Raw genomic sequence first — 57,128 nt, forward strand, 5'->3', positions numbered from 1 at the left:
TCCCGCCGACTGTCCCAACTGTCCGAGCGCTATGCCGCATCGTGGCGCCGCGCCGGAAACAGAGCGTCGAGGATGTCCTCGCGGCCTGCCTCTTCAAGGTCTTCAAGCGGCACCCAGCCCCAGCCCCACTGGCCGGTTTCGGTGTCGAAGCCGTAGCAACTGACGCTTTCGCCGTCGCAATCGTCAAAATCCTGGATGGTTTCTGGGTCGATCATTGGATTGCTCCGTGAAGTGTCCCAACTGTCCCTTGCGTGCGTGAGGTATAGAGAAAGAAAGGGTGACTTTGTTCTGTACCTTACGCGCCCAAGGGACAGTTGGGACGTTTGAGTCAGTTGGACAGTGATGCGGCTATCAGGGCGCGAACTTCGGCCCGGCGCTGTTTCTCATCGGCAGCTTTCCGCGCGAACAAGGTATGAACCTCGGGGCGAACGGACCAGCGGCGAGAATCCCTTCTCAAGGAAATCTGGGGCTCCAACCAGCCGTAGGCGTCTAGCTGCTGCATGACGGCCTCGATGTCCTGCAAGTCAATGCCGCGCAGCATGCGGTCGCCACGCATGACATCACGCGCTGTCACCTCGCGTAGGCCCTTTGAGAGAATAACTCCCGCCGCCGCTAGGACCGCGTCGTGGCGCTCGCCTGCGCTAAGCACATCCGAATAGAAGGCGACGGCATGCTTGAACAGGAACCGATGCAGGAACTCTCCGGCCCGGCGGGCGGTGTCCTCCGACACCTCGACGGGCAGCAGCAGGTCGGCATGTTCGACACAATGGAAGACCACACACAGCCGTGCGAACAGGCCGTCATATTTGCCTATGTGCGCGGCGAGCTTCTTGTTCACCGCCTCCCAGCCGGTTGCCAGTCTATGATGACGTTCAGTTAGTTCCTGCCGGATGGCCAGCGCGCCCTCACTGAAGCGCAGCGGCTTCTCGATTGGCGGTTTCTCGCCGACGGGCAGCTTCAGTACATGGAGCCGCTTGATCAGTATGGCGTAGTCAGCGACGACAGGTGGCACCGGCACGTCGAGCCCTACACCGGCCGGCTGCATCACGATCGGGAACAGCCGCTGCAGCAGTCCGTCGTCGTGGAGATCGGCCGCGATGCGTCGCATCGGGTCCGGTTGGATCCCGCCCAGCAGCGAGATGGAGAGGTTGTCAATCCAGACGCTGCCGCGATTGATCCGATTGACGGTGTAGCTTCCACCGTTGAAGGACTGAAGCCAGAAACTCCGATCGACGGCAGCACCCCGCCCGGCAGCGTATTTTTCCATCGAGCCGAACCATCCGGAAAGCTCGTCGCGGATGCACAGAAGGCCGTCTGGCGAGTCCTTCAGTATTTCTTGCGCCGCCTCGATGGTGGTGTCCTCCAGTCGCACGCGGGTGTTCTTCGGAGGCGGCTCGGCGCCACGGGCCTCCGTCGGCATAGCGTCATAGAGGCGCTTGCGCTTGACGAACTCGGCGAACAGTTCGCCGTCGATCTCCTTTAGGGGATGCGTGGCGATGTTGATCACAGGCGATTTCTTCGCCGACGGATTGCCCACCAGCGCCACCCAGAGCCGGGCGGATTCATGCCAGGAGTCGTCGTGCTTCTTCACGCGCAGTTTGATGCGATCGGGGATCGACGCCGCACAAACTGCCAAGGCTGCGGCTGCGACACCGCCTGCATCGACGCCGATGATGCCGGCTTCGGTGCGAGCGAACTCCTCCAGAACCGGCGGAAGCAGACCAGGTGGCAGAGCCGGCGATGCATGCTGCGCCCACGGGTCGATGGGGTCAGGGACGGTGTTGTCATTGGCCGCGGTCATACGTTCGGCCGGCGGGGTGCAGATGCGGCCTATGATGCGCATCGCCAGATCATCGTCGCCCACCTTGCCGCGGACGACACGGATGCGAGGAGTCCCGTCGACAGCGAAGTGCACCAGAAGCGTCGAGCTGGGGATGCCTGGCATGTCGACGATCCAAACAAGCAGACGATCGGCGTCACTTGCCGCAAGTGGTGTTTCGAGAACCTCGAAATCATCTGCGGCGGCAGCGGTCCAATCAGGCACGCCCGATGCTTCGCGCGGAGCGAGGCCGACGCATCCGCCGATATCGTCCAGAAGCGCGAGCGCGACCAGCGCACGCGGGTCCTGATTGCCCGCAAGGAGACTGAACTGATCGAGAGTGGCGAGGTCGATTTCAGGCTGCGCGGTCATGGACAGAGCCTTCCAAGGCGGCCAGGGCCGCGAATGCGATTTCGATGGCGGTCGTGCTGTCGATCGACGCGACTCGATGGTCGCCCCGTTTGGGCGGCCAGGCTCGTAGCCCGCCGTCGGCAGCGCGGCGGATCTCGACGCCGTACAGCCGGACAGTGCCGATCTCGACGTCCACGACGCCGAGCAGGGACGACCCCGGCGGAGCACGCCGGGCTGAAAGGATCTTCAAGGTGGTGTCCTCCGCATGGAGGTGAACATGCCCGCGGGGCGGGCGGCTGCTGGGGTTGGCTAGGCGGCGCCTGGGCGCAGGAAGCCGAGTTCTGTCGCCGGATCGAAGTCGCCGTCGGACGGGGCGGGCATTATGGAGGGGGCGGGATCGGGGATGGATGAACCTCGATCCCCGCGCGGCTGCACCTCCATCTCAGAGCGGATGGCGGCAGCAATGGCCCTGGGATTGTCGGCCTCAAGGAACTCCGCCAACTGCAGTGCCCGATCCGACCCGAGCCGATCTATTACCTTCTCAGCTACGGCGTGAGCCGGGAAGTCACTCGACGGTTCGCCGAGCGAGTCTATCGCTTTCACTGTTCTGAAGATCTGCACTCCGCTCGAGTAGACCGGCCGAGTGACTTCCCGGTCTCCAAGCAGTTCGCGGACACGGCGCCACTCTGCTGGCGTGAGCCGCGCATGCAGGATGAGAGCGAGTTCGTCCGCCCCCTCTCTGCCGCGGCGTTCTGTTTCCTCCTCCCTCAATCGACGAGCAACGGACTCCTCCTCCCGCTTGCGCGCAGCCGCTTCGCGCGCGGCTTTCGATCTTGGCGTGCGCTTGGCCTCCTCCTCCGCCTTCTTCGCCGCCTCCCGTTGTTCGCGAAGCCGGACCAATTCACGGTCCACCTCCACCACGGTAACGCGCTCACCCACCTCGGCTCGCTGCACGAAGGCCGCACGTGACGCGGCTGGTACCGACGGCGCAGCCAGGCGCGTGGCAGCATAGGGCGGCAAAAGCGCGAATTTCGCGCTTTCACCATCCGCTATCTCGGCGATCCGCATGAGCTCCTGAGCGGCGCGCATGCGGATGCCGATTGCGGACTCGACCCAAGAGGTGAAGTCGCCGTGCTTCAGCTGTGCCTTGGCTGCGAGCAGATCGCGCCCCGTATCGATCATATCGGCAGTCGCCTTGGTTAGGCGCTTGCGGATCCGCTCAGCTTGACCACGCAGGGCGGCGGCGACGTCAGCGGGGACGGCGTTGTAGTCGAAGACGGCGGGCACCATCACGCCGCCCCCCGCCGGTCACGAGCGGCGATGCGCTGGTCGATCCATGCGTCGACCTCGGCACGAATGAATGCGATCCGGCGATCACCGAGCGGCACGGCGGTCGGGAAGGTGCCCGCAGCGCGCCGTTTGAATACTTCGGCGCGGGAAAGCCCGATTTCGCGTACAACATCGTTTACGGACATCAGGCGAGTCCGGTTATCGTTAGCCGGCATATGAACTCCCATTGTGGGAGGTGGTGGGAAGGGGTTGCTAGTGCGGGCATTCGGCGCCGCGCCATGTCCAATAATGTATCCGCCACGTTGCAGCCGCGCCATGTCCCCAAGCGGGAGAAAGTCTGCGGGATGCACAAAATCGTCATGAGGCGCAGAACGCCTCCCATGCCGCCATGAGCTCCCGCCGTTTGGCCAAGGCGTCACCCCGCCTGTAGGCTCTTTCGACTGAGTTCCCGACAGCGTGCGCCAAAGCCGCCTCAGCGACCTCACGCGGAAATTCAGTGGCGTCGCCGCACCAATCTCGAAATGTAGATCTCAGTCCGTTTATGGTCGCCTTGTCGCCCGATGCCCTTCGAAGCGCCAGCACCATTCCAGTATCGGAGATTGGATTTCCGTTGCGCTCGCCGACGAACACCAGGTCGTTCGTCGCCACCTCGCGTTGCTTCTCAAGAATCTCAAGAGCGCGCCCGGTCAACGGCACCGTGTGTTCTTTCTTCATCTTCATTCGTTCAGGCGGAACAATCCACAACGCGTTATCGAAGTCGATCTCGCGCCACGTGGCGTAGCGGACCTCCCCTGCCCTCGCCGCCGTGAGCGCCTGGAACTCGACCGCCCTCGCCCCAGTCCCACCGGCGGCCCGCAAAGCCGCCATGATCGCCGGCATCTGCGCGTAAGGAGCGGCGGTGTTGTGGCCGCGAGTGAGCCTGCGCCGTGCGGGAAGCAGGTGCTGCAATCGCCCGTGCCACTCGGCAGGGTTGTCGCCGGTGTAGAGGCCGCGAGCGCGAGCATGGTCGATCACGGCGGCTACTCGCATACGCAGCCGATCAGCTAGCTCCGGCGTTTTCGTCCACATAGGCGACAGCAGCGTAACAACGTCGTCGATGCTGACTTCGGCAATCGGCGTATCGTGTAGAGGCTCAGCCTGAACCTCTAGTGATTGATGCCATTGCCAGCGAGACTTCTCGTTCTTCAGCGCAGCATCCTTCACCGCCAGCGTGTCCAGGGCGATGTCCTTAAAGGTGGTCACCTTCTTCTTGCCGGGCCGGGGCGCCTCGCCGCGGGCGAGTTGATCCCTAATGACGTCGGCCTTCTCGCGTGCGAGCTTGAGCGACACCGGGGCAGTCCCCTGCCCATACCCTCCCAAGCCGATCTCGGTACGGTTAGCGCCCCGACGATAGATGAAGACGAACTGCTTCGATCCGCCGTCGCGAAGCCGCACGAACAGGCCATCGCCATCGGAATACACACCGGGCTTGTCGAGCGCCTTTACCCTCGCGTCCGTCAGCTTGTTTCTAGCCACAGTATAATCCCGATGCCATAACCCTAGTATTGTCACTACCGTATTTTGGCGTGTCTTGCGACACTAAAAGACGTTATTTTTCAATACATTGGCTCCGTCCCTGGGCACCATTTTCCCGCTCAGCGTCGCTCGCTGAAGCTCAAAATCCCTAGAAAATCCGCTAGTTGCGCTGAGTTTGAGGCTCGCGGCGGCTCGTTGGCATTCGCCGAATTCGTTGGCGTCCTTGTTGGCACAGACGAATGCCAACAGATCACGATGCCAACGGCGCAGGCACCAAATGCCCTTGACGGACATCGCCGTCCGCACCGCAAAGGCAGCCGGCCTCGGCGCTGCTCGGCAACTCGACAGGTGGCCAAGCCGATAGTCATCACCCGGCCTGTCATCCGCATTTTTAGAGGGCGGGTTCGCGATGTCAGCGCTGCCGGAGGGAGTGCGAACGCATCTCGCCGATCAGCATGCGCAGCCAGCGGTGGGTCGGCGAGTGCTGCATGCGCTCGTGCCAGAGCTGATAGAACTGGATGCGCGGATAGGCGATGGGCGACGGGATGATCGCCAGCGGCAGGATGCCGGCAAAATGCTCGGCGAAGTGCCGGGTCACGGTGAAGATGAGATCCGTGCCGACCAGCAGATACGGGGCCATGGAAAAATAGGAGATCACCACCCGGCGCTCGCGCACCACGCGAATGGCGCTCAGATGGGTTTCCACTACCCCTCGATGCGCGATGGCATAGTCGGCCGGCGCGACATGGCTGGCGGCCAGATATTCATCGGCCGATGGGGGGCGGCGGGTGAACTCGTGATCCCGGTCGACGAGGCAGACGAATTCGTCCTCGAACAGCACGGAGCGGCGCAGATAGCTCGGCGGCGTCGGCCAGTTGCTGATCACCAGGTCGGCGCTCCCGGAGGCCAGCGCGCCCTCGAAATCATAGTCCGGCCCCAGCGCCCGCATCACCAGTCGCGCCATCGGTGCGCGGCGCCGGAACTCCCGCATGATCCCGTTGAACATCAGCGGCAAGATATGGTCCGGCAGCGCGATGGTGAAGGTCTGCCGCGACGAGGACGGGTCGAAGTGGTCTGGATCGACCAGCAGGCCATCCAGTTCCTCCAGCGCCTTGGCGGAAGCGGCCTGCAGCATAGCGGCACGTTCCGTCAGCACCATGCCGCCCTGGCTGCGCACCAGGAGCGGGTCGCCGAACATGTCGCGCAACTGCTTCAGGACGAGGCTGGCGGCCGGCTGGGACAGGCCGAGGCGCCGCGCCGCGCGCGTCACGCTCCTCTCCTCCAGCAGCGTGCCGAGTACCCGCAGGTGGAAGGCGCTGAGCGGATTGTCCGGGGTACGCATCGGCAGAGCCTCCATCGGAGTGACGCATGCATCAACGATGGCATACGCATTCGAATTTGCGAATATGTCTCCCCCTTTATGTACCTTTTCACGCCCCACGTCAGAGGGCAGGAATGGCGCCCCTACCCTCGCCTCAAGCCATCTCCTTGCTGCTCAAAACGGCACCACGAAGGTTGAAATTCGATCAGGCATATTGACCGCCCGCATGGACGGGAGCGTATAATTGCTTATCTTTCCGCTGCGGTAGCGTCGCGTTTCGGCGGCCTGGGCCGCCTCCCGCGAGGCGCTGGCGAGTGCGGCGTCCCACGGTTTCCCCCGCGAAAGAGGGGCTTGCCGGCGCTGCCTCGGCACGACCCCTCATTATTCGAAAAATCGAATAACTACTATTCGCCGCGTCGAATGGGCGAAGGCCCCGACCTTGCTTGCATGACGGCATCGCCTCGCCGCCCTCATGCAGGAGCCCGTCATGAACCGCCTCGTTCGTCCGCTCGCCGTTCTGGCGCTCATCGCCAGTTCGCAGATCGCCCATGCCGAAACCATTCGCTGGCTCACCCAGACCCAGCAGCAGAACGCCCAGTATCCGGTCGAGATCGGCGTCATCGACAAGCTGAAATCGAGCGGTTTCGACATTCAGCGCAATGAATTCCAGGTGCTCGGCCTCAATCTCGCCGATGCCCTGCGCACCGCCAGCTCCGGCGCCTTCCAGGTCGTCACCACGCAGATCGGCAGCGCGGCGAAGGACGATCCCTTCCTCGAGGGGATCGATCTCATCGGTGTCGCCACCGACATGGGCGAGTTGCGCAAGGGCGTCGATGCCTATCGCGGGGCGTTCAACGCCCGGCTCGGCGAACGTTTCGGCGTCAAGGCGGTGGCGATCTGGCCGTTCGGGCCGCAGGTATTCTTCTGCAACCAGCCGATCAAGTCGCTGAACGACCTGAAGGGCCTCAAGGTGAGGTCCTTCACCGCGTCGATGTCCAGCCTCCTCACCGAACTCGGCGCGACGCCGGTGACGCTGAGCTTCCCGGAAGTCTATCCGGCGCTGGAGCGCGGCGTCGCCTCCTGCGGCGTCACCTCGCCGACCTCCGCCAATACCGGCAAATGGCCAGAAGTGACCACCCACCTGCTGCCGCTGTCGGTGTCCGGCTCGGTGCAGGCGCATCTGGTCAATCTGGAATGGTGGGAATCGCTGCCGGCCGACCGCCGCGCGGCGCTGGAAGCGCAGTTCAAGGCGCTGGAGGACGGGCTGTGGAGCCTGGCCGTCACCACCAATGAGAAGGCGCTGGCCTGCAGCACCGGCGGCGCCTGCGAGCACGGCCTCTACACCGCCTACAAGATGACGCTGGTACCGGTGACCGAGGCCGACAAGGCGAGGGTCCAGCAGATCGCCACCGACAAGATCCTCGGCGAGTGGGCGGGACGCTGTAAGGCGACCTATGCCGACTGCGCCAAGGTGTGGAACGACTCCATCGGCGCCGCGCTGGGCATGAAGATCGCCGGCCAGTAAGCCGGCCGCCCCGCCCGCGCCTCGCATGTCGCGGGGCACGGGCACCTTCCATTCTCCCCCTATGAGTGGGTCGACCATGACGGACAAGGAACGTACCGCGCCGGCAGCGCGGCCGGAGGGCAATCCGCTGGCCCGGCGGCTGGAGCCGCCGGTTCGCTGGATGCAGATTGCCATGGGCTGGTGCCTGGTAGGCATCTGCCTCGCCACGACATATGAAATCCTGGCCCGACGCCTGTTCGGCTCCTCGATCCAGGGGGTGAACGAGGTGGGCGCCTATCTGCTGGCGATCGCCAGCACCTGGGGCTTCTCGGCGGCGCTGCTGCAGCGCGCGCATTCGCGGGTCGATTTCCTGTTCCAGTATTTTCCGCCGCTCCTGCAGTCGGTGCTGAACATGCTGGCCAGCGTGTCATTGGCCGGCCTCGCCATCTTCTCTGCCTGGCAGGGATGGCGGGTGCTGTCCGATACGCTGCGCTGGCAGGCGCACGCCGCGACCCCGCTGCAGACGCCGCTATGGATCCCGCAATCGCTCTGGCTGGCCGGGCTGGTCATCTTCGCCGGGGTGGCGGCGGCCTTCGCGGCCCATGCCCTTATCCTGATGTTCACCGACCGGCGCCGGCTCGACCGCTTCTACGGGCCCCCCTCGCTCAAGGAGCAGATCGAGATCGAGACGCAAGGCACGCTGCCGAGCGACGGCCGGGCGGTGCTGTGATGATCAGCATTACCATCGTCGTTCTCGGCTTCCTGGTGATGATCGCCCTGCTGTTTCTGGGGCTTCACGTCGCCACCGCGCTGTTCCTCACCGCCGTCACCGCCATCGTCGTCTATTTCGACGGCGTGCATCTGCGGATGTATGGCAGCCAGCTCTGGAGCTCGATGGAGGACTACATCCTCCTGTCGATCCCGCTCTACATCCTGCTCGGCGAAATCCTCGTGCGCAGCGGCATGACCGACAAGATGTACGGGGCGCTGGCGCCGTGGCTCAACAAGCTGCCCGGCGGCCTGCTGCACACCAATATCGGCGCCTCGGCGATCTTCTCGGCCGTCTCGGGCTCGTCGGTCTCCACCGCGGCGACCATCACCACCGTCGCCCTGCCCTCGTTCAAGAAGCGCCGCTATGACGAACGGCTGGTGCTGGGCTCCATCGCGGCGGGCGCCTCGCTCGGCAATCTCATCCCGCCGGGCATCGCCTTCATCATCTATGCCTCGCTGACCAACACCTCGGTCGGCCAGCTCTATGCAGCCGCCATGCTGCCGAGCCTCATCCTCACCGTCCTGTTCATGGCGGTCATCGCGGTGATTTGCCTGCTGCGCCCCGATCTCGCCGGCGCGAGGGAAGAGGGCGTGCCGCTTGGCGAGCGCCTGCGCCGCCTGGTCGATCTCACCGGCCCGCTCGTGGTGTTCTCCATCATCATGGGCTCGGTCTACACCGGCTGGGCGACCGTGACGGAATCGGCGGCGCTCGCCGTCGTCGCCACCATGATCATCGCGGGGGCACAGGGCCGGCTGAACATCGGCATGCTGCATGAATCCTTCATGGCGACGGCCAGTCTCACCGCCATCACCATGCTGATCCTCGCGGTGGCGTTCTATCTGAACTACGCGCTCGGCCTGCTCGGCATCACCCAGACGCTCAGCACTTGGGTCGCCGGCCTCGGCACCGAGCCGATGACCTTGAAATGGGTCCTCGCGGTGTTCTACCTGCTCCTCGGCGTGTTCTTCGAAACGCTGCCGATGATGGTCGGCACGGTGCCGATCCTGTTCCCGATCATCGTCGCCGTGGGCATCGACCCGGTCTGGTTCGGCGTCTTTATCGTGCTGATGTGCGAGATGTCGCTGTTGAGCCCGCCCGTCGGCATGACGCTCTACGTCATCCAGACCGTCCGCAAGGAGGGCAATATCGGCACCGTCTTCGCGGGCACCATTCCGTTCGTCGCGGCGATGATGCTGATGACCGCGCTGCTGATCCACTTTCCGCAAATGGCCAGCTGGGCGAGCGCCGCGCTGCCCGGCAACTGACGCCGGACAACGGCAATGGCGGACGCGCGAGGCGATGTCGCGCGCCCGACAGACTGTCGCGTACAAGGGAAATCTCCATGCAAGACACGACCGCGCTCGGCGCCGGCGATCAGGCGACCTTCATCGCGAGATATGCCGACCTGTTCGAGCATTCTCCCTGGGTGGCGTCCCGCGCCTGGCGCCCGGAGGGTTTCGACAGCCCAGCCGCCATGCTCGACACGATGATGGCGGTGGTCGCGGCGGCCTCCGAGAGCGAGCAGACGAGCTTGCTTTGCGCGCATCCCGAACTCGCCGGGCGCGAGGCGCAGGCTGGCGAACTCACGCAGGATTCGGCGCTTGAACAGGCCGGCGCGGGTCTAAACCGCCTCGAGCCGCGCGAGTTCGAGGAAATGCGCCGGTTGAACGCCCTCTATCTCGCCCGGCACGGCTTCCCGTTCATTGTCTGCGTCCGGCACTACACCAAACGCGGAATTCTCGCCGAGCTGGACAGGCGCAGCCGCCGCGTAACCTCCCTGGAGCGCGAGGAAGCCTTTGCCCAGATCGGCTTCATCGCGCGTGCTCGGCTGGAACCTCGTCTGGAGTAGCGAGCTGGCGACACGCGTCCTGGTCGGGAAGACTTCTGCCGTCATGCCCGATGTCGGCGACATGACCGTCCGGGGCGCGACGAGAAACCGAGACAGCGGTGTTACGTCGCTCTCAGAACGCCAGCAGATTGTCGCGCAGATGCGCGTGCTCATAGGCCTTGCGCGCCAGGCCCCGCCGCTGCAGGGCCGGCACCAGCCCGTCGGTGATGGTGGCGATGGAGCGGCGGCTCACATCCGGCAGCACGATGAGGAAGCCATCGCCGCCGACCTCCTCCATGATCTCGCGCATCTGATCCGCCGCGCTGTCCGGCGTGCCGACCACATCCACGCAATAGCCGACGCTGCTATTGGCGATCACCGCCTCGCGCAGCGTGTTCTTGCCCGCGCGGATGAGGAAGTTCTGCAGCGTGGATTGCGTCCCGTTGGTGCTGAGTTCGCCGACCGGCGCGTCGAGGTCGAAGGCGGAGAAGTCGATATTCACCGCCCAGCCGAGGCGCGCGAGACGCGTCTCGATGTTCTGCACCGCCTGGATGCCGCGCTGGTCGGCATACCAGCGCGCCTGCTCCTCGGTCTCGGCGATGATCGGCGAGAGCAGGAACAGCAGCTTGCAGCTGTCGGGATCGCGTCCCAACGCCGCCATCTGGGCGCGGACTTCCTGCCGGTAGCGCTTCATGTTCTCGATGCCGGTCGGCGCGGCGACGATGGTGTCGGCATGGGTGGCGGCGAAGGTCCGCCCGGTCGAGGATCCGCCAGCCTGGGCGATGACCGGCCGCCCCTGCGGGCACGGGCCGGAATTCAGCGGCCGGCGCGAGCTGTAATATTTCCCGGCATAGTCGATGGTACGCACCTTGGCGGGGTCGACCAGGATGCCGTTCTCACGGTCGTCGCGAATGGCGCCGGGCTCCCACGAATCCCAGAGCTGCTTGACGACGGCGACGTACTCCTCGGCCATCTGGTAGCGCTCTTCATGATCAGCCATGCCGTCGAGGCCGAAATTACGCGCCGCGAGGTCGGCGAAGCCGGTCACCAGGTTCCAGCCGGCGCGCCCGCCGGAAATCTGGTCGAGCGACCCGATGATGCGCGCGGTGAGATAGGGCGCATAGGCGAAGGTGGATAGCGTCGGCACGATGCCGAGCCGCTTCGTCGACGCCGCCAGCAGGGTGGCGACGACCGAGGGCTCCTGGCGTGGCACGCAGATGCCGTTGTTCAGGAAGATGTCGCGCGAGTTGTTCCAGCTCTCGCCGATGAAGATGGAGTCCTCGATCAGGAGATAGTCGAAGCAGGCCCGTTCGATGGCCCGCGCGAGATCGACGAATATCTCGGCACTCATCCAGTCGCTGCCGATATTTCCCGTCCACGGCTCGCCCCAGGCCTGCGCGCTCGATCCCTGAAGAAACCAGGACAGATGAAACGGGGACGGCATGACCTTCTCCTCACTTGTCGGCCGGACGCGCGCACAGCGGCGAGGTCCAAGGAATTCGACTGTCGATGGGGGTGCCCGGAATGGCGGGCGGCATGACGGGACGATGGTGGCCGGACCTCTCGTCCGGCCGGCGCCCTGACTTCAAGGCTTAGCGACGGCCTGAGCCCGCCGGGCGGCGGCATGGCGACTGACCGGTCGACGCAGACCGAGATTTTCTCGCAATGTCGTGCCTTCGTAGTCCGTGCGGAAAAGGCCCCGGCGCTGCAATTCGGGCACGACCTCGGCGGTGAATTCCGCCAGGCTGTCCGGCAGCACCGGAAACGCCATCATGAAGCCGTCGGAGGCGCCGCTCTCGACCCACGCCTCCATCTGGTCGGCCACCTGGACGGCGTCGCCGAAGAAGATGGCCTTGCTACGGTTGTAGCGCCTGCAGACCTCGCGCAGTGTCAGCCCCTGCCGGATGAGGCCGACGATCTCCTCGAAATAGACCTGATGATGGTTCGAGGAAGCGGGGATCCGGTCGAGCGGCACCGGCTCGTCCAGCGGCAGGTCCGACAGATCGGTTTCGAGGTCGGTCTTCAGATAGAGGAGGCCGATGTCGATATGCACGTTCTCCTGCCAGAAGGCCCATTTCTCCCGAGCATGCTGCTCGTTCTCGCCGACCACGATCGAGACGCCGGAGAGGATCTTCAGCTCGTCCGGGTGGCGCCCGAACTTCGCCATGCGCCCCTTCAGGTCCCGATAGAACTGTATGGCCTCGTCGCGGGAGGCCCCTGTGCCGAAAACCACCTCCGCCGTCTCGGCGGCGAGTTCCTTGCCGGCCTCGGAGGCACCGGCCTGGAAGATCACCGGGCTGCCCTGCGGCGGGCGCGCCATGTTGAGGCCGCCATGCACCTTGAAGAACTCGCCCTCATGGTCGAGCACGTGGAACTTCGCGGGGTCGAACATCCGCACATTCGCCTTGTCGTAGATGAAGGCGTCGTCCTCCCAAGTGTCCCAGAGCCCGCGCACGATCTCGAAGAATTCCCGCGCCTTGGCATAGCGCCGGTCATGCGGCGGCAACCGGTCGAGGCCAAAATTGCGGGCGGCGTAGTCGTTCGCCGAGGTCACGACGTTCCAGGCGGCGCGGCCGTGACTGATATGGTCGAGCGAGGCGAACAGGCGCGCGACGTTGTAGGGCTCGTAGAAGCTGGTGGAGGCGGTAGCGCCGAGCCCGATATGCGAGGTCGCCCCGGCGATCGCGGACAGGAGCGTGATCGGCTCCATCATGTTCATGTAGAGCGGGCCGCGCGTCCAGGCGTCGAGGTTCTCGGTACGGGCGGCGGGCGTGTCGGCCAGGAAGAAGAAGTCCAGCTTGCCGTCTTCCGCCATGCGGACGATCCGCCGGAAGTAATCCACGTCGGTCGGCGCGCGGTCCTGCGCGCTCGGCAGCAGCCAGGCCGAGGAATGATAGCCGTTCGCCTCGAACAGGCCTCCGAGAACCATCTTCTTGCGCGACGACATCGCCTTCTCGCTGTTCGGACATGGAAGATCGGGCATCCGGGCCGAAGCACCCGTGGCGACCGTCCCGTGCTCACGGTAGCCATGTCGCGGCGCGGGCACAGTACCTAACTAGGGTTATTGTTCCCCCGCGCCCCACCCCTGTGAAATGCCACACCAATCGCAGCCGGCGTCTCAACCCGCCTCTGCGCACCAACAAGGCCAGCCAGGGGTTCCCGCCATGAAGTCATCGATCGGAAAGGCCGTGCTCGCGGCCGTCATGCTTGTCTCGGCCGTCTCCGCCGGGCAGGCCAACTGCCTTGACGATATCAAGAAGGCGGGCGTCATCACCGCCGGCAACGGCCTGCTCGGCACCAAGCCGTTCGTGTGGAAGAACGAGGACGGCAGCTATGCCGGCTTCGAGTGGGAGATGTTCCAGGAGCTCGGCAAACGTCTCGGCGTCCCCAAGCAGGACTACGTGATCACCGAATGGACCTCGCTGATCCCCGGCCTGAAGGTCGGCCGGTGGGACATCATCCTGTCCGGCATGGCCGCCACCCAGGAGCGTATCCAGGGCGCCGGCATCACCTTCTCCAAGCCGTACTTCCTGCTTTACGACTATGTGATCGTGCCCAAGGGCTCCCCCATCAAGTCGATGGACGACCTGAAGGGCAAGACGCTGGCCTCGACGCTCGGCACCATGGATTCGCTGAACGCCCACAACCTCGTCGCCCAGGGCAAGGCCGCCAAGGTCCAGGACTTCAACGATTTCGGCGCCCCCTTCCTCGCCCTGCGCAACGGCCAGGTCGACGCGGTGGTGATGGACCAGGCGACGATGCAGGCCCAGATCGAGACGATGGGCGACCTGCGCCAGCTCGGCGAGCCAATCTTCTACCAGTCCAAGCCCGAATGGGCCGAAGCCGAGGCCAAGGCGGACTACATCCTCGGCGGCACCTCCATTGGCGTGCGCAAGGAATGCCCGGAGCTGCTGACCGCGGTCAACGACGCCCTCACCGCGATGGATGCCGATGGCACGCGCAAGGCGATCCTGTCGAAATACGGCGCGTGGGCGGAGTACCAGGCCAAGACGACCAAATGATGCGTCAAGTGATGCGATACGTAGCGCGACACGTCATGCGAGCGGAGAAGACCATCTATGTATGAGTTCTTCTTCGTGCTGATCCCGCGCTACTTTCCCTTCCTGCTCGAGGGTGCGGTCGTCACCCTCGAGCTGTCCTTCCTCAGCATGGCCTTCGGGCTGGTGCTGGGGATGGCGGTGGCGCTGGGCCGGCTGAGTGGGCGCAAATGGCTCGAATGGCCGCTGGCCGCCTATGTCGAGATCTGGCGGGACGTGCCGCTCATCGTGCAGTTGCTGGTGATCTATTTCACCCTGCCGAGCATCGGCCTCACCCTGCCCGCCTTCTGGGCCGGCGTGCTCGGCCTCGGCCTCAACCTCGCCGCCTATCTCTCGGAGGTGTTTCGCGCCGCCATTCTCTCGATCGATCCGGGCCAGCGCGCCGCCGGCCTATCGATCGGCATGTCGCGGCTGATGATCTTCTACCGCATTACCCTGCCGCTGGCGCTGCGCATCGCGATCCCGACGGTCGGCGGCTATTTCATCGCGCTCCTGAAGGACTCATCCCTCGTCTCGTTCATTTCCGTCAATGAATTGCTGCGGAATGGCACGATCGTCATTTCAAATACGTTCAGGAACATGGAAGTCTACATGATGGTGGCGATCATCTATTTCGTGATGAGCTTCGTCGCCTCGCTCCTCGTCCGCCATATCGAGCAGCGGCTGACCCCTCGTCATCTCAGGCGAAAGCAACGTGGCAGCAAAGCGCTCGCGGCCCGGCCGGCGGTGATGCCATGAGCGCACGAATCCTCACCACGGAAGCACCGGCTCCCGGTATCACCGCCGAGCCCGTGCCCGCAAAGCCGCTGCTGCAGGTGCGTGCCCTGCACAAGTCGTTCGGCGGCGTCAACGTGCTCAGGGGCGTCGACCTCACGGTCAATCCCGGCGAGGTCTCCTTCGTCATCGGCCCCTCCGGCGGGGGAAAGTCGACGCTGATCCGCTGCATCAACTTCCTCGAAACGCCCAATGCCGGCGAGATCACCTTCGACGGGCGCCTGCTGTGCCGCGAGGAAGGCAACGTCTTCAAGATGGAACCGGAGCGGGTCCTGCGCGCCGCGCGCAGCGAGATGCCGATGGTGTTCCAGCACTTCAACCTGTTCTCCCACCGCACCGTGCTGGAGAACGTGATCGAAGGCCCGGTCATGGTGAAGCGCTGGCCGCGCGACGAGGCTATCGCGCATGCCGAGAAGCTGCTCGCCGAGGTCGGCCTCGCCGACAAGGCCGATCGCTATCCCGACGAGTTGTCCGGCGGCCAGAAGCAGCGCGTCGCCATTGCCCGGGCGCTGGCCATGCGGCCGAAGCTGATCCTGTTCGACGAGCCGACCTCGGCGCTCGACCCCGAGCTCGTCTCCGGCATCCTGGACACGATCCGTGCCCTCGCCGAGCAGGGCATGACGCTCATCATCGTCAGCCACGAAATGGGCTTCGCCCGGCGTCTCGCCGACGTGGTGCATTTCATCGCCGACGGCACCATCGTGGAATCGGGGCCGCCCGCCCGGATCTTCGACAATCCGGACAATCCCCGCCTCGCCACCTTCATCCGTTCCATCCTGCATTGAGGCGGCGTGCGCCGTGGCGGGCGCCGCCCTCTGTTTGCCGCGCCTCGCCGGCCCGGCCCAGCATTCGGAATTTCTCGACATGTCGCAGCCCTTTCACCTCGGCCTGTTCCTTCAAGGCTCCAGCATCCAGGCGTGGGGTACGCCGTGGACCGGCCGCATCGCCGAAACCTGGATGAAGCCGGACCTGTTCATCGACATCGCTCGGGCGCTGGAGCGGGCGTGCTTCGACTACATCCTGCTGGAGGACGGCCCCTATATCGGCGAGAGCTTCGGCGGTTCGCGCGAGATCTATCTACGCAACGGCATCTCCGTCCCCCGCCAGGACCCGGCGGTGGTGGCCGCTCTCATGACCGCCGCGACCCGCCATATCGGCATCGTGCCGACGCTCGCCACCTACGTTCACCACCCCTTCGTCGTCGCCCGGCAGATCGCCACGCTCGATCAGGTTTCCGGCGGCCGGGCGGGCTGGAACATGGTCACCGGCAGTTCCAAATTCGCCTTCCAGAATTTCGGCTACGAGGAACTGACCAAACACGACCTGCGCTACGAGATGGCCGACGAATATATCGAGATCGTCGAGCAGCTCTGGGGTTCGTGGGATGCCGACGCCATTGTCGCCGACGAGGCCAATGGTGTGCTGATCGACCATGAGCGCGTCCGCCAGATCGACTTCAAGGGCAAGTATTTCAGCTCCCGCGGCCCGCTGAATTGCGGGCCTGCCCCGCAGGGACGCCCGGTGATCGCGCAGGCGGGCGGCTCGCCGCGCGGACGGCAATTCGCCGCCCAGCATGCCGACACCGTGGTGACGAGCGTGGTCGGCGTCGACGACATGCGGGCCTATAGGGACGATGTGCGCCAGCGCATGGTCGCCGCCGGCCGGGACCCCGACACCTGCAAGGTCATGTTCCTGGTCACGCCGATCATCGCCCCCAGCATGGCCGATGCGCGGGCGATCCAGGCCGAGCGGCGGGCACAGGCCGCCAAGCAGAGCGACCTGAAGCTCGCCTTCCTCGGCAAGATCACCAATATCGATTTCACCAAGCTCGATCTCGACCAACCGGTGGGCAGCCTGACGACCGAGGGGCACCAGCAGTTGCTCGACGACTTCATCCGGCAGGCGGGCAAGAAGACGCTGCGCGAGGCGATCACCGCCTTTACCCATGATGGCGACGGTGTCGAGTTGCTAGGCTCACCCGACGATATCGCCGAGCAGATGGGCGAGGTGATGCAGGCGGTCGGCGGCGACGGCTTCCTGTTCTCGCTGCCCAATCTCCACCGCCGCACCGTCGCCGAGATCGAGGACGGCCTCGTGCCGGCGCTGCAGAAGCGCGGCCTGATGCGCAAGGCTTACGCACACGCGCATTTTCGCGACAATTTGCTGGAGTTCTAGACGTCCATCTGTCCGAATGTGATCGACCGGGGCGGTCGAGGGCGGGGCAAAGCCGTCGCTCGGCCGCCCCCGGCCCGCTAGAGGCGGCGGTGGTCTGCTTCTTGCCTTGCTCCGTCCGTGCCGCATGTGAGGATCGCATGACGACGGATCGGATACAGAGCAGCGGGACGGCATCGCAATTTGCCGTCCGGGACGAAGCGTTGATGCGCTTTCCCGAAGTGTTCGGGGAACTCGTCGACCAATTGGGCACGCCGAACTTCCATCCGGCGCTCCGGTCGGCGCTCTATGCGATCGCCCACTTCAACAGCTGTGTCATCCTCTCCTTCCAGGAGGAGAAGGAGCCGACTGTGCTCGAGCGCTGCTCGATCATCAATCCCGATCGCTTCCGACATTGCTATGTGAAACAGGCCTACCGGCTCGATCCCTTCTATCGCGCGGCGATGGAGAACCGGCCCATCGGGGTCAGCCGTTGCGGCGAGCTGTCCGGCCCCGACTTCACCGACAGCGCCTATTTCAAGTCGTACTACAAGGACATTCCGCTGGTGGACGAGATCGGCCTGCTCTGCCCGATCGAGAGCGGCCATACCGTGCATATCTCGCTCGGACGCTGCGTCGGCTCGGAATGGTTCGACCGCGAGACCATCGCCGATCTTCACAGCATGGAGCCGCTGATCGCCTCGCTGGTGCGCCGGCACACCATGATCGAGGCACGGTTCGGCGCTCCCCTCGACCGACCCGCGGACCCGCCCGCCTCGACGTCTCCGACCGATCTGTCATGGCTGCGCGACTTCCACGCGACGCAACGGGAGATCGAGGTCGCCTCGCATGTGCTCAACGGCTACACCAACCCGTCGATCTCGCTGCGGCTGGGCATATCCGAGCACACGGTGAAAGTGCATCGCAAGCACCTGTATGGAAAGCTCTCCATCTCGTCCCAGGCCGAACTGTTCCTGATGCACATGCGTCACCGGCGTCACAATTAGCAAACCGCGCGTCTGCCCGGATTGCGCTCCCAGATCGTGGACACCGGCGCGACCGCCATCCAGCATCGCAAATCGCGGCGGCGCCCCTGGCGCGCAGCGCCGGCTCCGGATGATGGGCACTCCTGGCGTGCGGTTGAACATCGGATGCCTTTCAGTGTTCCATCGACAAGCTCCGAAGCCACGCGACGATGGAGGCAAGGTCGTCGGTGGTCAGTTGCGCATAGGCCCTAGCCTGCATGGGTGCCGCCAGCTTTCTGCCGTCAGGCGTTATCCCTTCGACGAGCGCACGACGAATGTCATCGTCGCTCCAGCCTGACAGCGCGCGCGGTGTGATGTCTGGCGCGACGACCACGCCCCACGGCCCCTCGAAACTGGCTCCGCCCTGCCCGAGTCCCTTCTCGAGGTCCGGCTCACCATCCGCCCGAGGTGTGGAATGGCAGCCAAGGCACCTCGCCAATAGCCCGAGATACTTGCCATGCCCGATCGTGTCCGCACTCGCGACATCATTGGCGAACGAATGGCCGGCAGGAGCCGGTGGGGTGGCGTAGATCGGAGCCGCGGTGCGGTTCTTCACCGGCGCCAGCGAGCGCAGATAGGCGACGATGGCGTCACGATCGGTATCGGTCAGCACGGCATAGAAATTATACGGCATGGCCGTCGACATCCGGCTGCCATCGGGCCTCAGCCCCTGGGTGATGGCGCGACCAATTTGCTCGTCGCTCCATGAACCGATGCCAGTCTCGGGATCGGGGGTGATGTTCGAGCCCTGCACTTTGTATCCCGGCCCCTCGATCATGCGCCCGCCGGCAAAGGGCTTGTTGTCCGGCCCCGGCGTGGTGTGGCAGCGGCCGCAGATCGCCACGGCGTTGACGAGATAGGCACCGCGGGCGATCGCCGCGTCTTCCGCGTGAACGGTCTCTGACGCCAGCAACGCGGCGATGGCCATTACGAAGCCCAGGCCCCTCATCGTTCCCCTCCCCGATCTTACTTGTTATTGATCCAGCATATCATCACGTGGCTGCGTCCCCGAGGGGTGGGGCAGGACCAGGAGATTGCGCGGCCCCGCACCGACCGCAATCCGCGCGGTGACACGAGCCTCGGCGATGTCGATGATCATCACCCGGTCCTCGGCCCAGGCGACCGCGGCGGCCCTGCCATGCGCGAGCGTGACGACCCCTTCCGGGTAGGAGCCTATCTTCGGTCGCGCCAAAAGAACGTGCGAGGTCGCGTCGACAACGGCAAGCGTGCCGCTTTGCTGGTTGCTGACCAACAATTGGGAGCGATCGGGCGTGATTGCGACACCATAGGGCATCAACCCGACCTTGAAGCGGGTGATCTCCTCCATCCGCCTCGTATCGATAACAGACAGATCCCCGCTCTGGACATTGGCGACGTAGAGCCGATCCCCCTCAGCCGAGAGAGCAAGCGCGAAAGGTGCCTTGCCGGTCGGCACGGCGGCCTTGCGTGTCATTGTGGCGAGATCGACAACGCTCACCTGATCGCTCTGGCGATCCGCGACATAAGCCCGCCGCCCGGCCGCGTCGACCACCAGCCCGGCCGGCGAGCGACCGGTCCCGACGCGCCCGGTCTCCCGGCCACTTGCAGCGTCGACGCGGATCAATGCATCCGCGCTCCAGTCGCTGACGAACAGGGTGCGCCCGGCCTCGGTGACGGCGATGCCGAATGGCTCGCGGCCGACGCGAAAGCTCGTCTCCACCCGGCGACTTGCCACATCGATACGCGAGACGAGGCCGAGATCGGGATGGGTGACATAGAGCCTGCGCCCGTCCGGCGCGGCAGCGAGGCCGGCGGGAACGCGCGGCACCGAGATTTCAGCCACCGTCACCGCCTTGTCTACGTCAATCAGCGTTACGACGGCGGCCTGTTGCGAGACCACGGCGATCAGCGGGGCCGCCGTCGCACCAGGCGTCATGAGCAGGCCCGCCGCAAGGCCAAGGACGGCAGAACCGTGCCTCGCTATGGCGGAGAGAACGCTCATGAACCACCGGCCTTGCTCTTGAGCCCGTCGAGCCCCTGCCGGATAAAGTCGCCCATCGCAGCGATGGCCGCCGCGTCGTCGAGCCCCTCGGGTGGCTCATTGGTCGTGTCGGCCCGGTAGAAGCGGGCATCCCACACCACCTCGCTGCCGTCGCCGGCGGGCCTCACCTCGATTGTGGCTGTATAGAAGCTCACCGGAAGCGCCTCGATGTTCTCCTTTCCAAGGCGATAAGAAATCCGCCGCTCCGCGGGGTCGACCTCGTCCAGACCTTCGGCGATGTCGCCCTTGTCCAGCGTGAGCACACGCTCGGCGCCGGCGACATCGCCGCCGGTGACGCTCACCTTTCTCACCAGCGGATGCCACTCGCCGATCGAGCCAAAGCGCGCGAGCAACGCCCACACCTTGTCCGGCGATGCCTCGATGATCACACGCTCCTCGGCGCGCTGCGGCGTCGGACCATGGGCAGCCAGCGGCGTGAGGCCGACGAAGACGAGGGCAACGGCAAGCATCAATCTGCGCAACATATTGGTTTCCTTGGCTTCAGGCGGGAAGTCGGTCCGGCCGATGACCGATAAGGGCGGCGAGGCCGAACAGCGTCGTCAGGGCGAGCAGCGCGAGGGAGGCCGGGATGCCGGCTATGTCGACGAGGACGTCGACCGGATGGGCGCGCGTATTGGCCTCCACCGCTGCGGACAACGAGGCGGGATCGCGCAAGGGAGCGAAGCCGAGTCCCGTCTGTGCGGCGAGGCGGCGCAAGCCGTCTTCCCGCATTGCGCTCAGATGCTCGGTGCCGGTCGCCGGCTCGCCGCCCCACGGGGCGTTGCGCGGGTTCCAGCCGGCCCGCGAAGGCGCATCCTCGGGCGGCGGCCCCTCGCGGTTCTCCTGCGGCACGTCCTGTTCGGCGTAGAAGCCGATCTCCCGCCCATCCTCATTGTATTTCGGGATCGGCGACGGCTCGGTCGCGCCGACGCCGACCAGCAGCCCAGCGACCTTGCCCGGTTCACCCTCGAAGGGCGGAAGCGCCCCGCCGGCCAATGGCGGCGCCTCCTGACCGTCGGTGAGGAAGACGAGGTCGGCGGTCAGGCTCCCGGCGATGGCGAGCGCTGCGTGCACGCCGCGCACGACATAGCTGTCGCCCTCCCACGCCATGCGCCAATCGATCGCGTCGATGGCACCGTCGATCGCGGCGAAGTTCTCGCAGACCTCCGCCGGCTCGAACAAAAGGAAGCTGCGGCGCTCGGTGAAGATGCCGAGCCCGAGGCGGGACTGGCATGGCAGGTCGGCCAGCAGTCGGCGTACGGCATGCCTGGCCGTGGTGAGCCGCGAGACCGGTTCGCCGCCCTCGAGATAGTCGCGCACATTCATGCTGCCGGTGACGTCGATCACCACCAGCAGATCGCGGGCATGCCGGGTTAGCGTCAGGCGTGGGATGAGGAGCGCCGCGAGCAGGGCCAGCAGAGCGACGGCGAGTAGCCAGAACCGCCAGTCATGCGAGAGGCGCACTCCCATCACGGCAGCCCTCGCGGCACGCCCGGCAAATCGGTCCACAGCCGCTTGGCAGCCTCGGGAGGAATTTCCTCGCCGGAGGTCTCGATCTGCGGGAAATCGCGCACCAGCCGCATGGCGACGTCGAGATTGTACTTCGCATCCCAGAAGCCGGGATCGAGCGCCAACGCGCGGCGATAGCCCTCCTTGGCGAGGCGGACCAGCGGCACCGCCGGATCGATGTCGTTGCTCTCCAGATGGCTGATGGCGACCCGCAGCCGCCCATTGGCGAGATCGTAGAAGGCTGCGGCGGCGATGCGCGACGTGCCGGTCGTGGCGATGCGGTTCACCAGCGGCTGCGCCTCGTCGAAACGGTCGCGGGTGGTGAGGAACGTAAGCCGTGCGAACAGCAATTCGGGACGGGAATCCGGTGCGACGGGAACGTCGCGTCCAGCAGCGAGCGCCGTGATATCGGCATTCGCGGCGCGGTCGAGGATGAGGCGGGCCGAGAAAATGACGCCAGCGCAGAGGCTTACGGCCAGCAGGACGGCACTGGCGAAAAAGATCAGTCGGCCGCGTCGGATACCAAGCCTCATGCCGCCCTCCGCAAGGCGGGTTCCTGTCGGGCCGCAGCTACTGTGGGAACCGGTCGCGCGAGTTTGCGCTCGGCGAGCTTGGCGAGCAGGAGCAGGGCTGTCGCCACCGTCGCCACCACGAAGGCCGGCCGGGCGAGATCGCGGCGCGGCACCCGCTCGAAATAGGTGAGAGGCCGGGTTTCCTGCCGGTCGATCTCGGCAATGGCCTGCTCCACCGCCTGCGGGCTGGTCGCCTCGAAGGCGCGATAGGGAACGCCAAGGCTTTGAAAGAACAGGTGAAGATGCCGTTCCGGATTGGCCTGCGGCGTGTTCTCGCCGGGGGGCGGTTCTTCGAAGATTCCCTTGGCGCCGCGCGAGCGCAGGAACAGCCAGTAGAGATGCACGGGCGTGCGCGCGACCGCGTCGCGCAGCGCCTCCTGCACCTTACGGTCGATCAGCGCCGCGCCGTCGGACACCAATAGGATCGCCCGTGAAGCCTCGTCCTCGTCGTCGGCGAAGGAGGACAGCGCCAGAGCGAGCCCCCGCCCGACATCGGTGAAGGCGAGGCCGGGACGGTCGATGGCGGCGATGGCGGCGCGTACCACCTCGTGATGATCGGTCAGCGGCAGCACCGGCATCGGCGAGGTGGAGAAGGCCGCCACCCCGATGCGGTCGCGGGCCCGCCTTGCGACGAAATCGTCCAGAAGTCGTTTAGCCACAACGGATTTCGCCTCCTGGTCGCCGCTCGGGGCGCGGTCGGCGAAGCTGTTGTCCATGCTGGAGGAACGGTCGAGCAGCAGCACGAGATGCGCGCCCGTGCCCTGTCGTGCGACCATCTGCTCGCGCCGATGCAGGCCGGAAAGGCCGAGCACGATGGCGAGGATGGCGACGCTGCCGGCGAGACGGAGGACGAGATTCACCGTCCGGGAGATGCCGTCGCGTGGTGCCAGGGCGATGGCCGGGATGCCCTGGCGGGCGAAGACCGTCGCGAGAAAAGGCAGGATGGCGAGGATCGCCAGGCCGAGCAGCAGGGGGCGATCGACGCCAAAATCTCCCACAAGCCTTTGGATTATCTCGATTATCCGGCTCATGGCCCGCCCCGCTCGGCGGCCTTCAGGCGCCCGGCCAGGGTGATGAGATCGGCGGGCGGCAGTTCCGTGGCGGCCACCGCATCATTGCCGAAGAACAGGCGGCGGGAGGCGTCGAACAGGCGGCCGACCTCGGTCTCCACCGCCGCGAAGGCCGGATGGGCGCGGAAGAAATCCGGCAGATCCTCGGCGAACACGCCCTTTCCGGCGGTCGCATCGAAGGCGCGGTGCAGGGCGAGCAGGGCCGCGCGCTGGCCCGGCGCCGAGGCCGGTGAGGTGGACGATGCGGCCGATTTGGCCGATGAGGCCAGCGCCGCGCGGACTTCGCGCGCGGCACGGGCGAAGGGGCGGTCGCGGCGCCGGCCGAACGGACCCCAGCCCATCTGCCAGGCGAGCAGCCCGAGGCCGGCGGCAACGCCGCCGAGCGCGGCGAGGAGGCCCCGCTGCGTCCCCGAGGTCGCGACCGGGCGCGGGGCGACGTCGGGGCGCAGCGCCATGGTGGTGCCCTCCCCGGTCGCGACGATTTCCCGCAAGGGCGACATCAGGAAGGACCAGGGAGGGACGGTGATCGCCAGCTGCCTCGTGCCGTCGGTGACGGTGAGAGGTACGGCGGGGATGTCGAGCCGCTTCGGCTCCAGCGGCGCGTAGAAGGTCTGGTAGGTGAGGTCGAGCGTGTAGCGCTGCGCGCCGCCCTCGATGCCGCGATCCGTCAAACTGCTATCGGTGAGCTCCAGCCAGTAGTCGAGCGAGCGCGGGCGCGGCAGCGAGGCGGGGTCGAGCCGAAACGGCGCATCGAGCACGATGTCGGCCGAGAGCGCCAGCGTGTCGCCGATCACATGGCCGAAGGGCCGGGGGGCGTAGAGCTCCACCGAACGCAGCTGTGCGCCGGCCGACGGGGCGGCGAGCAGTGAGATTGCCGTCGGCAGCAGGCCGGCGAGGCAAAGGACGAGGCGTCGAGCGGCCCTCCTCATCTCAGCCCTCCATCAGCCGGCGGGCCAGCGCCTCGGTGTCGAGCGGGTCGGTGAGCGCGAAAGGACGCAGGCCGCGCTCGGCGAACAGCTTTTCGCGGGCCTGCCGGCGGGCGTTGGCTTCGCGGCGCCACCGCTCGCGCAGCGCCGGCCGCATCACGACGAGGCGAACGGCGCCGGTCTCGAGATCGGCGACCTCGACCAGCCCCCAGCGCGGCAGCGCGGCATCCAGCAGGCCGTCCTCGACGACGACCGGCACCACGTCGTGCCGCCACAGCGCATCGAGGAGACGGGCGATCTCCGGCGCCGGCATGTGGAAATCGGAGATGAGGAACACCAGTGCGCGGCGCATCGGCAGGCGTTCCGCCGCCTCGATCAACCCCTCGACCGCCCGCCCGCCCGTGGGGCGGACGCCCGCGAGCCGGCGGCGCACTTCCTCTTCCTGCCCCCGGCGCCGCGTGAAGGGCAGGCACGCCTCCTCGCGCAGATGCGCATCGGCACCGAACAGCGCGAAAGGGTCGCCGGCCCGCTGCGCCGAGACGGCGAGCAACGCGCAGAGATCGGCGACGCGGCCGGCGACCGCCCCGCCGAAGCGCATCGAGCCGGACAGGTCGACCAGCGCCGCCACCGGCACGGCGCGACGCGGGGCGAACTGCCGGACATGCAGCTCACCGAACGGATCGCGCAGCGAGGCGCGCAAATCGAGCCGGCGCGGATCGGGGTGGCGCAGCAGCGAGACATGGCGGCGGAACTCGCCCTCCGTCCCCTCGCCATGACCGGGATGCGCGCCGGGGACGACGCCGTGCGGGCGCCAGCGCAGCCGGTAGGCGAGCGGCTGGAGCGATGCCTCGGGATCCACCCTGCTCATGGCGCCGGCACCCGCGCGAAGATGCCGGCGATGAGTTCGCCGACCAGCTTCTCGCGCCGCAGCTCATAGACCGGATCGACAAAGATCCGGTGCGCCATCACCTCCGGGAACACCGCGCGCAGATCCTCCGGCACGATCATGTCGCGGCCTTCCAGCCAGGCGCGCACCCGCGCCGCCCGCACGAGATAGCTGAGGCCGCGCGGGCTGGCACCGCCCTGGACGAGGCGTGCCATGTCGGCACCCTCGACGCTCACACCGTGGTTCTGCGGCGCGCGCACCGCCTCCCACAAGGCGAGGACATAGGCCTCCAGCGCCGGGCTCGCATGGACGCCGAGCTGGATCATGCGCGCCACCGTCTCCAGCGCCTGCGGGTCCAGCACGCCCGGCTCGATCTCCGTCAGCAGCGCATCGACATTGTGGAAGCGCGGATCGAACACCAGCCGGCGGCGCGCCTCCTCGCCGGCCGGCATCGCCACCTGCACCTCCATCAGGAAGCGGTCGCGGGCGGCGGCGGGCAACTCGAAGGTCTCCTCGCGCTCGACCCGGTTACGGTCGGCGAAGACCTGCACATACGGGAAGCGGTACTCGCGGTTGAAGGCAGACACCGAGCGCTCCGCCATCAGCCGCAGCAGCAGCGAATGCACCTGCGGCCGGGCGCGGTTGATCTCGTTGAAGAAGAACACGGACAGCGCCTCGCCCTGCCTGAGCAGCGGGCCGGGATCGATGCGCGGCTTGCCGTCCTCGCCGAGATGGGCGTGGTAGACGAGGTCCGCCGGCATGAGGTCGATGGTGCCCTCGATCCGTTCGAAGGCGCCGCCGATGGCGCGGGCCATGGCGCGCAGCAAGGTGGTCTTGCCGACACCGACATCGCCTTCCAACAGCACGTGCCCGCGCGCGAAGGTGGCGATGGTCAGCAGGCGGATGACCCGCTGCTGCCCGAGCACGACCTTGCCGATCTCCGTCTCGAAACGGAGCGCGCGGTCGCGCCAGTCCGACAGGAGGGAGTCGGTTTCGCGTGCGAGGCGCATGTCGCAAACCCTTGTTCGCGGTGGGGCGCGGTCCGACGGCCGATCATCCGCCGGCCCCGCGCGGCAGCGGGGCGGCGAAGAGGACACGACCGGCGTCCGCGAGGTTCGCGCGACGCCGGTCGTGCAAGGTGCCCACAACCGACAAGTGCCGGAGGAACGCGGACGGGAAGGAGATTAGGCTTCCGCCCACATGTGGGTTGGTGAAGGGCCGTCGCCCGGAAGGGGGCTAGAGCAATTCCGGCGAACCGAAGCTCCCCGGAATTGCTCCAAGATGTTGTCGATACGCATTTTCTTCACGCGAACCGGTACCCGCTTCGCGCGAAAATGCCCTAGTTCGCGCTCGGGATCTTGCTGACGTCGTAGACGAACTTGCCGCTCTTCTTGAAATAGTCGACGCGCTGGGCGTTGCGGGCCTCCATTCCCTTGATGGATTCGGCCTGCTTGTTGACTTCCTTCGGGTCGTGCTTGGGATCGTATTTCGATCCCGCCACCTTGTCGGGATAACCGGGCTTCGGCTCCCAGCAATTGCCCGGCGCCTTGCAATTGGTGCCGTCATAGGCGGCCGCCCCGACCACCATGGCGAGGCCGAGTGCGCCGGCGCCGGCCAGGATGACACTGTATTTCACGCTGCGGTCGATGAAGCTCATGGTCGGTCTCCTCTTGGTTTCCACCCTTTAGTCGCCGGCGGGTTCAGCCCGCCGGTCCGCCGCACTTCGGAGGCATCGCGTCGGACGGCTCGATGTGCTTGGCGTTGGCGTCGAAGGGTTTGAAGCTGGCGCGCTGCTCGGCGGTGAGCCAGGTCGCTCCCTGCGGATCGTCCTTGTAGACATGGCGGACCCAGGCCATGACGAGCAGCATCTCGTTCATGTTGAGCGCGCCGTACATCGGGCCCATCTGGCCCTGCGCACCGCCGAAGATGGTCTCGAACAGGCCCTGGTCGGTCTCGTTCTTCGGATAGGTCCAGTAGCTGTCGTTCAGCCCCGGCCCGATCTTGCCCTCGGCATAATGGCCGTGGCAGCCCGAGCACATCGACAGGAACAGTTCGTGCCCCTTGGGCAGGCAGACCGGATCCTCGTTGTAGATGTTGGTGCCGGTCTCGAGGAACTTCAGCACCGCCTGGGTATCGCGGCCCTCCTCCGGCGCCTCGGAGAGCTCCAGCGGCTGGCCGGTGACGGTGTTGGTGAGCATGATCGCCGCGCGCGAGCCGAGCGCGAGCGAACCAAGGGCGAGAAGCACGGCGGCCGTCCGAAGGAGCGTTGTCTTTTTCATCGAACCTGTTCGCAGAAGCGTGGCGCGTCAGATGGCATCCGACGGCACGACGGGCCGCCGGAGCATGAGAGCGAGGTCAGGTATTGGGGTCGAGCAGCGGGATGCCCTCGTCGGTGAGGATCTGCTCGATCTGCGGCTTGGCCTTGTCGAGCGCGGCGTTGATCTCACTGATGAGCGCGGCATCGGTCTTCCGCACCCCGATCGACTGGTCGTAATGCATGGGGATCGGCTTGTCGTTCGGCCGGTCGATGTCGGTGGAGATCACCGTCATGCGCAGCGGGGTGGCCGAGCCCTTCACATAGCGCGCCACCTCGGGAGCGAAGGCGATGGCGACATCGGCCTCGCCGCCGGCGACCTCGGTGACCAGCCGGTCGCCGGGCACCTGGGTCCACTGGTTGCGGCGCGAGACGAAATTGACCAGCGAATACATGTAGGCGGCGTTGTCCTCGAAGCGGCCGATGCGCTTCAGCATGGTCTCGGCCGGCGAGTAGAACCGAACCGCGAAGCGGGTCTGGTCCTTGATCTGCTGGTCCTGCCAGTCGCTGGCGGTGATGTTGCGGTCGGCCTTGGTCACCAGCACGTAGCTGGTGCGGTAATAGGGTTTGGAGGTGAGCACCCGCTCGTCGCCGGCATCGACGCCCATGACGACGTCGCAGCTGTTCTTGTCGAGCTGGTCGCGCACCAGATAGATGCCCGGCTTGTCGTTGCGCACGAAGACCGGCTTGCGGCCCATGGCCTGCGCCAGCGCCACGGCGATCTTGTCCTCGAAGCCGGTCGATTCCTTGTTGGAGAACGGCGCCTCGACATTGGAGGCGCAGATGCGCAGCTCGTCCTTGGCGGCCGCGACCGGTGCATCGGACTGCACGGTGGCGGCGCCGGCGGCGGTCGCGATGAGGGCGGCGAGGCCGGCCGACGCGGCGAGACGGCTGAAAAGCGAGGCGGTCGATGTGGCGTATGTCGACATGGCGTTCTCCCATGCGGCTGGACGGATGGACATCATCGCGAGACAGGCGGCCGCCCGGGCGCGGGGAGCGCGGCGGGCGGCCGTTCTCGCGTCAGTTGCTGGCGCGGATGATCTCGGTCGAGTACTCGCCGATCTTCGGGTCGTCATAGGGACCCTTGCCGTCGAGCGAGAACACCATCACGCCGCCGCCCATCTGGGTGTAGTGCTGCAGCTGCTTGAAGGCGCCCACCGAGCCGAGGCCGGCGGTCGGGTCGTTGAGGTCGAACACCAGGCCGACGCCCGGCCAGCCACCGACGCCGTAGTAGATGGCGACGTATTGCGTGCCGTTATGGGTGTAGGTCATCGGGTGGCCGATGACGCCGGAGGGCAGCTTGAACTTCCAGAGCAGCTCGCCGGTGTCGCTGTCGCGGGCCTTGATGAAGCCGTCCAGCGTTCCGTAGAACACCACGCCGCCGGCGGTGGCGAGCGTGCCGCCCCAGGCGGCGAAGCGCTCCATCACTTCCCACTTGTACTTGTTGTTGATCGAGTCATAGGCCTTCACCTGGCCGAGACCTTCATAGGTCTGCCGGTCGCCCTTGGGGCCGGGATACATGTTCAGCGTCGCGCCGACGAAGAACTGGCCGGCACGGTAGGGCAGCATGAAGGGCTCCCAATCCATGCAGATGTGGTTGATGCCCATGAAGAACGACTTGCGCTGCGGGTCGTAGCTGTCGTGGCCCTGGTTGTGGTAGCCCATGGCCGAGGGACAGATGTCGCGGCCCTTGTGGTCCATACGGGTCGCATATTCCGGGTCACGCTGCGGCAGGCCGGTCTTGAGGTCGACCTGCTTCACCCAGTTGACGGTGTCGTCGATCTTGTCGGCGGAGATCAGGTCGCCGTTCTCGCGGTCGAGCGTGTAGACGATGCCGTTGCGGTCGGGATGGGTGAGCAGCTTGCGCGGCTTGCCGGTCTTGTCGGTCTGCTCGGAGAGCATCATGACGTTGACGCCGGCATAGTCCCATTCGTCATGCGGGGTCTTCTGGTAGCCGAACTTGGCCATGCCGGTATCGGCGTCGCGGCCCCAGATGGTCATGGTCCACTTGTTGTCGCCCGGACGCATGGTCTCGTTCCACGGCGCCGGGTTGCCCGAGCCGTAATAGAACAGGTTGGTGCCGGGGTCGTAGGCGTACCAGCCCCAATTGGTGCCGCCGCCGATCTTCCAGGCCTCGCCCTCCCACGTCGCCTGTCCCAGGCCCTTCTGGCCGTAATGCGGGTTGGCGCTGTTGAAGTCGTCGCCGAGGCGCACATCGGCGTCGGGGCCGGTGGCATAGGCGCGCCATTTCTGCTCGCCGGAGGCGATGTCGTAGGCGGTGACGTAGCCGCGCACGCCGAGTTCGGCGCCGGAGGAGCCGATCAGCACCGTGTCCTTCACCACATAGGGCGCGATGGTCAGCGTCGAGCCGACCTTGATGTCGGAGTTCTCCAGCTTCCAGTATTCCTCGCCGGTCTTGGCGTTGAGGGCGACGACATGGCCGTCGAGCTGGGTCTTGATGATCAGCGGCCCGACCTTGTCGTTGCCGGGCCAATAGGCGAGGCCGCGATTCACCACGTCGCAGCACGCCACCGCGCGGGCGGTCGGGTTCTGCTTCGGCTTGTGCTGCCACAGGATCTTGCCGGGCTCGTCGAGCGAGACCGCGAAGGTGGTGTTGGGGAACGGGGCGTGGATGTACATCACGCCATCGACCACCAGCGGCGTGCCTTCATGGCCCGAGAGCACGCCGGTGGAGAACGACCAGGCGGCCTTGAGGTTCTTCACGTTCTCCTTGGTGACCTGGTTCGCCTCGCTGTAATTGTTGGCGCTGTAGTTCTTGCCGGTCATCGGCCAGTTGTCGGTGCTCTTCGACAGCTCGTCGAGCTTGTCGTTGGCCACCGCCGGCGCCAGGGCGGCGAGGCTGACCGTGGCCACCAGCGCGGTGGCAACGGTGAGCGCTGACACGGAAGAGTGCAGTCGGCTCATTGATCGTCCCTCACGTTTCCATTCCCAGATCGTTCTGCATCCGCCCCGGTTCGCTCCGGGACGCCGCGAACTCTTGCTTTCTTTGCCGCGCGCTTTCCGGCGACGGCATTTCAATTCCAGATTGCGGGAGACTGGTCGATATTCTTAAGAACTTCTGATTATTTGTGTCGACATGTGATAATTCTTCTCGCTACATGCCGACTGTGTCTTTAGGGCATTTGGAAAAATCGACCGGGAACTAGTTCCCGATCTCCCGGAGAATGCACCGGGCCGAACCGGAAACCTTGCCGTCGTTCGAGGAAAATGATTTCATTTCATAATGTTGACGAAGGGAAACGGAGTCGGCCACGCGCCGGGAGGAGCCATCTCCCGGCACGCAGCGATCGCCCAAAAGACAGAACATGCCGAGATGTCGCACGTCTCCGCGTGATCATAAGAAAGTAATAATAGAAATGGGAAACGCTCTCTTCTCGTTTACTCGTGCCATCGGAAGTGCCGGTCTCGCCCTCGCCCTGGCGGGCTGCCCGGGCGAACCGCCCTCCGAGCCGCGCGAGCGGGTGGCCGCGCCCTCCGGCACGACGCTGGCGGACAAGCAATGGCTGCAGCCGCTCGATGCCAGCGAGCCGGACGTCTGGCTGGCCAGCCGGGCGGCCGGGCGCGACGTCGCGCCTAGCGATCCGGCGGTGGCCGAGTGGCGCGCGATTCTCGCCGATGCCGATGCGCGATTCGGCGAGGACCAGCGGATGATCGCCAATCGGGCGGTGCAGCTCGAGACCATGCTGCGGGAGATCGATATCAAGGAGGGCGTGCGCGACCTCCTCGCCGGCTTCGTTCCCTTTGCCGGCAAGGGATCGCGCAGCGGTTTCAGCGACCTCTGCCAGCACTATTACAATCTGCGCTCCCAGGGGCTGACGCGCGTGGCGGCGCTCGACCTTCTCAGGCAGCAGGCGCCGCCGGGCACGCCGCCCGCCGCCGCCGGCCCGACGGGAGCGCATCCATGACCGGCTTCGTCGGCGAGCCCGGAGCCGCCACCTCCCTCAATTCCCGCGCGGCCGAGTTCAGCTTCTGGCGGCGGCGCTCGCTGCGCTGGCAGGTGATGGCGGCGGTGATCGTCATCAATCTCTGCGCCGCGCTGGTCGCCTTCGTGGTGGTCATCCTCAACGCGCAGCGCGCGACGCGGCTGGAAATGCTCTCCTCGGTCGCCATCGCCGAGCGCCTGGTGCAGGAAACCGCCGAGCGGCTGGCGGAGACCGTCGGCGGCGCGGTGTCGCTGACTCAGCTGCCGCTGCACATCACCAGCCTGCGGCATGTGCGGATCCACATCGAGGATCCCGACGGCCGGGTCATAGCCGAGGCCCCCTCCCCGGCGGTCGCCCGCGACGACGCGGACGACGACGCCGAGGAGGTGCCGGACTGGTTCACCGCACTCGTCACCGTCGAGCCCGCCGGGACGACGATACCCGTCATCGAGAACGGCCAGACCATCGGCCGCGTGCGCATCAGCGGCGAAGCCTCCGACGAGATCGCCGAGGTCTGGCAGGACATGTCCGATCTCGCTCTGCTGGCGGCGGTGGTGAACATCGCCATTCTCGCCGCGCTGTTCCTCGTGCTCGGCCGGCTGCTGCAACCGCTGCATGCCTTGTCCGCCGGCCTGCACGAACTGGAGGAAGGCCGCTTCGAGCATCGCCTGCCCCTGCCGCGGGTGCGCGAGCTGGCGCGGATCGTCGAGCGGTTCAACGCGCTCGGCACGGCGCTCAACATGGCGCGGCAGGACAATTTCCGGCTCAACGAAAGGCTGGTGCGCGTGCAGGACGACGAGCGCCGGCAGATAGCTGCCGACCTGCATGACGAACTCGGCCCCTGCCTGTTCGGCCTCAGGGCCAATCTCGAATCGATCGGCCGGCTGCTGGAGCGGCTCGACGCCGATCCCGCCGGCCGCATCGGCGAGCGCGTCGCCACCATGGGCGGCATCCTCGACCGGGTGCAGGAGGGCAATCGCGGCCTGCTGCGGCGGATAAGGCCGATGGCGCTCGGCCATGTGCCGCTGTCGGCGGTGATCGCCGAACTGCTCGCCAATTTCGAGCGGCACGCGCCGGACCGGCGGTTCGACCTCTCGCTCGACGGGGTAGCGGAGCACTATGCCGACAGCCTCGAGATCACCGTCTATCGCTGCGTGCAGGAGGCGGTGACCAACGCGCTGCGCCACGGGCAGGCGGGCCGGATCGCCGTGTCGCTGCGCGAGGAGGCGAAGGGCGAGCGGCTCCACCTCGCCGTGGAGGATGACGGCCTCGGCCTGCAACCCGGCAGCACGCCCGGCTTCGGGCTGATCGGCATCGAGGAGCGCATCGGCGCGCTCGGCGGCAGCTGGCAGCTGGTGCCGGTCGCGCCGCGCGGCATGCGCGTCGAGATCGGCCTGCCGGTCCGCGCCGCCGAACCCCTTCCGACGACACGAGAAAGAGCGACCGCCTCATGACCAGCGTCCTCGTCATCGACGACCATCCCATCGTGTTGCAGGGCTGCCGCTGCCTTTTGGAGGACTGGGGGGTCGAGCGGGTGCTGGAGGCGAACACCGTGCTGTCCGGCTACCGGCTGTTCCGCCGCGAGAAGCCGGACATGGTGATCGTCGACCTCGCGCTGAACGGCAACGGCCTCAGCGGGCTGCTGCTGGTGCGCCGGCTGCGGGCGCAGGATGGCCGCCTGCCGATCCTCGTGCTGTCGATGCATGGCGACCCGGTGATCGCCAGCCGGGCGCTGGAAGCCGGCGCCGACGGCTATGTGCAGAAGGACACCTCGTCGGGCGCGCTGTTCGAGGCGTTCGAGCGGGTGCGGCGCGGCCAGCCCTATATCGGCCACGAGCTCGCCATGCAGGTCGCGCTGCTGGGGGCGCGCAAGGATACCCCGCTCGGCGACGTCACCCCGCGCGAATTGCAGATGCTGGCGCTGCTGGCCGACGGGCGCGACTACACGCAGATCGCCGACGAGCTGGGGGTCAGCTACAAGACGGTGGCCAATACCTGCTCGCAGCTCAAGACCAAGCTCGGCGCGACCTCGCTGCCGGAGCTGGTGCGCCGGGCGATCCAGTATGTCTCGACCTCGCCGGGCTTGTCGGCCCGAACGAGCCGCTGAGCCGGGGGCGGCTCGGCGCCGCCGTCATGCCGGCCACGCCGGGAGGGACACGGGGACCGCCCATGCGGCGGCGCGGCAGCAGGTCGCGCGGGGCCGCCTCAATGCCCGTACACGACCTTCCCATCCACATAGGTGGCGAGCACCTTCGTGTCCCGCAGTGTCGCGGGATCGATGGCCAGTGGATTGCGGTCGAGGATCACGAAATCCGCGCGCTTCCCGGCCTCGATGCTGCCGACGATGTCGTCGAGGCGCATCGCTGCCGCGGCATTGATGGTGTAGGCGGCAAGCATTTCCGCGACCGAGAGCCGCTCGTCGCTATTGAGCGCCTCGGCCTCCCTGTCGCGATCTCGCCGGGTGGCCCCCACCTCCATGCCGAGGAAGGGGCTGTAGGGCGACACGTCCCAGTCGCTGCCCGCCGCCACGAGGGCGCCGGCCGCCTGGAGGCTGCCGTTCGGATAGAGATAGCGGAAGCGCTCCGGCCCGAGATAGGGCTCCAGCGGCCCGACATTCGACGGGTCGCGCTTTCCCCATTCGAACTGCATGTTCGCGATGACGCCGAGTGCCGCGAAGCGCGGAAAATCCGCGGGATCCACCAGTTGCAGATGCGCGATCTGATGCCGGTTGTCGCGCGGGCCATTCGCCTTCCGCGCCGCCTCGAAGGCATCGAGACTGGCCCGCACCGCGCGGTCGCCGATGGCGTGCACGTGGACCGTCAGGCCCGCTTTGTCCAGTTTCGTCACCAGGGAGTTGAACAGCTTCGGTTCGAAATAGAGATCGCCGACATTGGTGGTCGGCTTGCCGTTCGCATCGAGATAGGGAGCCAGCACCGCGGCCGTCTCGGCGGGAAACTCGAGCACCCCGTCGGCGAAGACCTTCACCGAGTCGGTACGCAGCCAGGCGGGATCGAGGCTGTGGTCGCGTGCCGTGGCGACGATCCGTGCGACGGCCGCGTCGCTGTCGTCGTCCAGATCCTCGATCATGTAGGCGCCCCTGACGCGCAGCTTCAGCCGCCCCTCGCGATAGAGCTTCTCCCAGACCGCGAACTCCACCGGCGTCACCGCGGCATCGGTGACCGCCGTCAGGCCCACCGCACTCATGCCCGCAAGCGTCGCCTCCAGCTGATCGGCCATTTCCTCCGTCGTCGGCATCGGGAACAATTTGGACGGGACAAGCAGCGCGGCGTCGGTGAGCACGCCAGTCGGGATCCCTTTCCCGTCGCGCATGATCCGGCCCCCCGGCGGATCCTGCGTCATCCCGGCGATGCCCGACAAGGCCAGCCCCCGGGTGTTCAGCCACATGGTGTGGCCGTCATTGCCGGCGATGGCGAGCGGCCGGGTGGCCTCCACGGTGTCGATATCCCCAGCGGAAGCCTCGAAGCCGTAATTGTAGAGCTGCACCACCTCCAGCCAGGCGTCCGGTCCGGCGGGATGCTCGGCAAGGCATTTGCGAATGACCGGCGCGATGTCCGCGAGAGACGGCTTCACGCCGGCCAGCGAGCATTTGGCGGCATTGACCGCCCCGAGCACCGGATGCGAATGCGCATCGATCAGCCCGGGCATGACGAACTTGCCGTCGAGGTCGATGATGCGCGTCTGCGGCCCGGTCAGAGGCCGCATGGCCTCGTCGTCGCCGATCGCGGCGATCAGATTGCCTCGGACGGCGAAGGCCGAATGGAACGAACGCGCCGGGTCCACGGCGTAGACCACGCCGTTGCGCAGGATGAGATCCGCGGGCTCCTCCGCCCGTGCCACGCAAGGCCCCGCGAGCAACACGGCCCCGATCACGAGAGCGCGCCACCCCTTCGACTTCAGCACCCCACCACGATCCCCCTCAACCCGCCCAGGCTACCGGAGGCGACATCGCCGCCCCTTGGAACCGCCAAGCTAATGGGATCGATCCTGGCTGCGAATATCCTCTAATCAGCGGATTTGAGCGCGCGAGCCGACATAGTGGAGCGGTTCGCGACGGTGTCGGGCGAGACCCTATCGAGGTGCCGAAAGCCGGCCGCCTCGGACTCAGCCCCGAAGGGCCGGCAAGCCAGAGAACGGGAAACCGACGCTCCCCGCCGCGTGAGAACGCCAGCGGATGTTCCGGTTGCGAATGGCATCACCGCGACGGCCTCGGCGGTGGCGGCCGCCCGACGGGCAGCCCTCCCCTCCTCTTCCCGATTGGTGCGCGTCGGCCGCGCTCACCCGGCCGCGACGATGGCGCCCCGATAGCGCCCGGACGCGAGAACGATGAGCCGTCATTGGCCGCCCGACACCTCGCCTGTGGCGTGCCGATCAGGCGGATGCGCCCGTCGAGGCCTCCCTCAATCGGCGTCGCATGAAGGCCACCGCACCAACCCAGCCCAGATGCCCCGGTAGCCGGCTCTCAACCGCCGGCAAGCTGGCACGGCAGGCCCGATCGCGCGGTCGCTCGCGGGTATGCGTCGCGTTCAAATATTTCAATTGCGCAATCTGATATGTCAGATTATGAATTTGACGTACCACATCAGTCACGAAGAACTGGTGTGGCCATCAAAGCGCTGCATAAAAAGAACGGCGCTCATGATTTATCGAGAGGAACGCTCCATGCACTACGTTTTCGTAGGGCGCAATGAAGTCGTTGCGCTTGCCGTCGGCCTGATAACAGGGACGATTTACTCCTACCTCAACCTTCCGATTCCTGCCCCGAACGTTCTGGGAGGAATATTCGCGATCATCTTTACGTTCATCGGCTACCTCATCGTGCAGAAAATCCGTGGCCAGATCGGCTTCGGCCGCCCGCCTCGCAACAGCTGACCATAGGGGGCATGCATGATTGAAATCGGCATTGGCGCGGTCGAAATACAGGCCGCCATCGTCGGGCTGGTGACCGGCCTCATCTACACCGCCGTCCGCGCGCCCATTCCGGCGCCCAACGTTCTCGGCGGCATCTTCGCGATCATCGGAACATTCATCGGCTTCGCCGCCGTCGCGGCAGCGCGCGGCCAGCTCGGCTTTGCATTCTGAGGGACGACATGAACAAGCACGCCAATTTCACCACCGCACCGTCGATTGCCTATCACGAGGTCCGGGCCACGCTCGAAACCGTGCAATGGGGAGCGTTCGACGGCAGCGTCGCGCCGGTCTGCACCGTCGCTTCCGGCGACATCGTCCGGATCGAGTGCCTGTGCCACCACGCGGGCGACGCGCCGGACTATCTGATGGATGACGCCGTCCGCGCGATCTATGACGGCATTCCCGAGGATCAGCGCACCCCCGGCGTCCACATCCTCACCGGCCCGATCTATGTGGAAGGCGCCGAGCCCGGCGACACGCTCGAATGCCGCGTCCTCAGCATGGAGCCGCGCCTCAAATACGGCGTGAACTTCCAGGGCCGGTGGGGCATGCTGGACAAGGAGTTCGACAGCAAGGAGCACGTCATCGTCTATGAGGCGGACGTGAAGACCGGCACCGCCAAGGCCCTGTTCCAGTTTCCCTATGACAGCCCGCCGGAGCGGGGCGTCCCCGGTCGCTACACGCAGGTGCCGCATGCCGAGCGCCGGCCGGCGCTGGAAGGCATCGTCGTGCCGCTGCGGCTGCACTTCGGCACCGCCGGCGTCTGCCCGCCCTCCGACGAGCCGATCAGCACCGTGCCGCCCGGCGTGCATGGCGGCAATGTCGACAACCGCGAATTCGTCGCCGGCACCAGCATGTTCTATCCCGTCCACAAGGAGGGCGCGCTGTTCTGGGCTGGCGACACCCATTTCGCGGAAGGCGACGGCGAGGTGAACGGCACGGCGATCGAGGCGCACGTCAACGCCACCATCCAGCTGGTGCTGCACAAGGGCTCGCGCGGCAAGAACCCGATCCTCGAGACCCCGGAGCTGTGGATCTGCCACGGCTTCAGCGAGGATCTCGACGAAGCCACCAAGGAGGCGGTGCTCGAGATGATCGCCCTGCTCGGCCGGGAATGGGGCCTGTCGCGCGAGGAAGCCTACTCGCTGTGCAGCATCGCCGGCGACCTGCGCGTCACCCAGGTCGTCGATGGCGTGAAGGGCGCGCATATGGCGATGCGACGCGACCTGAAGCGCGGCTGATCCACCCAGCCATCCTGTTCGTTTCTTCCTATCGGAACCTGGCAGGCGCTTCGGCGCCTGCTTCTTTTTCTCCGTGTTTGTCCTACATTGCCCCGGAATCGACCGGCGGTAGCCAAGGAAGGGTGATGGGCAAGCAGACCGAACAGCCGGAACTATCCCAGGCCCGCCAGGCCTACCGGCTCATCGAGGAGATGATCGTCACGCTGAAGCTGCCGCCCGGCCACAAGATTTCCGAAACCTCGCTCAGCAAGACGCTCGGCATCGGACGGACGCCCATTCGCGAGGCGCTGCAGCGCCTGTCCTTCGAGGGGACCGTTCGAATCGTCCCCCGCTCCGGCGTCGTCGTCTCCGAGATCGACCTCGTCGAGCAGCTCGGCATGCTGGAGGTGCGGCGCGGCATCGAAAGCGTCCTCGCCGGACGAGCGGCGCGCTTCGCCACGAACTCGCTGAAGCAGGAATTCGCCGCTGTCGCCGACGCCTTCGACAAGGTGGCCGAAAGCCGCGAGGGCGCGGCATTCGTCGCCGCGGACCGCGAATTCAACACGCTCATCATCCAGACCGCCAACAGCAAATACGCCACCCAGGCCATCGGCCCGATCGAGGCGCAGACGCGGCGGTTCTGGTTTCTCTACTTCAAGGAATTCGGCGACCTGCGGCGCGTCTGCGAGCTGCATGCCGCCATCGCCCGCAAGATCGCCCATGGCGACGAAGCCGGCGCGAAGCGCGCATCCGACGCCCTGATGGACTATGTCGAGGAATACACCAAGAAGACCCTCCGGGTGTATGGCGTCGCCTAGGCCCGCGCTTCACAGGCTGTCGGCCTCGGTCTCCGGATGCGGCGGCCGCGCCGCAGGACCGCGAAGGGAAATCGGCAGCCCGGGCGACGCGCCGGGAGCCCCGCGAAAGGCAAGCACGCCGCGGCCGCCTCAATCCTGTATCAGGTGGAAGAGCAATCGCGGCCCGGAGCTACATCGTGGAAACGTCTCTCTATGAACCCGTCAAGCGCTTCCTGGAGGCGCTCGGCTACAGAGTGAAGGGAGAGATCGGTTCCTGCGACCTTGTCGGGCTACGCGACGACGACCCGACCGTCGTGGTCATCGGCGAACTCAAATTGACGTTCAATCTCGAGCTGCTCCTGCAGGGCGTGGACCGGATGAACGTCGGCGACGAGATCTGGCTGGCGGCGAAGCTCTCCGCCAGAGGCAAGGGACGCGAAAGCGATCCACGCTATCGCAATCTATGCCGGCGCCTGGGCCTCGGCCTGCTCGGCGTCGCCGATTCCGGCCACGTCGACATCCTCGTCTCGCCGACCGCGCCGATGCCGCGGAAAGACCCCCGCCGTCGCTCGCGGCTGGTGGAGGAGCATAAGCGGCGGCAGGGCGACCCCGTTGCCGGCGGCGGCACGCGCAAGCCCATCATGACCGCGTATCGCCAGCAGGCACTCGGTTGCGCCGCCGCGATGGCAGCGGCGCCGCAGCGGCCGCGCGACCTGAAGCGGGCCTTCCCCGACGCCCAGAAGATCCTGCGCCGCAATGTCTATGGCTGGTTCGAACGCGCGGAGCGCGGCGTGTACGCGCTCACCGCTGCGGGCCACAGCGCATTGGCGGCCTGGATGCCGGCGCCCGCGCCGATCGCCGACCGGGAGGACGCGGAGGCGACGGAGTAGTCATCGGGTGACGGCGTCCGCTCAAGCCGCCGCCGTCGTCCCGGTCTCGATCGCGCGCTTGGCGAGATGATCGGCAAGGCGCTCGGCAAGGCGGGCCCGGAGCGCGGCCGGCAACTGCCGCGCCGACTTCACGCGCGGCAGGTCCAGCTCGGCAATCGGGGCCTCCGGCGCCTCCTGCCAGTTGTCGAACCGTCGGCGCGTGACATTGTCGACGAAGGTCTCCGCAGGCACGCCTTCCGCCAGGATGAGGGAGTGGTCCGCCAGCTCCACATGATAATAGGTGAAGCTCTTCGGCATCTCCGCGTGACGGACGATCGACACGCCGTTCACCAATGCCCCGGCCTGGACGAGGACGCCGTCGACGAGCAGCGCATGGTCCGGCGACACGAAGAGATCGCGGGCCGGCAGGCTATCCCCCAGCGCCCCCGCCTCGATGCGGACGGGCATGACCTTCATGGAGTCGGCGAACAGGGTGGAGACGGTCTGGCGGGCCAGCCAGCGGACCGGCCTTGCGGTACCGTTCGACGTCAGCACCGCATCCCCGATCCTGAGCGTCTCGATGGCAACCTCGCCCGCAGGCGTCGCGATCAGGGTTCCAGCGAGGAAACAGGTGACGAAACTATCCTCGATGATGGAGATCGGCGTTCCATAATCATAGGCCGTATTTGACAGGTAAATATACTTCAGAGGACCGGAAGCGTCCTCCCAATACACGATTATTCCATCCTGATAGTGCCCGATATACACCATTTCACGCAGCAGGCTGCCCCGCGAGGCAACCACTGACTCGTTGACCGAAAAGGTGTCGGAGCCCGGATCTTCGTTGTCCGTCACCCACTCCGTCGTGTTCTTCAGATTTAGCGTGGTGGATTCTTCGTTGAAATCTATGTAATATAAGTATTGAGTTGTATATGTTGCCATATACCCTCTCCCCAATCGACTGATAGCCCGAATAACGGCGCTGCGACGGCATGCAATGGCCGCCCCGGCAATCGGAGCGCCATCGTCGGGCGGGCTCCGCATGAGCCGGCAGCGTCGGCGGTCGGCTCATGGCGATGATGCCGTGCGCTACGAAACGGCCGTGTGGACAGAGGCGTCACCTGCGTCAGCACGGCCGGAAGCGGCCAGGCCGCGCGCGGTCACGCGACCGCGGCGCCCCTGCCGGCTCGCGCCTCGAGGCGGGCACGCAGGGCGGCGGGCAGCTGCCGTGCGGACTTCACGCGCGGCAGATCGAGCTCAGGCACCGACGCTCCCGCGCCGTGGAGCTCCTCGAATTCGGCGTAGTTGTCGAACCGGCGCCGCGTGACATTGTCCACGAAGGTCTCGGCCGGGACGCCCTCGGCAAGCACCAGCGCGTGGTCCTCGAGCTCGATATGGTAATAGGTGAAGCGCTCCTCGGGCCGCTCCACCCGGGCAATGCTGGTTCCGTTGACCAGCGCGCCGGCCTGCACCAGCAGGCCATCGATCAGTAGCGCATGATCCGGCGAGACGAAAAGATCGCGGACAGGCGCGTTGTCGGACAGCGCGCCGGCGGCGACGCGGATGGGATAATTGGCAAGGGGATCGGCGAACATCCGCATCACGCTCTGCCGACCGATCCAGCGGACCGGGCGCGTCTCGCCTGCAGCGGTGAGGACGAGCTCGCCGACGGCCAGATCTTCCACCCGACGCTCGCCCTCCGGCGTGGCGATATGGGTGCCGGCCAGGAAGCAAGTCGTGAAGGTGCCCTCGGAAGCAAACGGGCCGACGGTATCCGAGGTGGCATAGGGCGTATTCGTGTAAAAAACCGGACCGACGAAGGTATCGATCACGAACCCATCGCCACTATACCCGCTAAGGCGCCCAACAATGGAGGTCGACGAGGTGGAGGTAGGATTCAGCGTGTCGCTTATCGCATAGGTGCCATCGGCGAGGTAGTAATTGACGCCGAATTCACCTCTAACGGTGCTGCCGTCAGAGCCAAGAAGATATGCATAGGTATACGTAGCCATAGTTTCTCCCCCGCCGATATCGGAATGTATCCTTGGGGTAGCATTCAACCGGCATCTGGACACCTCCTCTAAATAGAGGATGGCGGCACCTCACCCCGAAAGCATGTGTCTGAAAGAGACGGCGTAACATGGCTCAGGGGACCGACGCGCCCCTCCGCCCCGCCCTACCCTGCCCTCGAAAGCGCGCCCGCTTTCGTTCGGATCACGGCAGTTTTCGCAGCCTTGCTCGCCCACGCCACTCAGGCAAAGGCGGCAGCGTGATAAGGGCGAAGCAACCCTCCGATGACGGCGACTGCGCAGCCCCCCATCGATTGCGCTCGATGCCGCAGCCAAGCTTGCAGGCCTCGCCGCCGCGCTATCGGCCGGCATGAGCCGGGAGGCGCGAGCGCGGTCCCGCGCGTTTCGGGGACCGGACATCGGGACGCATGGCGGCCGCGTCCTCGCTGCGTATTTCTCCCGATGAAAACATGCAGATCAAATGCATGATATTCGGCGTTCCGGAGGTGCGGACCCGGAACAGGCCGAAATTCAACGGACGGTCGCCGCACGCGCCAGGATCAACGTCCCGTCCCACGAGGAGAAACTCATGTCACCGACGCTCAGCGAGCGTACCGTTGCGCTTGTCAAGATGACGGTTCCCGCCCTGGAGGCACATGGTCTCGACATTGTGCGAGAGATGTATGCGCGGATGTTCCGCAACCCTGAAATCCGCGACCTGTTCAACCAGTCGCACCATGGCGATAATGGCTCCCAGCCCAAGGCGCTCGCCCAGGCCATCCTGGCCTATGCCGCGAACATCGAGAATCTCGGGGCGCTGGCACCTGCCGTCGAACGCATTGCCCAGAAGCATGTCGGGCTCCAGATCCTGCCCGAGCACTATCCGCACGTCGCCGAGGCGTTGCTGGCCGCGATCCGTTCGGTTCTGGGCGATGCGGCCACGCCGGAGATTCTCGACGCGTGGGGAGAGGCCTACTGGTTTCTGGCGAACATTCTCATCGCCCGCGAGGCGCGCATCTATGACGAGCAGAAGCGGACGGATGGCGGCTGGAACGGCTGGCGCGACTTTCGCGTCAGCGAGGTCGTCCGCGAGAGCAGCGTCATCTCGTCCTTCGTCCTGCATCCCCTCGACGACAAGTCGGTGCTGCGCCACAAGCCCGGCCAGTACCTGACGTTCTGGCTCGAGATTCCCGGCCATCCGCCGGTGAAGCGCAACTTTTCGATATCGAGCGCCGCCGATGGCAGGACCTACCGCATTTCGGTGAAGCGCGAGCCGCTGGGGCTCGCCTCCAACTGGCTGCACGACAGCGCCGTGCCCGGCACCGTGCTGAAGGTGGCGGCGCCGGCCGGCGAGTTCCATCTCAAGGCCTCCGATGGCCCCGTGGTGCTTCTGTCGGGAGGCGTCGGCCTTACGCCGATGGTGGCGATGCTCGAGGCGCTTGTCGCGAAAGGGGGCGGCCAGCCCGTCTTCTACATCCACGGCACCCACAACCGCGACACCCACGCCATGCGCGACCATGTCCGTACCCTCGCCGCCGCCACCCCGGCCGTGCGAGTGGTCGATTTCCACCAGACGCCGTTACCCGACGAATTGGCCGGGCGCGACTTCGACGAAGCCGGCCTGATCACCGACGAGTGGCTGGTTTCCAACACGCCGGCCGGCGAGGCCGACTACTATATCTGCGGCCCCAAGCCGTTCCTGCGGGCGGCGATTTCGACGCTGTCGCTGGCAGGCGTGCCAGCCGAGCGCATTCACTATGAGTTCTTTGGCCCCGCGGACGAGGTGCTGGCGGCCTGACAGCCTGCCGAGGATTTTTCGTCATAAGGAGTGCGCGGCGGTCCGGGCCGCCGCGCACTCCAGCGCGAGCCGGGGCACACGAGGGCGCGCGCCCTGCGACACTGCGTGGAGCGGCGGCAACACTCTATCCGGTCCTCTTGCGAAGGCGGCCCGCTATTTCTTGAAGGCTAGGGAAAAGCGGATGGCGGCTCCCTGCTCCACGCCCAGATCGGAAAGCGTGCAGTCGCGCCAGAGCGGCGCGGCGACCATCACCATCGCCACGAGGCGCTCATTGATCATTCCCTGCAGGCCGATGCCGACCGAGCCGAGAGCGGCGAAGTCGTAGGGGATCTCGGCACGGTTCCAGAGGGCTCCGTAATCGATCGTGCCAAACAGGCTGAACCCGCTCAGCCAGGACATCTTGCTCTCGAGAGTCCGCGACAGCTTCAGCCCGACCGACACCCCGCTATTGCCGACGATGGCGGCCGGGTCATAGGCCGGACCGAACCCCTCGCCGCCAAGGCACGGCGCGATGGACATTCACCGCCATCGCGAAAACCGGTGCCTTCCGGCGCCTCAGAACTTCACCGACAGTTTGGCGGTGAATCCGTTCTGCGTGACACCACCGCCGAACTGGCCCTGATAGGCGACGCCGAGCGTGGCGTCCGGCGACAGGGTGAAATCGAGCCCCGCCTCAAGTACCGCCGCGTCCTCGGCCACCGGCACGCCGGTGACGGTGAAGGCATCCGAGCCGGTGAAGGCCAACGTCGCCGCCGGCAGCACGTCGCCGAAGGCGTGCCGCCAGCCGACCGAGCCGTTCAGCACGGCCTCCGCCGCCCCCAGCATCACCGGCAGCGAGGCTCGCAGCCCCAGCGTCGAGAAGGTGGTGTCGGTGGTCTCGCCCGCCGCGCTCAGCGCCGCCGCCCCGCCCTGCTCGGTGAAACCGTCGGTGTCGAGCCGGACATAGGCCAGCGCGGCGAAGGGCTCGAAGCCGACCGGACCGGCGTCGAAGCGGTAGCCGACATCGCCGAACACCTGGAACAGGCCGGCATCGTAGTCGCCGTTCAGGCTGTCGGAGAAGCCGGGAATCGCCACCGCGCGGGCGGTCTCGATCTCGCTCCAGCTATAGGCAAGGCCGAGCCGGATTCCGAGCGCGCCATATTGGCCGCCGGCATAGAGCCCGGCATGCCAATCGGTGCTGTCACCCGAGGCGGTGCTGCCCACCGGATCGAAGGAGGCGGAGGAATAGCCGGCGAGCACGCCGAGCCGCCAGACATCGCCGACCGGCGCATCGGCGCCGAGGATGACGCCACCAATGTCCGTGTTGAGGGCGTCGGCGCCGTTGGCGGCGTCGAAGCTGCCCCAGGAACCGAAGCCATAGGCCCAGAAGGCGCCACCGGCCGTATCGGCCGGGACCGCCTTCAGCGTGGTGCCGTCATAGGCCATGACCGGGCTCGCCGGCGTCGCCACGCCGCCAAAGGCCGCCCGCAGCCGGGCTGTGGCGGCATCGCGCAGGAAATGGCTGTTCTCGATCAGCACCGATTTCGCCGAGGCATGGATCTCGCCGGAGAGCTGGTCGAAGCTGGAGCGCACCAGCGCCAGGTCGTCGGGCAGCATCGCCACCGCGTCATAGACCGCATTGTCGGCTCCCACGCCGATGCTGTCGATCGCCGCCGCGGTGGCCGCCTGGCTGTCGGTGGCCGCGGCGGAGGCAAAGGCGGTGTCGTTGCGCGTCGGCTCCACAACCACCGTGCCGGCGGCATAGTCATAGGCGACCTGCGTGTCGACAAAGGCGAAGCTCGCCTCCACCGTATCGAACTGGCCGGACAACGTGCCGCCGGCCCTCAGGACCGTGAAGCTGGAACCCGGCGCGATGCCGCTGTCCGACGTGATTTCCAGCGATGCGCCGCTCTCCAGGGTGGCGTCGCCGGTCACCGTGAGCGTGTCGCTGCCGGTACCGGACGCAGTGCGTGACAGGGCCACGATGGAGCCGCTCTGCATGACCACGTCGGCGTTCACGGTGAGATTGGTGCCGATGGTTCCCCGGTCATACAGCGTCACCGTGCTGCCGGCGCCCGAGCCCACGGTGCCCCAGCCGTCAAGCGTCCCGCGGTCGAGCACGTCGAACGAGCCCCCGAGAACGGCGTCGCCATAGATCGAGGAACTGCCGACGCGGAACGAGCCGGTGTGGACCGTGGTCAGGCCGGTAAAGCCCGATCCGTCGCCATTGTAGACAAAGCTGAGATTGCCCGTCTTGTGGAGCGCACCCGTTCCGGAGATGCGGCCGTTATAGGCACTTGAGACCGCCGTCTCGTCGAAATACAGCGTGGCGGAGGAGCCGATGGCGACGTCGCCGGTGAAACGGCCGGACTCCGTGTGGAGCGTGCCGTCCTCCAGCGTCCAGTCGAGCGTGGAGGTGCCGGTGAGCGTCAGTTCGCCGATCCCGCGCTTCACCATGGTGCCGGCGACGCCGTTATAGGTCCCGATATTGCCGGCGAAGCTGGCATTGGTCGCCTGGTCGAACACCACGGTGCCGGCATTGCTGACGTCGCCACGGATCGAGCTGTAGGTGCCGATCAGCGTTCCCTGTTCCACCAGGGTGTTGCGGTAGGAATTGGTGGCATTGAACGCGCCGAGCAGGCTCAACGTGCCCTCGCCGGTCTTCTTGAGGTCGCCGTCGCCCGTGATGTCCTTGGGCGTCAGCGTGGTGCCGGCCTGCACGTCGACGGTGCCGTAAGCCGCGGTGATGACGAGATCGCGGGTCAAGGCCATGTCGGCGGTGGTCGCCAGCGTGCCGCCGTCCAGGAGCACCGAGCCCGACGACTGGCCGAGGCTGGCGTCCGAGGCGACCGAGAGCGTGCCGTCGCGGATGACGGTGCCGAGCGTGTAGCTGTTGCTGCCGGTGAGGACGAGGGTTCCCTTGTCGGTCTTGACGAGGCTGGCGTCGCCGGTCAGGTCCGCGGCGATGGTCGCGATGAAGGCGCTTCCCGCCTCGGTGCCGTCGCCGACCCGAATGATCGTCTCCGACGCGGCGAGCACGATTGGATCGCCCTCGATCCGGTAGCCGTCGGAGGCGAACTGCATGCCGGCGGAGCGGATCGCGCCCTGCGAATTGTCCACGCTCACCGTGCCGGGCGTGCCCTGGAACACCGCGAAGCTCGGGTTGAGATAGGGATTGTTCGTCGTGCCGTCGCCAGTCGTCCAGTTGCTCGCGGCGGCGTCCCAGACGCCCGGTCCGCCATCGACCGCGCCGTTGCCGTGCCCGGCGGCATTGCCGCCGTCCCAGAAGCTCAGCGACGTGCCGTCCGTCGCGACGAGATTGACCTGATGGGACACCGACGTCTGGATCGACAGGGAACTGTAGTCGATGCCCGCCGGGTAGACGCCGATGGTGAGGCCGTTGTCGGTCAGCGTGCCGCCATAGCTGAACAGGCGATAGACGCCGAGGCCGAAGCCACCCTCGTCGGTGATGTTCAGCTCGCCGTCCAGTGCGAGATCGCCGCCCACCGCGAACAGTTCCGGAGACGGCACCGCCGCACCGAGGGCGACGTCCACCTGCGAGGTATCGTCGAGCGTCATGTCGCCGGTAACGGTCAGCGTCCGGCCCTGCGCCCCGGCGAGGCGCCCATCCTGGAAGCCGACATCGCCGTCAATGGTGCCGGAGCCGGAAACGACACCGGCTTTCCTGACCGAGACATCGCCGAGGAAACTGCCATCGACCTGCAGCGTTCCACCTAGCTGCGCACCGCCGCCGGTGACCAATGCGCTGCCGCCGAGCGTGTCGGCGACGATGAGCGTGCCGCCCGACACGGTGGTCGTGCCGGTGAACGCCGAGCTGTCTCCGGTCAGCTCCGTCACGCCGGCGAGCTGGTTGATCGCATGCGCGCCGGTGCCCACGCTCTTGAGCGCCGGGGCGAATTCGTAGTCGATGTCGGTATGGTTGAAGGTGAGCGTACCGGCTCCGTTGCCGAACTCCACGCTGGCGGCCTGCAACTGCCCGGCGCCGCGGGGCGCCTCGCCGGCGACCGATCCAATCGAAATGATGCCTTCTCTGTTGACGGGTGTCGCCAGCGCGACCACGCCGGCACCGCCGGCACCGTTCTCGACGGCGACGGTACCACCGTCGGCGATCGTCAACAGACCCGTTCCTTTGCCGTTGGTGCCGATCCGAAGGCTGGTCGAATTAAGCCAGAGCGAACCCTCGCCGGAGACCGTGACGAGGCTGTCTCTCCCATTGATGCCGGAGATCGACCCGGCCGCGTTGCTCACCTGTCCACCATCGGTGACGACCAGCTGGCCAGCGTTGGACGAGTTACCGACGGCAAGCGTCCCGGTCGTATTGAAGGTCGAGGCGTGGCCCTCGTCATCCGTGCCCGACACGACCGCCCCGGTCAAAAGGCTCGAATTGCCGGCGACGTCGACGATGCCACCATCCTTGACGGACAGGGCGGTGCCGTCGCTCCCCGTAAGCGAAAGGCTTCCGGCCTCGAATGTCGAGCGGGTATCGCCCTCGCCGCCCCGCACTTCGATGGAGCTGTAGGCGATGGTGGCCTGTTTGGTGACGGAGAACTGGCCGCCCTCCGCGACCGCCAGCTTGCCGGAGCCGGTAGGCATGGACAAGGTACCGGTCTGCCAGCTCGATGCGCTGCCATCGGCGTTGACGCCCCACACGGAGACGGTTCCCGTGTTGACGTAACGCTCGCCGATGATGGTTTGCCCGGTCACGACGCTGCCGCCGTCCTCGACATTCACCGCGCCGATGACCTTGAGCTCCCCCGCATTCGTCCATGTCGAGCGATTCGCGGAACCGGCGCCTGACACCGTGACGCGCCCCCCGTACGTCGGGTTGCCCACGTCGACGAGGGCGCTGCCGGTCGACAACAGACCGCCATCCTCGACGGTGAGGCTTCCGTTCCGCGTTACCGTCAGCTTGCCCGCGATGTTAAGCGACGACGACCGGCCGGCATCATCAGTGCCTGCAACGATGGCGGCTCCACTGTAGTCGTTCGACCCGATCGTCACGCCGACCGAGACGTCGACCTCGCCGCCCTCGGCGATGGTCAGACGGCCGACCCCGTTGGTGCCAAGGCTAAGGCCGCCGATCTGCCATGTTGACGGATTACCCCATGCATCCGTTCCGGACACCGTCGCTTGTCCGGAACCGCCGTACATCCCGATGGTAACCGCGGTGCTGACGGCATGGCCGCCGCCGTCGACCGTCAGACTTGTGCTCATGTCGCGGCCGCCGCTGAGCTTTAATGAGCCGCTGTCGAGGGTAGAGGGATTGCCGCTAGCGTCGGTACCCGAGACATGCACGACACCGACCGAGCCGGCATTGGCCCCGATGCCGGTGGATTGGCTTTTCACCAGGCCGCCACCGTCGATGGTCAAGGAAGCCGCGCCGTTGTGGCCGATGATCAGCGTGGAGTTCGTATCGGCAGAGTACCCCTCGTTCCCTTTCAGAGGGCCGGTAAGTTCCCAGGTCGAGGGATTGCCGTCAGCGTCGGTGCCCGACACATGCACGTGGCCCGTCTGCGTATATTGATCCGCCACGACGCCCCGCCGGCTGGTCACCGTCGCGCCGCCGTCGATCGTGAGAGTGCCGCTGCCCTTGTAGCCGACATAAAGGTTGTCGGCGTTCGTCCAGGTCGAGGGATTACCGTTGGTGTCGGTGCCGGACACCGTCACCGCGCCGACACTGCCGAGTATGGTGCCGATATAGGCGGCATTGCTCTCCAGGCGCCCGCCGCTGTCGACCGTCAGCGTTCCGGTGCTGCCCCGCCCGACCAGGAGCTGCCCGCCCCCCGTTCCGGCGATCTGCCATGTCGAGGGATTGCCCCATGCGTCGGAGCCGGAAATGACGACCCCGCTGCTTCCCGAATATTCGCCGATGACGCCCGACAGGCTGGTGACGCGGCCGCCGTCCTCGATGGTCAGCGTGCCCTGCCCCTGCGAACCGACCACCAGCGCGCCGGTATTCTCCCACAGCGAGGCGTTGCCGTCGGCATCCGTCCCCGACACCAGCGCCGTGCCGGACGAGCCGGTGCGGAAGCCGATCTTGCTCTCGCCGGTGGTGATCCGGCCGCCATCGGTCACATTCAGCGCACCCGTGCCCTGATAGCCGACGCGGAAGGTCGAGGGTCCCTCGAAGGTCGAGGCGTGGCCGGCGCCGTCGCTGCCGATCACATTGAGCGTTCCCGCCGAGCCCGGCAGCCAGCCGAGCATCGACCAGGAGCCGTCGATCTCCACCCGTCCGCCGTTCTCGATGGTCAGCGTGCCGGTGCCGGCCCGGCCGATCATGACCGGCCCGGTGGCCCAGGTCGCAGCGTTGCCGAAGACGTCGGTGCCCGACACCGTCACCGTGCCGGCGCTGCCGGCATTGGTGCCGATCCTGGCCCACAGGCTGGTCACCTGGGCGCCGTCGGTGATGTCGACCGTGCCGATGCCGTAATAGCCGACCGACAGGAAGCCGCCATTCTGCCAGCTGGAGGGCACGCCGCCCATATCCGTGCCGGAGACGGTCACGCTGCCGTCGCCGTCTCCCGCATAGCCGACATAGGTTCCGACAAAACCGGGATCATCGATCGAGCTGCTCAGCTGGCCGCCCTCGACAACGTCCAGCGTCCCCGTTCCATGCTGGCCGACGACGAGGACCGGACCGGCATCCCATTGCGGCAGCGGCGACGCCGGCACCGCGGGGGACACGCTTCCACTGCCCGTGATCGATTGTGCATGGCCGGCTAACGGATAGGCTCCGAGAAGCATCACCGAGGTGAGAGCCGTGGTCGCCTGCAGCCAGAACCGGTGCCGGGAGCGCGGCCGCCGATGCATCGACGACGATCGCCCCACACCGTGGCGACCGCCGGTGAGCGTCTGTGTAGCCAGCCCAGTCATTAAGCATCCCCCAGCAACGGAAGGCAGGGTTACCTAAAGGCGGGGTCCGGTCAATGCGCGATGCCTGCGGAAAGCTCACATCCGGAACAAGGCCCGGCTTCCGCTTCGCACAGGCCGACAAGCCGAGGACTTCAGCCATGGCGAGCCCGCTCCCGGCAACGTCTGATGATCTCGACGAGGATCGCCGACGGCTCGATGTCGCGATGACCCGCGCCGAGGTCGGTCTCAACGGTGTCGCAGAACATCTTCACATACGGCCAGCCGGCGACCAGAGACCATGACGCCCAAGCCGCGCGCCCGCTTCACACCGAATAGCCGGCTGACGCTGTTCGAACCCGCCGCCCTCCCGAAAGCCGGCAGGCGAGTGGCGGGCCCGGCATCGGTCGTGGCGGACCGACCCGGCGCGCGGACCGCCGATAAGCGCTGGACGAAAGGCCGACATCGCGTTTGTAGTCCTTCCAGACACAAGGGGAGCCGCCGGGATGACGGGAAAGAGCTGGGACAGGGTGCCGATCGACGCCCAGAGCATCGATGCGCCGCTTTCGCGCGCGGCGGTCTTTCTCGTCCTTTCCGTCACGGATGGGCCGCCTGCGCTGGCGAAGGTCTGCTCGGTGCTCGACGGCCTCGACGATCTCGTCAAGACCGTGGGGTTCCGCGATCTGGCCGGCCGGCTGTCCTGCATCGTCGGGATCGGCCGCGACCTCTGGGACCGCCTCCAGCCCGGCAGCCGGCCGCGGGAACTGAAAGCGTTCGTGCCGGTCGAGGGCGCCGTCCACAAGGCGCCGTCGACGCCGGGCGACCTTCTCTTCCATATCCGCGCCGAGCGTACCGATCTGTGCTTCGAGTTCGAGCGACTGCTGCTCGACGCTCTCGGTGCCGGCGTGACGGTGGTCGACGAGGTCGCGGGCTTTCGCTATTTCGACGCGCGCGATCTTCTCGGCTTCGTCGACGGCACCGCCAATCCGACCGGTCTCGACTTGCCCGCCTCGGCGCTGGTGGGCGACGAGGATGCCGGCTTCGAGGGCGGCAGCTATGTCGTGGTGCAGAAATATCTGCACGATCTCGATGCCTGGGCGCGGATCCCGACGCCGCTCCAGGAGGCGATCATCGGCCGCACCAAGATCGACAATGTCGAGATCGACGACGACGACGCGCCGCGCAAATCGCACAAATCGCTGGCCACCATCGTCGATGCCGACGGCAACGAGCACGACATATTGCGCGACAACATGCCGTTCGGCCGGCCGGGGCAGCGGGAGTTCGGCACCTATTTCATCGGCTATTCCCGCTATCTCTGGGTCGTCGAGAAGATGCTCGAGCGCATGTATGTCGGCGATCCGCCCGGCGCCTATGACCGGCTGCTGGACGTCTCGACGCCGCATACCGGCACGACGTTCTTCGCGCCGGCGCGCCCGGCGTTGCAACGGCTCGTTCGGGCCGCGCAAGCGCAACTCGCCGCCGAGCCAGAGGGCGGCCGCACGTCATGAGCCGCCGATGCGGGTCAGGCAGGATGCCGGGATACTGAACCATCCCCGGCGCAAGGCGGCCGACGGCGCCGCCGGGGATGGCTAGTCGTTCGCGCCGGCCGTTCGTCGGGCGTCGCCCGGCGCTGGCTTTCGTCGGCCGACAAACCCCTCGGATCTGCCTCGACGATCGCCGTTCCGCCGGGAGCGACGTCGCGGCCGGATCGCGCCGCCGGCTAGTGGGCCGCGACGATCTCGACCCAGTTCGCGCCCTTGCCGGCCGGGTAGCGACCGCGCGCGGCCAATGTGCCGTCTTCGCTGTTGATGGCATAGACGGTAAGTTGGTCCGACTTCTCGCCGGTCGCGACCAGATAGCGACCGCTGGGGTCGATGGCAAAGCCGCGCGGCTGGGCCTCGGTCTGGGTGGCTCCCAGATAGGTGAGCTGTCCCGTCTTCTCGTCGCGGCGGAAGCCGATCAGTTGGCTGGTGGTGCGCTCGGACATGTAGACGAAGCGGCCATCCGGAGTGATGTGGATGTCGGCGGCCCAGATCGCCTTGGGATCGGGCGGCAGCACGCCCTGGCCCGACACCGGCGGGCGCTCCTGGCCGGGGTGCAGATCCGTATTGCCCGGCAGGCCGGACACCTCGCCGATGCGGGTCAGGCGCCCGGTGGCGGCATCGATGGAGAAGGCGATCACCTCGCCGCGAAACTGGCTCACCACATAGAGCTGGCGGTTGTCCGGGGAGATCACGAAATGCCGCGGCCCCTTCTCGTCGCCGGTGCTCACGCGCTCGGGCGTGTTGTAGGCCACCTTGCCGCCGGCAGCATCGAAGGTCAGCTGCTCCACGCCGTTGGCGGCGAGCGTCGGCACGTAGAGATAGCGATTATCGGCGTCGATGCGGATCGCATGCGGATAGTTGGCGGTGCTCACGACCTGCAGCGGAGCATCGGACACCTTGCCCGTCGCGTCGACGCCGAAGACGGCGATCAGATTGCTGCTGTTCGAGGCGGCGAACAGATAGCGGCCGGTCCGGTCCATCGACAGGTACAGCATGTTGTTCGGCAGGGGCGTCTCGCCAAGCGGAGAGAGCCCGCCCGTACCCGGATCGATGCGATAGGCCTTGAGCCGGAAGGGTTCAGAGCGAACGCCGGCATAGAGGATGGTATGATCGGGATGGACCGTCATCGGCATGACCAGCGGCGCGACATCGACGGACTTGCCCGGATCGAGCCGGCCATCCTCGTGCAAGCGATAGGTCGAGATGTTGCCATCCTTGGCATTGGACACATAGACGAAGCTGTCCGCGTCCGCCGATCCCGCAAATGCCGGCGCAAGAAGAGCGGCAAGCGCCACAGCGCGGGTCAAGGTCTTCATCAACATCGTCTCACTCCTCCCGCCGTCATGCGACAGCTTGATTGATGGTATTATAATAAGGATGCGATCGCAGCGAAGCCGCGCCACGTTTGCGAAAGCGACCGCCGGCCGGGGCACGCCACGCCGGCTGACCTGCCCGGAAGCGGACCGCCGCTTCAGGCTCGTGTCAGGGGTGATGCGAATGATGGGTCGAAAGACGAGCCGGACGACGATCGCGTCCGTTGCCGTCGTCTCTCATCGACGCGCGGCGCGGAGCCGGCGCACGAAGTCCTGCGGCATCGATGAAAGCGGACCGGAGATGCTGCGCATCGTTTCCTCTCGAATATTGTTATCGAGCCTGAGGACGAACCGGCAATAAGCCGTGTGCCTCAAGGCTGTACCGGCGAGCATTGGCGTGCCCGTCTCTGGCATTGGGAAGCACGTCGCCGAAGACGGCATCGGCTCGTGACTTCCGGCCTCCATTCCGGGAACCCACGGCAATCATCCGGGGCTCCTGATGGATGTCTGGGAACGATAGAGCGTGGCGACTGGACACACAAAGTCGAAAATCCTACCGATTGGTCGCTTTTCCAAACCAGTCGAGCGCCCGATGGACATCGCCGGTCCCCTCAACGTGAACATGAAACTGCTGCAGAGCTTCCTCGCGGTCGCGGATCAGGGAAGCTTCCGGCTAGCCGGAGAAATGCTGAATCGGTCCCATTCGGCGATCAGCGCCCAGATCATGCAGCTCGAAGCGCAACTGGACCTGCGGCTCTTCGAGCGCACGACCCGCCATGTGAGGCTCACGGAAGAAGGGCACCAGCTTTACGAGAGCGCCCGGCGGGCTCTCTACGAGCTTGAACTCGGCATCAGACGCATCCGCGAGAGTGCCGACTTCAAGCGCGGGCAGCTCTCGCTCGCCGCATCGTCGAATCTCGCCTCCACCTATCTGCCGAAGGTGCTGGCCGAATTCGTCGAAACCCATCCGCAGATCGCGGTGACGGTGAGCGAGCTCACCTCGCGCGACCTGTTCGACGCGGTCGTCAACCGCAAAGTCGACTTCGCCATCGGGCCGGAGAAGGACGACGCCACGCTATCCTTCGAGACGATCCTCGTCGAACCGCTTCAGGCCCTCATCCCCGCGCACTATCCGCAGGCGCAGCAGCCGGCGGTTACCCTCGAGGAACTGGTGCGCGTTCCGCTCATCCTCTCGAGCCCCGCCACGGCGATCCGCGACTGCATCGAGGTGGCGCTTCGCGCAAGGGGCCTATCGGTGGCGAGCCGCTTCCAGTTCATGAAGTCGCAGACCATCGTGGCCATGGCGGAAGCTGGCTTGGGCGCCGCCATTCTCCCCGCCTCGTCACTCATCCGGGCGCAGTCTCCGACAGCGCGCATCGTCCGCATCGAGCCGGCGATCCGTCGCAAGATGGCGTTGATCACCCTGCCCGATACCAAGCTGTCCCCCGCCGCCGCCCGGCTCGCGGACAAGATCGTTTCCGACATTCGCCTGGCGACAGACTACCGCCCGGACTGACCGGGAAGAACGCGCCGCGATGTGGCATGTCGGTGGCTTGGTTCGCTTACCTTCCATGAAGGAGCCTTGGCCTGCCGCCGGCTCTGTCGACTGAACTTAGCTACCGAACACCCCGCTCCTTCGTCCTGATCCGCCGGGACGGGATAGGGGGCGGCCACGGTGCGCAGCCTAGGCCGCGGCGCGCTGGCGCCCCCCTCGCCTATCGACAGTCACCCATCACAGGGTGGCGCGACTAGCTCGTGGGCGCGGCAGGCGTGCCAATGCCGGCGGCGAGACGGAAGGTGTTCCGCCCGGCCAGCTTCGCCGCATAGAGTGCCCGGTCAGCGCCGGCGACCAGCGGCTCGGGATCCTCGCCGCAGTCCGGCGCCAGCGCGATGCCGATGCTCAGACCGAGGGTGACGGGCATGCCCTCGAACGCGAACGGTTCGGCGAATGCCGCGATCAGACGTCCGGCCACCGCGGCGGTATCCGCCGCGGCGCCGTCCTCCATGAGCACCATGGCGAACTCGTCGCCGCCAAGCCGCGCCACGACATCGCCCGGCGCCAACGCGGCGCGCAGGCGCCCCGCGACCTCGCGCAGCACGGCATCGCCGGCCCGGTGCCCGAATCCGTCATTGATCTGCTTGAAGCGGTCGATGTCCATGTAGAGCACCGCGAAGCGGGGGCCACCGTCGCGCAACCTCGCCACCACCTGGGCGAGATGCTGATCGAACAAGGCGCGGTTGGGCAGGCCGGTGAGCGCGTCATGCGAGGCGAGATGCTCCAGCCGTGCCTCTTCCTGCTTGCGCCGATCAATGCCGCGCACCGACGCCACATAGCCGTTGGCCTCGCCGGTGACGCGGTCATAGGTGAGGCGCAGCGAGGCCTCCATCCACACCCAGGAACCGTCACGATGGCGCTGGCGGACCTCGACGACGCCGACAGTGAGGTGCCCGGCGCGCACGCTGCGCATCAGCTCGGCGAAACCCACGCGGTCTTCCGGATGGACGATCTCCGCGGCGCGGCGGCCGACCAGTTCCTCCGGCTCGTAGCCCAGCAGCGTCCGCACGGAGGGCGAGATATAAAGGCGGATGCCGTCGAGATCGCCGCGCACGATGGTGTCGGTCGAGGTTTCGGCGAGCAGGCGGAAATCCGCCCCGCGCTCCTCCGCCAGCCGCGCCCGCTGCTCCAGGGACAGAACCTCGCCGGCGAGATTGGCGAGATCGACCAGCTGGTCGATGTCGGACACGGCCAGCTGGCGCGGGCGGATATCGAACACGGCCAGCCGGCCACCGGCCCCGACCGAAACGCTCGCCATGGATCGCAGCCCCGGCGCGCCGGTGACCGCGGCGAGTTCGGCGAAGGCGGCGTCCTGCCATGTGTCGGCGACGCTGACCGTGCCGGGCGTCGTCCGCACCACCAGCGTGGGAGCAAAAGACCACAGGACCGGATCCGCAGCGGGGTCGAGATCGATCCAGCAGCCTTCGCCGTCTTCGAGAACCAGCACGGCGGCGGTCGTCTTGAGCAGGCTTCGCGCCAGGCGACACAGCCTCGCCAAGGCGGGCGCAGCACCACCGCCGCTAGCCGCCTCCGCTCTGCTTCCCGACGCCCGAGGCGCCGCCACCTGATCCATCCCAGATCCAACCCCGCAACGTTGTCGGCAGTCTGGCACCGGCGTCGCGGCGAAGAAAGGGCCGTGCATGGCCGCTCGTACCGGCAACGAGGCCGGCGTGGCGTCGCGGCGCGCCTGGCGTGCCGCGCTGAACACGAATGGCCGGGCAGAGCCCGGCCATCGAACCGATCACGCACGCCGCTGCGGTCCGGCGCGACGACACCTCAACGAAAGATCGCGTTGAACTCGTCCTTCACCTCGGCAGCCTTCTTCTCCAGTGCGGCGTAGTCGACCGGGATGATCACCAGATCGGCGACCTTCGGGCTTCCGGCCGGCGGATCGATGTCGCTGCGTGCGGCATAGCCACCGTCCGCCGGGAAGATCTTTTGCGCATCCGGGCCGATCATGAAGGTGGCGAAGGCCTTGGCGGCCTCGGGGTTCGGGCCGCCCTTCACCACCGCCGTGGGCGAGGGAATGACGAAGGTGCCGTCGGCGGGATAGACGGTGACGATCTCGTGCCCGCTCGCCCGATCCTCCGCCGCATAGGAATCCAGCGCGCCGACCGCGATCAGCCGCTCGCCGCGCTTGAGATTGTCGGAGACCTGCTGGTTGCCCTGCACCACCATCACGTCATTAGAGGCAAGCTGCTTGTAGTAGTCCCAGCCGAGCTTCTCCGACAGCGTCCCGACCACCGACAATTGCAGCGAGGTGAAGGACGGATCGGTCATCACCAGCTTCTTGTCGTAGGTCTTGGCGGTGAGGTCGGTCCATTTCTTCGGACGCTCGGCCTCAGGCACCTTGTCGCCGCGCATGTAGATGGTGATGAGGTTCAGCCGCTGGCCGATCCAGTTGCCGTCCTTGTCCTTGGCGGCGTCGGGGATCTTGTCGAAATCCACCGGCTTGAACGCCACGAACAGACCCTGCTCGGCCATGACGTTGGACGCGGAAGGATCGGAGGTGGTGAGCACGTCGGCGGCCACGCGGCCGGCCGAGACCTCCTGGTTGAAGCGGCGCAGGATCGCCGAGCCGCCGGAGCGGAAC

51 protein-coding genes (1 of these 51 running past the window's edge) are annotated in these 57,128 nt (G+C 66.5%); 20 read left to right on the forward strand and 31 right to left on the reverse strand.

What is annotated here, in order from left to right:
- Positions 1-29: 29 nt before the first annotated feature.
- From LGR54_RS22785 to LGR54_RS22820, 8 genes are all read right to left on the reverse strand, one after another.
- Positions 30-215: a hypothetical protein gene (locus tag LGR54_RS22785; protein WP_230364254.1), complete on the reverse strand. Its 186-nt coding sequence runs from the start codon at positions 213-215 to the stop codon at positions 30-32.
- A gap of 113 nt (positions 216-328) precedes the next feature.
- On the reverse strand, positions 329-2,191 hold the full coding sequence (locus LGR54_RS22790) for a DUF3987 domain-containing protein (protein WP_230364255.1): 1,863 nt from the start codon (positions 2,189-2,191) through the stop codon (positions 329-331).
- Positions 2,175-2,420 carry a hypothetical protein gene (locus LGR54_RS22795; RefSeq protein ID WP_230364256.1) on the reverse strand — a complete coding sequence of 82 codons (246 nt, stop codon included), beginning with the start codon at positions 2,418-2,420 and terminating at the stop codon, positions 2,175-2,177. Before LGR54_RS22795 ends, LGR54_RS22790 begins: the two co-directional genes overlap by 17 nt.
- 59 nt (positions 2,421-2,479) lie before the next feature.
- A complete protein-coding gene (locus LGR54_RS22800; protein ID WP_230364257.1) occupies positions 2,480-3,460 on the reverse strand; it encodes a DUF3102 domain-containing protein in 981 nt (326 codons plus the stop codon).
- Positions 3,460-3,645: an AlpA family transcriptional regulator gene (locus LGR54_RS22805; protein WP_230364258.1), complete on the reverse strand. Its 186-nt coding sequence runs from the start codon at positions 3,643-3,645 to the stop codon at positions 3,460-3,462. The genes LGR54_RS22800 and LGR54_RS22805 overlap by 1 nt, the downstream gene beginning before the upstream one ends.
- Positions 3,646-3,817: 172 nt before the next feature.
- Positions 3,818-4,975, reverse strand: coding sequence for a site-specific integrase (locus LGR54_RS22810; protein WP_230364259.1), 1,158 nt, complete (start codon positions 4,973-4,975; stop codon positions 3,818-3,820).
- A 63-nt stretch (positions 4,976-5,038) separates the two neighbouring features.
- A complete protein-coding gene (locus tag LGR54_RS22815; RefSeq protein ID WP_230364260.1) occupies positions 5,039-5,269 on the reverse strand; it encodes a hypothetical protein in 231 nt (76 codons plus the stop codon).
- Between the two features lie 118 nt (positions 5,270-5,387).
- On the reverse strand, positions 5,388-6,317 hold the full coding sequence (locus tag LGR54_RS22820) for a LysR family transcriptional regulator (RefSeq protein WP_230364261.1): 930 nt from the start codon (positions 6,315-6,317) through the stop codon (positions 5,388-5,390).
- 466 nt (positions 6,318-6,783) lie between these two features.
- On the opposite strand from LGR54_RS22820, the gene LGR54_RS22825 reads away from it, so the two are divergent.
- From LGR54_RS22825 to uraD, 4 genes are all read left to right on the forward strand, one after another.
- Positions 6,784-7,821: a TRAP transporter substrate-binding protein gene (locus LGR54_RS22825; protein ID WP_230364262.1), complete on the forward strand. Its 1,038-nt coding sequence runs from the start codon at positions 6,784-6,786 to the stop codon at positions 7,819-7,821.
- A 76-nt stretch (positions 7,822-7,897) separates the two neighbouring features.
- The gene (locus LGR54_RS22830) at positions 7,898-8,530 is read left to right on the forward strand and encodes a TRAP transporter small permease subunit (RefSeq protein ID WP_230364263.1); all 633 of its coding nucleotides are present in this window, start codon (positions 7,898-7,900) and stop codon (positions 8,528-8,530) included.
- Complete coding sequence (locus LGR54_RS22835; RefSeq protein ID WP_230364264.1) at positions 8,530-9,837, forward strand: TRAP transporter large permease; 1,308 nt, start codon at positions 8,530-8,532, stop codon at positions 9,835-9,837. The genes LGR54_RS22830 and LGR54_RS22835 overlap by 1 nt, the downstream gene beginning before the upstream one ends.
- A gap of 77 nt (positions 9,838-9,914) precedes the next feature.
- Positions 9,915-10,421: a 2-oxo-4-hydroxy-4-carboxy-5-ureidoimidazoline decarboxylase gene (gene uraD / locus LGR54_RS22840; protein WP_230364265.1), complete on the forward strand. Its 507-nt coding sequence runs from the start codon at positions 9,915-9,917 to the stop codon at positions 10,419-10,421.
- A 112-nt stretch (positions 10,422-10,533) separates the two neighbouring features.
- Here the strand turns inward: uraD and LGR54_RS22845 are convergent, their stop codons facing one another.
- Together LGR54_RS22845 and LGR54_RS22850 are read right to left on the reverse strand one after the other, a co-directional pair.
- Positions 10,534-11,844: an NtaA/DmoA family FMN-dependent monooxygenase gene (locus LGR54_RS22845; RefSeq protein WP_230364266.1), complete on the reverse strand. Its 1,311-nt coding sequence runs from the start codon at positions 11,842-11,844 to the stop codon at positions 10,534-10,536.
- Between the two features lie 141 nt (positions 11,845-11,985).
- Complete coding sequence (locus tag LGR54_RS22850; RefSeq protein WP_230364267.1) at positions 11,986-13,347, reverse strand: LLM class flavin-dependent oxidoreductase; 1,362 nt, start codon at positions 13,345-13,347, stop codon at positions 11,986-11,988.
- A gap of 217 nt (positions 13,348-13,564) precedes the next feature.
- Here LGR54_RS22850 and LGR54_RS22855 point away from each other — a divergent pair, with 217 nt between their 5' ends.
- From LGR54_RS22855 to LGR54_RS22875, 5 genes are all read left to right on the forward strand, one after another.
- The gene (locus tag LGR54_RS22855; protein ID WP_230364268.1) at positions 13,565-14,422 is read left to right on the forward strand and encodes an ABC transporter substrate-binding protein; all 858 of its coding nucleotides are present in this window, start codon (positions 13,565-13,567) and stop codon (positions 14,420-14,422) included.
- A 57-nt stretch (positions 14,423-14,479) separates the two neighbouring features.
- Positions 14,480-15,196, forward strand: coding sequence for an amino acid ABC transporter permease (locus LGR54_RS22860; protein WP_230364269.1), 717 nt, complete (start codon positions 14,480-14,482; stop codon positions 15,194-15,196).
- Positions 15,197-15,264: 68 nt separating this feature from the next.
- Complete coding sequence (locus LGR54_RS22865) at positions 15,265-16,017, forward strand: amino acid ABC transporter ATP-binding protein (RefSeq protein WP_230364352.1); 753 nt, start codon at positions 15,265-15,267, stop codon at positions 16,015-16,017.
- Positions 16,018-16,096: 79 nt separating this feature from the next.
- Positions 16,097-17,407, forward strand: coding sequence for an NtaA/DmoA family FMN-dependent monooxygenase (locus tag LGR54_RS22870; protein ID WP_230364270.1), 1,311 nt, complete (start codon positions 16,097-16,099; stop codon positions 17,405-17,407).
- Positions 17,408-17,610: 203 nt separating this feature from the next.
- Positions 17,611-18,390, forward strand: coding sequence for a helix-turn-helix transcriptional regulator (locus LGR54_RS22875; RefSeq protein ID WP_230364271.1), 780 nt, complete (start codon positions 17,611-17,613; stop codon positions 18,388-18,390).
- A 151-nt stretch (positions 18,391-18,541) separates the two neighbouring features.
- On the opposite strand, the gene LGR54_RS22880 is transcribed toward LGR54_RS22875, so the two are convergent.
- The 13 genes from LGR54_RS22880 to LGR54_RS22940 form a co-directional block, all read right to left on the reverse strand.
- Positions 18,542-19,357, reverse strand: a complete 816-nt coding sequence (locus LGR54_RS22880) for a cytochrome c (protein WP_230364272.1) — start codon at positions 19,355-19,357, stop codon at positions 18,542-18,544.
- Between the two features lie 24 nt (positions 19,358-19,381).
- A complete protein-coding gene (locus LGR54_RS22885; protein ID WP_230364273.1) occupies positions 19,382-20,389 on the reverse strand; it encodes a YncE family protein in 1,008 nt (335 codons plus the stop codon).
- Positions 20,386-20,913: an SRPBCC family protein gene (locus LGR54_RS22890; RefSeq protein WP_230364274.1), complete on the reverse strand. Its 528-nt coding sequence runs from the start codon at positions 20,911-20,913 to the stop codon at positions 20,386-20,388. The genes LGR54_RS22885 and LGR54_RS22890 overlap by 4 nt, the downstream gene beginning before the upstream one ends.
- Positions 20,914-20,929: 16 nt before the next feature.
- Complete coding sequence (locus LGR54_RS22895; RefSeq protein ID WP_230364275.1) at positions 20,930-21,898, reverse strand: vWA domain-containing protein; 969 nt, start codon at positions 21,896-21,898, stop codon at positions 20,930-20,932.
- Positions 21,898-22,470, reverse strand: a complete 573-nt coding sequence (locus LGR54_RS22900; RefSeq protein WP_230364276.1) for a hypothetical protein — start codon at positions 22,468-22,470, stop codon at positions 21,898-21,900. The genes LGR54_RS22895 and LGR54_RS22900 overlap by 1 nt, the downstream gene beginning before the upstream one ends.
- Positions 22,467-23,540, reverse strand: a complete 1,074-nt coding sequence (locus LGR54_RS22905) for a vWA domain-containing protein (RefSeq protein WP_230364277.1) — start codon at positions 23,538-23,540, stop codon at positions 22,467-22,469. Before LGR54_RS22905 ends, LGR54_RS22900 begins: the two co-directional genes overlap by 4 nt.
- Positions 23,537-24,508, reverse strand: coding sequence for a nonribosomal peptide synthetase MxaA (locus LGR54_RS22910; RefSeq protein WP_230364278.1), 972 nt, complete (start codon positions 24,506-24,508; stop codon positions 23,537-23,539). Before LGR54_RS22910 ends, LGR54_RS22905 begins: the two co-directional genes overlap by 4 nt.
- A gap of 1 nt (position 24,509) precedes the next feature.
- On the reverse strand, positions 24,510-25,373 hold the full coding sequence (locus tag LGR54_RS22915) for a DUF58 domain-containing protein (protein ID WP_230364279.1): 864 nt from the start codon (positions 25,371-25,373) through the stop codon (positions 24,510-24,512).
- Positions 25,370-26,401 (reverse strand): MoxR family ATPase, encoded by a 1,032-nt coding sequence (locus LGR54_RS22920; RefSeq protein ID WP_230364280.1) that lies wholly within the window; start codon positions 26,399-26,401, stop codon positions 25,370-25,372. Before LGR54_RS22920 ends, LGR54_RS22915 begins: the two co-directional genes overlap by 4 nt.
- A 329-nt stretch (positions 26,402-26,730) precedes the next feature.
- Positions 26,731-27,048 (reverse strand): methanol dehydrogenase [cytochrome c] subunit, encoded by a 318-nt coding sequence (locus tag LGR54_RS22925; RefSeq protein WP_230364281.1) that lies wholly within the window; start codon positions 27,046-27,048, stop codon positions 26,731-26,733.
- A 43-nt stretch (positions 27,049-27,091) separates the two neighbouring features.
- Complete coding sequence (gene moxG, locus LGR54_RS22930) at positions 27,092-27,670, reverse strand: cytochrome c(L), periplasmic (RefSeq protein WP_230364282.1); 579 nt, start codon at positions 27,668-27,670, stop codon at positions 27,092-27,094.
- Positions 27,671-27,746: 76 nt separating this feature from the next.
- Complete coding sequence (moxJ, locus tag LGR54_RS22935; RefSeq protein WP_230364283.1) at positions 27,747-28,634, reverse strand: methanol oxidation system protein MoxJ; 888 nt, start codon at positions 28,632-28,634, stop codon at positions 27,747-27,749.
- A gap of 91 nt (positions 28,635-28,725) precedes the next feature.
- Positions 28,726-30,630 (reverse strand): methanol/ethanol family PQQ-dependent dehydrogenase, encoded by a 1,905-nt coding sequence (locus LGR54_RS22940; RefSeq protein ID WP_230364284.1) that lies wholly within the window; start codon positions 30,628-30,630, stop codon positions 28,726-28,728.
- Positions 30,631-31,082: 452 nt separating this feature from the next.
- On the opposite strand from LGR54_RS22940, the gene LGR54_RS22945 reads away from it, so the two are divergent.
- From LGR54_RS22945 to LGR54_RS22955, 3 genes are read left to right on the forward strand one after another with little or no spacing between them, the layout of a single operon-like run.
- A complete protein-coding gene (locus tag LGR54_RS22945) occupies positions 31,083-31,631 on the forward strand; it encodes a hypothetical protein (RefSeq protein ID WP_230364285.1) in 549 nt (182 codons plus the stop codon).
- On the forward strand, positions 31,628-33,103 hold the full coding sequence (locus tag LGR54_RS22950; RefSeq protein WP_230364286.1) for an ATP-binding protein: 1,476 nt from the start codon (positions 31,628-31,630) through the stop codon (positions 33,101-33,103). Before LGR54_RS22945 ends, LGR54_RS22950 begins: the two co-directional genes overlap by 4 nt.
- Complete coding sequence (locus tag LGR54_RS22955; protein ID WP_230364287.1) at positions 33,100-33,756, forward strand: response regulator transcription factor; 657 nt, start codon at positions 33,100-33,102, stop codon at positions 33,754-33,756. Before LGR54_RS22950 ends, LGR54_RS22955 begins: the two co-directional genes overlap by 4 nt.
- Before the next feature lie 98 nt (positions 33,757-33,854).
- On the opposite strand, the gene LGR54_RS22960 is transcribed toward LGR54_RS22955, so the two are convergent.
- On the reverse strand, positions 33,855-35,507 hold the full coding sequence (locus tag LGR54_RS22960) for an amidohydrolase (protein WP_230364288.1): 1,653 nt from the start codon (positions 35,505-35,507) through the stop codon (positions 33,855-33,857).
- Between the two features lie 822 nt (positions 35,508-36,329).
- Between LGR54_RS22960 and LGR54_RS22965 the strand changes: the two genes are divergently transcribed.
- From LGR54_RS22965 to LGR54_RS22985, 5 genes are all read left to right on the forward strand, one after another.
- Positions 36,330-36,539 carry a DUF1427 family protein gene (locus tag LGR54_RS22965; RefSeq protein WP_230364289.1) on the forward strand — a complete coding sequence of 70 codons (210 nt, stop codon included), beginning with the start codon at positions 36,330-36,332 and terminating at the stop codon, positions 36,537-36,539.
- 15 nt (positions 36,540-36,554) lie between these two features.
- Positions 36,555-36,749: a DUF1427 family protein gene (locus LGR54_RS22970; protein WP_230364290.1), complete on the forward strand. Its 195-nt coding sequence runs from the start codon at positions 36,555-36,557 to the stop codon at positions 36,747-36,749.
- Positions 36,750-36,757: 8 nt separating this feature from the next.
- Positions 36,758-37,819, forward strand: coding sequence for an acetamidase/formamidase family protein (locus LGR54_RS22975; protein ID WP_230364291.1), 1,062 nt, complete (start codon positions 36,758-36,760; stop codon positions 37,817-37,819).
- Between the two features lie 125 nt (positions 37,820-37,944).
- The gene (locus LGR54_RS22980) at positions 37,945-38,616 is read left to right on the forward strand and encodes a GntR family transcriptional regulator (RefSeq protein ID WP_230364292.1); all 672 of its coding nucleotides are present in this window, start codon (positions 37,945-37,947) and stop codon (positions 38,614-38,616) included.
- 176 nt (positions 38,617-38,792) lie between these two features.
- Positions 38,793-39,485, forward strand: a complete 693-nt coding sequence (locus LGR54_RS22985) for a DUF2161 family putative PD-(D/E)XK-type phosphodiesterase (RefSeq protein WP_230364293.1) — start codon at positions 38,793-38,795, stop codon at positions 39,483-39,485.
- A gap of 21 nt (positions 39,486-39,506) precedes the next feature.
- Here the strand turns inward: LGR54_RS22985 and LGR54_RS22990 are convergent, their stop codons facing one another.
- Both LGR54_RS22990 and LGR54_RS22995 read right to left on the reverse strand, forming a co-directional pair.
- Positions 39,507-40,406, reverse strand: a complete 900-nt coding sequence (locus LGR54_RS22990) for a Hint domain-containing protein (protein ID WP_230364294.1) — start codon at positions 40,404-40,406, stop codon at positions 39,507-39,509.
- Positions 40,407-40,624: 218 nt separating this feature from the next.
- A complete protein-coding gene (locus LGR54_RS22995; protein ID WP_230364295.1) occupies positions 40,625-41,476 on the reverse strand; it encodes a Hint domain-containing protein in 852 nt (283 codons plus the stop codon).
- Between the two features lie 586 nt (positions 41,477-42,062).
- Between LGR54_RS22995 and hmpA the strand changes: the two genes are divergently transcribed.
- A complete protein-coding gene (gene hmpA / locus LGR54_RS23000) occupies positions 42,063-43,271 on the forward strand; it encodes an NO-inducible flavohemoprotein (RefSeq protein WP_230364353.1) in 1,209 nt (402 codons plus the stop codon).
- 153 nt (positions 43,272-43,424) lie between these two features.
- Here hmpA and LGR54_RS23005 read toward each other — a convergent pair whose 3' ends face one another.
- Together LGR54_RS23005 and LGR54_RS23010 are read right to left on the reverse strand one after the other, a co-directional pair.
- Positions 43,425-43,790: a hypothetical protein gene (locus LGR54_RS23005; protein ID WP_230364296.1), complete on the reverse strand. Its 366-nt coding sequence runs from the start codon at positions 43,788-43,790 to the stop codon at positions 43,425-43,427.
- Between the two features lie 36 nt (positions 43,791-43,826).
- Positions 43,827-49,955, reverse strand: coding sequence for an autotransporter domain-containing protein (locus LGR54_RS23010; protein ID WP_230364297.1), 6,129 nt, complete (start codon positions 49,953-49,955; stop codon positions 43,827-43,829).
- A gap of 671 nt (positions 49,956-50,626) precedes the next feature.
- On the opposite strand from LGR54_RS23010, the gene LGR54_RS23015 reads away from it, so the two are divergent.
- Entirely contained in the window at positions 50,627-51,631 is a 1,005-nt protein-coding gene (locus tag LGR54_RS23015) for a Dyp-type peroxidase (protein ID WP_230364298.1), read from the forward strand.
- A gap of 212 nt (positions 51,632-51,843) precedes the next feature.
- Here LGR54_RS23015 and LGR54_RS23020 read toward each other — a convergent pair whose 3' ends face one another.
- Positions 51,844-53,070 (reverse strand): beta-propeller fold lactonase family protein, encoded by a 1,227-nt coding sequence (locus tag LGR54_RS23020; protein ID WP_230364299.1) that lies wholly within the window; start codon positions 53,068-53,070, stop codon positions 51,844-51,846.
- Between the two features lie 502 nt (positions 53,071-53,572).
- On the opposite strand from LGR54_RS23020, the gene LGR54_RS23025 reads away from it, so the two are divergent.
- The gene (locus tag LGR54_RS23025; RefSeq protein WP_230364300.1) at positions 53,573-54,496 is read left to right on the forward strand and encodes a LysR family transcriptional regulator; all 924 of its coding nucleotides are present in this window, start codon (positions 53,573-53,575) and stop codon (positions 54,494-54,496) included.
- Between the two features lie 232 nt (positions 54,497-54,728).
- Here LGR54_RS23025 and LGR54_RS23030 read toward each other — a convergent pair whose 3' ends face one another.
- Together LGR54_RS23030 and LGR54_RS23035 are read right to left on the reverse strand one after the other, a co-directional pair.
- On the reverse strand, positions 54,729-55,982 hold the full coding sequence (locus LGR54_RS23030; protein ID WP_230364301.1) for a sensor domain-containing diguanylate cyclase: 1,254 nt from the start codon (positions 55,980-55,982) through the stop codon (positions 54,729-54,731).
- A 329-nt stretch (positions 55,983-56,311) separates the two neighbouring features.
- Positions 56,312-57,128 carry the 3' portion of an ABC transporter substrate-binding protein gene (locus LGR54_RS23035; RefSeq protein ID WP_230364302.1) on the reverse strand. It continues 215 nt past the right edge of the window, so the window shows 817 of its 1,032 coding nt (coding positions 216-1,032); its start codon lies beyond the right edge, outside the window; it ends in the stop codon at positions 56,312-56,314.

Source organism: Ancylobacter sp. Lp-2 (genome assembly GCF_020523795.1).
Lineage (GTDB): Bacteria > Pseudomonadota > Alphaproteobacteria > Rhizobiales > Xanthobacteraceae > Ancylobacter.

Bases quoted from the DNA above. Each gene is read 5' to 3' on its own strand.
- LGR54_RS22785 (WP_230364254.1), bottom strand. From the start codon at position 215: ATGATCGACCCAGAAACCATCCAGGATTTTGACGATTGCGACGGCGAA.
- LGR54_RS22790 (WP_230364255.1), bottom strand. From the start codon at position 2,191: ATGACCGCGCAGCCTGAAATCGACCTCGCCACTCTCGATCAGTTCAGT.
- LGR54_RS22800 (WP_230364257.1), bottom strand. From the start codon at position 3,460: ATGGTGCCCGCCGTCTTCGACTACAACGCCGTCCCCGCTGACGTCGCC.
- LGR54_RS22805 (WP_230364258.1), bottom strand. From the start codon at position 3,645: ATGTCCGTAAACGATGTTGTACGCGAAATCGGGCTTTCCCGCGCCGAA.
- LGR54_RS22815 (WP_230364260.1), bottom strand. From the start codon at position 5,269: ATGTCCGTCAAGGGCATTTGGTGCCTGCGCCGTTGGCATCGTGATCTG.
- LGR54_RS22820 (WP_230364261.1), bottom strand. From the start codon at position 6,317: ATGCGTACCCCGGACAATCCGCTCAGCGCCTTCCACCTGCGGGTACTC.
- LGR54_RS22825 (WP_230364262.1), top strand. From the start codon at position 6,784: ATGAACCGCCTCGTTCGTCCGCTCGCCGTTCTGGCGCTCATCGCCAGT.
- LGR54_RS22830 (WP_230364263.1), top strand. From the start codon at position 7,898: ATGACGGACAAGGAACGTACCGCGCCGGCAGCGCGGCCGGAGGGCAAT.
- LGR54_RS22835 (WP_230364264.1), top strand. From the start codon at position 8,530: ATGATCAGCATTACCATCGTCGTTCTCGGCTTCCTGGTGATGATCGCC.
- uraD (WP_230364265.1), top strand. From the start codon at position 9,915: ATGCAAGACACGACCGCGCTCGGCGCCGGCGATCAGGCGACCTTCATC.
- LGR54_RS22845 (WP_230364266.1), bottom strand. From the start codon at position 11,844: ATGCCGTCCCCGTTTCATCTGTCCTGGTTTCTTCAGGGATCGAGCGCG.
- LGR54_RS22850 (WP_230364267.1), bottom strand. From the start codon at position 13,347: ATGTCGTCGCGCAAGAAGATGGTTCTCGGAGGCCTGTTCGAGGCGAAC.
- LGR54_RS22855 (WP_230364268.1), top strand. From the start codon at position 13,565: ATGAAGTCATCGATCGGAAAGGCCGTGCTCGCGGCCGTCATGCTTGTC.
- LGR54_RS22860 (WP_230364269.1), top strand. From the start codon at position 14,480: ATGTATGAGTTCTTCTTCGTGCTGATCCCGCGCTACTTTCCCTTCCTG.
- LGR54_RS22870 (WP_230364270.1), top strand. From the start codon at position 16,097: ATGTCGCAGCCCTTTCACCTCGGCCTGTTCCTTCAAGGCTCCAGCATC.
- LGR54_RS22875 (WP_230364271.1), top strand. From the start codon at position 17,611: ATGCGCTTTCCCGAAGTGTTCGGGGAACTCGTCGACCAATTGGGCACG.
- LGR54_RS22880 (WP_230364272.1), bottom strand. From the start codon at position 19,357: ATGAGGGGCCTGGGCTTCGTAATGGCCATCGCCGCGTTGCTGGCGTCA.
- LGR54_RS22885 (WP_230364273.1), bottom strand. From the start codon at position 20,389: ATGAGCGTTCTCTCCGCCATAGCGAGGCACGGTTCTGCCGTCCTTGGC.
- LGR54_RS22890 (WP_230364274.1), bottom strand. From the start codon at position 20,913: ATGTTGCGCAGATTGATGCTTGCCGTTGCCCTCGTCTTCGTCGGCCTC.
- LGR54_RS22895 (WP_230364275.1), bottom strand. From the start codon at position 21,898: ATGGGAGTGCGCCTCTCGCATGACTGGCGGTTCTGGCTACTCGCCGTC.
- LGR54_RS22900 (WP_230364276.1), bottom strand. From the start codon at position 22,470: ATGAGGCTTGGTATCCGACGCGGCCGACTGATCTTTTTCGCCAGTGCC.
- LGR54_RS22905 (WP_230364277.1), bottom strand. From the start codon at position 23,540: ATGAGCCGGATAATCGAGATAATCCAAAGGCTTGTGGGAGATTTTGGC.
- LGR54_RS22910 (WP_230364278.1), bottom strand. From the start codon at position 24,508: ATGAGGAGGGCCGCTCGACGCCTCGTCCTTTGCCTCGCCGGCCTGCTG.
- LGR54_RS22915 (WP_230364279.1), bottom strand. From the start codon at position 25,373: ATGAGCAGGGTGGATCCCGAGGCATCGCTCCAGCCGCTCGCCTACCGG.
- LGR54_RS22920 (WP_230364280.1), bottom strand. From the start codon at position 26,401: ATGCGCCTCGCACGCGAAACCGACTCCCTCCTGTCGGACTGGCGCGAC.
- LGR54_RS22925 (WP_230364281.1), bottom strand. From the start codon at position 27,048: ATGAGCTTCATCGACCGCAGCGTGAAATACAGTGTCATCCTGGCCGGC.
- moxG (WP_230364282.1), bottom strand. From the start codon at position 27,670: ATGAAAAAGACAACGCTCCTTCGGACGGCCGCCGTGCTTCTCGCCCTT.
- moxJ (WP_230364283.1), bottom strand. From the start codon at position 28,634: ATGTCGACATACGCCACATCGACCGCCTCGCTTTTCAGCCGTCTCGCC.
- LGR54_RS22940 (WP_230364284.1), bottom strand. From the start codon at position 30,630: ATGAGCCGACTGCACTCTTCCGTGTCAGCGCTCACCGTTGCCACCGCG.
- LGR54_RS22945 (WP_230364285.1), top strand. From the start codon at position 31,083: ATGGGAAACGCTCTCTTCTCGTTTACTCGTGCCATCGGAAGTGCCGGT.
- LGR54_RS22950 (WP_230364286.1), top strand. From the start codon at position 31,628: ATGACCGGCTTCGTCGGCGAGCCCGGAGCCGCCACCTCCCTCAATTCC.
- LGR54_RS22955 (WP_230364287.1), top strand. From the start codon at position 33,100: ATGACCAGCGTCCTCGTCATCGACGACCATCCCATCGTGTTGCAGGGC.
- LGR54_RS22965 (WP_230364289.1), top strand. From the start codon at position 36,330: ATGCACTACGTTTTCGTAGGGCGCAATGAAGTCGTTGCGCTTGCCGTC.
- LGR54_RS22970 (WP_230364290.1), top strand. From the start codon at position 36,555: ATGATTGAAATCGGCATTGGCGCGGTCGAAATACAGGCCGCCATCGTC.
- LGR54_RS22975 (WP_230364291.1), top strand. From the start codon at position 36,758: ATGAACAAGCACGCCAATTTCACCACCGCACCGTCGATTGCCTATCAC.
- LGR54_RS22980 (WP_230364292.1), top strand. From the start codon at position 37,945: ATGGGCAAGCAGACCGAACAGCCGGAACTATCCCAGGCCCGCCAGGCC.
- LGR54_RS22990 (WP_230364294.1), bottom strand. From the start codon at position 40,406: ATGGCAACATATACAACTCAATACTTATATTACATAGATTTCAACGAA.
- LGR54_RS22995 (WP_230364295.1), bottom strand. From the start codon at position 41,476: ATGGCTACGTATACCTATGCATATCTTCTTGGCTCTGACGGCAGCACC.
- hmpA (WP_230364353.1), top strand. From the start codon at position 42,063: ATGTCACCGACGCTCAGCGAGCGTACCGTTGCGCTTGTCAAGATGACG.
- LGR54_RS23005 (WP_230364296.1), bottom strand. From the start codon at position 43,790: ATGTCCATCGCGCCGTGCCTTGGCGGCGAGGGGTTCGGTCCGGCCTAT.
- LGR54_RS23015 (WP_230364298.1), top strand. From the start codon at position 50,627: ATGACGGGAAAGAGCTGGGACAGGGTGCCGATCGACGCCCAGAGCATC.
- LGR54_RS23025 (WP_230364300.1), top strand. From the start codon at position 53,573: ATGGACATCGCCGGTCCCCTCAACGTGAACATGAAACTGCTGCAGAGC.